At 72.1% G+C, this 52,051-nt stretch carries 45 protein-coding genes and 1 pseudogene; 26 read left to right on the top strand and 20 right to left on the bottom strand.

The genetic code is table 11. The features are described from left to right. Window positions 1-55: 55 nt before the first annotated feature. From ACFTZC_RS35300 to ACFTZC_RS35285, 4 genes are all read right to left on the bottom strand, one after another. The gene (locus ACFTZC_RS35300; protein WP_382896995.1) at window positions 56-1,411 is read right to left on the bottom strand and encodes a family 43 glycosylhydrolase; all 1,356 of its coding nucleotides are present in this window, start codon (window positions 1,409-1,411) and stop codon (window positions 56-58) included. A 174-nt stretch (window positions 1,412-1,585) separates the two neighbouring features. After that, entirely contained in the window at window positions 1,586-3,133 is a 1,548-nt protein-coding gene (locus ACFTZC_RS35295; protein WP_382896993.1) for an AbgT family transporter, read from the bottom strand. 30 nt (window positions 3,134-3,163) lie between these two features. Next, window positions 3,164-4,489 (bottom strand): CapA family protein, encoded by a 1,326-nt coding sequence (locus tag ACFTZC_RS35290; protein WP_382896990.1) that lies wholly within the window; start codon window positions 4,487-4,489, stop codon window positions 3,164-3,166. Beyond that, entirely contained in the window at window positions 4,486-6,378 is a 1,893-nt protein-coding gene (locus ACFTZC_RS35285) for a CocE/NonD family hydrolase (protein ID WP_382896988.1), read from the bottom strand. The genes ACFTZC_RS35290 and ACFTZC_RS35285 overlap by 4 nt, the downstream gene beginning before the upstream one ends. A 58-nt stretch (window positions 6,379-6,436) precedes the next feature. On the opposite strand from ACFTZC_RS35285, the gene ACFTZC_RS35280 reads away from it, so the two are divergent. Beyond that, window positions 6,437-7,558, top strand: coding sequence for a DUF5937 family protein (locus ACFTZC_RS35280; RefSeq protein ID WP_382896985.1), 1,122 nt, complete (start codon window positions 6,437-6,439; stop codon window positions 7,556-7,558). A gap of 106 nt (window positions 7,559-7,664) precedes the next feature. On the opposite strand, the gene ACFTZC_RS35275 is transcribed toward ACFTZC_RS35280, so the two are convergent. From ACFTZC_RS35275 to ACFTZC_RS35255, 5 genes are all read right to left on the bottom strand, one after another. After that, complete coding sequence (locus ACFTZC_RS35275) at window positions 7,665-8,114, bottom strand: spore-associated protein (RefSeq protein WP_382896984.1); 450 nt, start codon at window positions 8,112-8,114, stop codon at window positions 7,665-7,667. 225 nt (window positions 8,115-8,339) lie between these two features. Beyond that, window positions 8,340-8,750: a VOC family protein gene (locus ACFTZC_RS35270; protein ID WP_382896981.1), complete on the bottom strand. Its 411-nt coding sequence runs from the start codon at window positions 8,748-8,750 to the stop codon at window positions 8,340-8,342. A gap of 10 nt (window positions 8,751-8,760) precedes the next feature. Then, window positions 8,761-9,201: a helix-turn-helix transcriptional regulator gene (locus tag ACFTZC_RS35265; RefSeq protein WP_382896978.1), complete on the bottom strand. Its 441-nt coding sequence runs from the start codon at window positions 9,199-9,201 to the stop codon at window positions 8,761-8,763. Window positions 9,202-9,280: 79 nt separating this feature from the next. Then, window positions 9,281-10,732 carry a hypothetical protein gene (locus ACFTZC_RS35260; RefSeq protein ID WP_382896976.1) on the bottom strand — a complete coding sequence of 484 codons (1,452 nt, stop codon included), beginning with the start codon at window positions 10,730-10,732 and terminating at the stop codon, window positions 9,281-9,283. 65 nt (window positions 10,733-10,797) lie between these two features. After that, entirely contained in the window at window positions 10,798-15,243 is a 4,446-nt protein-coding gene (locus tag ACFTZC_RS35255; protein WP_382896973.1) for an AAA family ATPase, read from the bottom strand. 88 nt (window positions 15,244-15,331) lie between these two features. Here ACFTZC_RS35255 and ACFTZC_RS35250 point away from each other — a divergent pair, with 88 nt between their 5' ends. Beyond that, the gene (locus tag ACFTZC_RS35250; protein WP_382896970.1) at window positions 15,332-16,330 is read left to right on the top strand and encodes a translation initiation factor 2; all 999 of its coding nucleotides are present in this window, start codon (window positions 15,332-15,334) and stop codon (window positions 16,328-16,330) included. Window positions 16,331-16,383: 53 nt separating this feature from the next. Here the strand turns inward: ACFTZC_RS35250 and ACFTZC_RS35245 are convergent, their stop codons facing one another. After that, window positions 16,384-16,890 carry a cupin domain-containing protein gene (locus ACFTZC_RS35245; protein ID WP_382896968.1) on the bottom strand — a complete coding sequence of 169 codons (507 nt, stop codon included), beginning with the start codon at window positions 16,888-16,890 and terminating at the stop codon, window positions 16,384-16,386. A gap of 139 nt (window positions 16,891-17,029) precedes the next feature. On the opposite strand from ACFTZC_RS35245, the gene ACFTZC_RS35240 reads away from it, so the two are divergent. From ACFTZC_RS35240 to ssuE, 10 genes are all read left to right on the top strand, one after another. Continuing rightward, window positions 17,030-17,464: an RrF2 family transcriptional regulator gene (locus ACFTZC_RS35240; protein ID WP_382896966.1), complete on the top strand. Its 435-nt coding sequence runs from the start codon at window positions 17,030-17,032 to the stop codon at window positions 17,462-17,464. Further along, window positions 17,461-18,378, top strand: a complete 918-nt coding sequence (locus ACFTZC_RS35235; protein WP_382896964.1) for a DsbA family protein — start codon at window positions 17,461-17,463, stop codon at window positions 18,376-18,378. Before ACFTZC_RS35240 ends, ACFTZC_RS35235 begins: the two co-directional genes overlap by 4 nt. A gap of 545 nt (window positions 18,379-18,923) precedes the next feature. Beyond that, window positions 18,924-20,471 carry an ABC transporter substrate-binding protein gene (locus tag ACFTZC_RS35230; protein ID WP_382896962.1) on the top strand — a complete coding sequence of 516 codons (1,548 nt, stop codon included), beginning with the start codon at window positions 18,924-18,926 and terminating at the stop codon, window positions 20,469-20,471. Between the two features lie 52 nt (window positions 20,472-20,523). After that, complete coding sequence (locus tag ACFTZC_RS35225) at window positions 20,524-21,564, top strand: ABC transporter permease (RefSeq protein WP_382896960.1); 1,041 nt, start codon at window positions 20,524-20,526, stop codon at window positions 21,562-21,564. Window positions 21,565-21,566: 2 nt separating this feature from the next. Next, window positions 21,567-22,454, top strand: a complete 888-nt coding sequence (locus tag ACFTZC_RS35220) for an ABC transporter permease (protein WP_382896958.1) — start codon at window positions 21,567-21,569, stop codon at window positions 22,452-22,454. Continuing rightward, window positions 22,454-23,407 carry an ABC transporter ATP-binding protein gene (locus ACFTZC_RS35215; RefSeq protein ID WP_382896955.1) on the top strand — a complete coding sequence of 318 codons (954 nt, stop codon included), beginning with the start codon at window positions 22,454-22,456 and terminating at the stop codon, window positions 23,405-23,407. Before ACFTZC_RS35220 ends, ACFTZC_RS35215 begins: the two co-directional genes overlap by 1 nt. Continuing rightward, on the top strand, window positions 23,404-24,267 hold the full coding sequence (locus tag ACFTZC_RS35210) for an ABC transporter ATP-binding protein (protein ID WP_382896952.1): 864 nt from the start codon (window positions 23,404-23,406) through the stop codon (window positions 24,265-24,267). The genes ACFTZC_RS35215 and ACFTZC_RS35210 overlap by 4 nt, the downstream gene beginning before the upstream one ends. Window positions 24,268-24,344: 77 nt before the next feature. Then, window positions 24,345-25,682 (top strand): NtaA/DmoA family FMN-dependent monooxygenase, encoded by a 1,338-nt coding sequence (locus tag ACFTZC_RS35205; RefSeq protein ID WP_382896949.1) that lies wholly within the window; start codon window positions 24,345-24,347, stop codon window positions 25,680-25,682. Between the two features lies 1 nt (window position 25,683). Continuing rightward, window positions 25,684-26,451: an alpha/beta hydrolase gene (locus tag ACFTZC_RS35200; protein ID WP_382896946.1), complete on the top strand. Its 768-nt coding sequence runs from the start codon at window positions 25,684-25,686 to the stop codon at window positions 26,449-26,451. Window positions 26,452-26,554: 103 nt separating this feature from the next. Next, window positions 26,555-27,112 (top strand): NADPH-dependent FMN reductase, encoded by a 558-nt coding sequence (ssuE, locus tag ACFTZC_RS35195; protein WP_382896943.1) that lies wholly within the window; start codon window positions 26,555-26,557, stop codon window positions 27,110-27,112. A 25-nt stretch (window positions 27,113-27,137) separates the two neighbouring features. Here ssuE and ACFTZC_RS35190 read toward each other — a convergent pair whose 3' ends face one another. Further along, complete coding sequence (locus ACFTZC_RS35190; RefSeq protein WP_382896941.1) at window positions 27,138-28,592, bottom strand: glyceraldehyde-3-phosphate dehydrogenase; 1,455 nt, start codon at window positions 28,590-28,592, stop codon at window positions 27,138-27,140. A gap of 120 nt (window positions 28,593-28,712) precedes the next feature. Here ACFTZC_RS35190 and ACFTZC_RS35185 point away from each other — a divergent pair, with 120 nt between their 5' ends. After that, the gene (locus tag ACFTZC_RS35185) at window positions 28,713-29,138 is read left to right on the top strand and encodes an SRPBCC family protein (protein ID WP_382896939.1); all 426 of its coding nucleotides are present in this window, start codon (window positions 28,713-28,715) and stop codon (window positions 29,136-29,138) included. Between the two features lie 156 nt (window positions 29,139-29,294). Here the strand turns inward: ACFTZC_RS35185 and ACFTZC_RS35180 are convergent, their stop codons facing one another. Further along, complete coding sequence (locus ACFTZC_RS35180) at window positions 29,295-29,852, bottom strand: NAD(P)H-dependent oxidoreductase (protein ID WP_382896937.1); 558 nt, start codon at window positions 29,850-29,852, stop codon at window positions 29,295-29,297. 120 nt (window positions 29,853-29,972) lie between these two features. Between ACFTZC_RS35180 and ACFTZC_RS35175 the strand changes: the two genes are divergently transcribed. Then, window positions 29,973-30,641 carry a TetR/AcrR family transcriptional regulator gene (locus ACFTZC_RS35175; RefSeq protein WP_382896934.1) on the top strand — a complete coding sequence of 223 codons (669 nt, stop codon included), beginning with the start codon at window positions 29,973-29,975 and terminating at the stop codon, window positions 30,639-30,641. Between the two features lie 81 nt (window positions 30,642-30,722). On the opposite strand, the gene ACFTZC_RS35170 is transcribed toward ACFTZC_RS35175, so the two are convergent. Next, a complete protein-coding gene (locus tag ACFTZC_RS35170) occupies window positions 30,723-31,226 on the bottom strand; it encodes a MarR family winged helix-turn-helix transcriptional regulator (RefSeq protein WP_382896932.1) in 504 nt (167 codons plus the stop codon). 107 nt (window positions 31,227-31,333) lie between these two features. On the opposite strand from ACFTZC_RS35170, the gene ACFTZC_RS35165 reads away from it, so the two are divergent. Next, window positions 31,334-31,744, top strand: a complete 411-nt coding sequence (locus tag ACFTZC_RS35165) for an organic hydroperoxide resistance protein (protein WP_382896929.1) — start codon at window positions 31,334-31,336, stop codon at window positions 31,742-31,744. A gap of 57 nt (window positions 31,745-31,801) precedes the next feature. On the opposite strand, the gene ACFTZC_RS35160 is transcribed toward ACFTZC_RS35165, so the two are convergent. The 3 genes from ACFTZC_RS35160 to ACFTZC_RS35150 form a co-directional block, all read right to left on the bottom strand. Then, window positions 31,802-33,004 (bottom strand): cytochrome P450, encoded by a 1,203-nt coding sequence (locus ACFTZC_RS35160; RefSeq protein ID WP_382896926.1) that lies wholly within the window; start codon window positions 33,002-33,004, stop codon window positions 31,802-31,804. A gap of 83 nt (window positions 33,005-33,087) precedes the next feature. Then, complete coding sequence (locus ACFTZC_RS35155; protein ID WP_382896923.1) at window positions 33,088-34,530, bottom strand: purine-cytosine permease family protein; 1,443 nt, start codon at window positions 34,528-34,530, stop codon at window positions 33,088-33,090. 79 nt (window positions 34,531-34,609) lie between these two features. Beyond that, entirely contained in the window at window positions 34,610-35,527 is a 918-nt protein-coding gene (locus ACFTZC_RS35150; RefSeq protein ID WP_382896920.1) for a flavin reductase, read from the bottom strand. 212 nt (window positions 35,528-35,739) lie between these two features. Here ACFTZC_RS35150 and ACFTZC_RS35145 point away from each other — a divergent pair, with 212 nt between their 5' ends. From ACFTZC_RS35145 to ACFTZC_RS35120, 6 genes are all read left to right on the top strand, one after another. Next, complete coding sequence (locus tag ACFTZC_RS35145) at window positions 35,740-36,918, top strand: LLM class flavin-dependent oxidoreductase (RefSeq protein ID WP_382896918.1); 1,179 nt, start codon at window positions 35,740-35,742, stop codon at window positions 36,916-36,918. After that, a complete protein-coding gene (locus tag ACFTZC_RS35140; RefSeq protein WP_382896915.1) occupies window positions 36,911-37,546 on the top strand; it encodes an amino acid synthesis family protein in 636 nt (211 codons plus the stop codon). Before ACFTZC_RS35145 ends, ACFTZC_RS35140 begins: the two co-directional genes overlap by 8 nt. 60 nt (window positions 37,547-37,606) lie before the next feature. After that, complete coding sequence (locus ACFTZC_RS35135; RefSeq protein ID WP_382896913.1) at window positions 37,607-38,158, top strand: amino acid synthesis family protein; 552 nt, start codon at window positions 37,607-37,609, stop codon at window positions 38,156-38,158. Next, window positions 38,155-38,979 carry an alpha/beta fold hydrolase gene (locus tag ACFTZC_RS35130; RefSeq protein WP_382896910.1) on the top strand — a complete coding sequence of 275 codons (825 nt, stop codon included), beginning with the start codon at window positions 38,155-38,157 and terminating at the stop codon, window positions 38,977-38,979. Before ACFTZC_RS35135 ends, ACFTZC_RS35130 begins: the two co-directional genes overlap by 4 nt. After that, window positions 38,979-40,475, top strand: coding sequence for an aldehyde dehydrogenase (locus tag ACFTZC_RS35125; protein WP_382896908.1), 1,497 nt, complete (start codon window positions 38,979-38,981; stop codon window positions 40,473-40,475). Before ACFTZC_RS35130 ends, ACFTZC_RS35125 begins: the two co-directional genes overlap by 1 nt. Window positions 40,476-40,560: 85 nt before the next feature. Then, window positions 40,561-41,253, top strand: a complete 693-nt coding sequence (locus ACFTZC_RS35120; protein WP_382896906.1) for a GntR family transcriptional regulator — start codon at window positions 40,561-40,563, stop codon at window positions 41,251-41,253. A gap of 31 nt (window positions 41,254-41,284) precedes the next feature. Here the strand turns inward: ACFTZC_RS35120 and ACFTZC_RS35115 are convergent, their stop codons facing one another. Further along, complete coding sequence (locus ACFTZC_RS35115) at window positions 41,285-42,448, bottom strand: NAD(P)/FAD-dependent oxidoreductase (RefSeq protein ID WP_382896903.1); 1,164 nt, start codon at window positions 42,446-42,448, stop codon at window positions 41,285-41,287. Window positions 42,449-42,576: 128 nt separating this feature from the next. Next, window positions 42,577-42,870 (bottom strand): annotated as a pseudogene (locus ACFTZC_RS35110) (bifunctional 3-phenylpropionate/cinnamic acid dioxygenase ferredoxin subunit); the annotation flags it as partial. Between the two features lie 149 nt (window positions 42,871-43,019). Between ACFTZC_RS35110 and ACFTZC_RS35105 the strand changes: the two are divergent. From ACFTZC_RS35105 to ACFTZC_RS35090, 4 genes are all read left to right on the top strand, one after another. Further along, on the top strand, window positions 43,020-43,829 hold the full coding sequence (locus ACFTZC_RS35105; RefSeq protein ID WP_382896900.1) for an IclR family transcriptional regulator: 810 nt from the start codon (window positions 43,020-43,022) through the stop codon (window positions 43,827-43,829). 400 nt (window positions 43,830-44,229) lie between these two features. After that, window positions 44,230-46,686 carry an FAD-dependent oxidoreductase gene (locus ACFTZC_RS35100; protein WP_382896898.1) on the top strand — a complete coding sequence of 819 codons (2,457 nt, stop codon included), beginning with the start codon at window positions 44,230-44,232 and terminating at the stop codon, window positions 46,684-46,686. Window positions 46,687-46,735: 49 nt separating this feature from the next. Next, window positions 46,736-47,896: an N-methyl-L-tryptophan oxidase gene (gene solA, locus ACFTZC_RS35095; protein WP_382896895.1), complete on the top strand. Its 1,161-nt coding sequence runs from the start codon at window positions 46,736-46,738 to the stop codon at window positions 47,894-47,896. A gap of 14 nt (window positions 47,897-47,910) precedes the next feature. Continuing rightward, a complete protein-coding gene (locus ACFTZC_RS35090) occupies window positions 47,911-49,059 on the top strand; it encodes an aromatic ring-hydroxylating dioxygenase subunit alpha (RefSeq protein ID WP_382896894.1) in 1,149 nt (382 codons plus the stop codon). Between the two features lie 43 nt (window positions 49,060-49,102). On the opposite strand, the gene ACFTZC_RS35085 is transcribed toward ACFTZC_RS35090, so the two are convergent. Then, window positions 49,103-49,825 carry a ribonuclease H gene (locus tag ACFTZC_RS35085; protein WP_382896891.1) on the bottom strand — a complete coding sequence of 241 codons (723 nt, stop codon included), beginning with the start codon at window positions 49,823-49,825 and terminating at the stop codon, window positions 49,103-49,105. A 99-nt stretch (window positions 49,826-49,924) separates the two neighbouring features. After that, window positions 49,925-50,341: an MmcQ/YjbR family DNA-binding protein gene (locus tag ACFTZC_RS35080; protein ID WP_382896888.1), complete on the bottom strand. Its 417-nt coding sequence runs from the start codon at window positions 50,339-50,341 to the stop codon at window positions 49,925-49,927. A 239-nt stretch (window positions 50,342-50,580) separates the two neighbouring features. On the opposite strand from ACFTZC_RS35080, the gene ACFTZC_RS35075 reads away from it, so the two are divergent. After that, window positions 50,581-51,933, top strand: coding sequence for a M14 family metallopeptidase (locus ACFTZC_RS35075; protein ID WP_382896886.1), 1,353 nt, complete (start codon window positions 50,581-50,583; stop codon window positions 51,931-51,933). The last annotated feature ends 118 nt before the right edge of the window (window positions 51,934-52,051 follow it).

Here is a 52,051-nt window from a genome sequence, read left to right as displayed (position 1 = left end):
GGCACGAGTTCTCCGCCGGCGCGGCCGCCCCTCCTCGACGGGGTACCGCTCGGTGTCACCCCCGAGGAGCACCGGGCCGCTGCACGTACAGGCGGTGGCCCTTCGGTCCGGTCCATTCCAGCCGTACGACACCGGGCACCGCGGCGTCCGCGAGACGCGACGGGTCGGACCAGTAGCCGAAGTTGGGGTTACGGAAGAAGGTCCCCCAGAGCTGCCCGGCGCTGTCCACGAAGAAGTTGTTGTGGCCCGCGCCGACCCCCGCGGTCCACCGCTCGGAGTACGGTCCCTCGAAGCGGTCCGCGACGGCGACGACCGCGTCGTACTGGTACTGCGTCCGGCCGCTGCCGGGCGGGACGTAGGCGTGTCTCGGGCTGCCGTCGGGATCGATCGAGGTCCGGTCCCACGCGGCGTGCAGGAGGTAGTACTTGCCGCCGTGCTTGAAGACGTACGCGCCTTCGAGATACGGCTCGGGAGAGTACGGCGTCTGCCGGAACCTGGGGAGGTTCGTCGTGGTGACGATGTCCTCCAGGTCGTCCCGGAACTTCGCGTACAGGTCGTTGTGGAGTACGAGCCAGGCGTCGTCGCCCTCGGAGTAGAAACTGCCGTCGATGTGGTGGTAGGCGCCGGGCTCGATGAACGCCGGGCCTCCGGTGACGGGATCGCCGAACGGCTTGTCGAGGTTGCCCTCGACGAGCCGGTACGGGCCCTCCACCCCGCCCTCGCTCACCAGCATGAACGAGCCGACCTTCCGGGAGTGGTCACCCATGCACGCGACCATGTACCACGTGCCGCGGAAGTAGTGCAGCTCCGGCGCCCATGCCTGGCCGCGCTTGCCGAACTGCTCGTCGTACCAGTACTCCTGCCAGGGGGCGACCACCGTGCGGCCCGGCCGGTTCTCGCCCACGAACTCGGGCGACCACACCTTGCCCTTCTCCGCGCGGGGCCGGATGCCGGTCGTGTCGGCCAGCTTCCACGGCCCGCGCAGGGACCGGGACACCCACACGAAGATGCCGTCGTTCCACGGGCCGGCCGCTTCGAGCCCGGGTACCCGGGTGGTACCGGTGGCCACGTACAGCGGACGGCCGTCGACGACGAAGCAGTTGACGTAGGTGTCCCGCATCCAGACCTGGCCACGCGCCCTGTCCCGGGGGCGCGGTTCGAGCGGGAGGACGAAGGAGTTGTCCTCCCGCGGCCACAACTCCGGCCGGGCGTCCGCGCGGCCGTACGGCGCGGGAGCGGGCCAGTTCTCCGGGTACCGCCCGCCCTGCGCGGCCCGCGGGACGGCGGGCCGCGCGGGTCCGTCGGCCCGCGCGGTGGCCGCGGGCAGTGCCGCCGTCACCGCGAGGGATCCGGCGGCACCGGCCAGCAAGGACCGCCGGCCGACGTGCGGTCCGTTCTCGGAACTGATCATCAGTCACGTCCCTCTCCGTCGTCCAGGACGCCGGTGCGCGGCCGGAGAGCCGTCCCGGGGTGGCATTCCGTACAGCATGCGAAGGCCCGCGGATTTTCGTCAACACTGCGGAAAATTAATCCGGAACCCCCGTGGCGCGCTCTCCCGCGACGGCCGCCGGGGCCCCTGCCCGGGTCAGTGGACCGGCGCGCCGGGACCCAGCGGCAGCCCCAGGGCGTACCAGAGCGCGAACAGCGCGGTCCAGGCGACCATCATCGCCAGCGCGGCCGGAAGCGTGAACGACACCAGGGTGCCGATGCCCGCCTTCTTCCGGTACGTCTGGAGGTAGCCGACGGTGAGCACGAAGGTCGCGCTCATCGGGGTGATGGAGTTGGTACAGGAGTCCGCGATCCGGTAGACCGCCATCACCGTCGCCGGAGAGGCGCCGATGAGCATGGTCATGGGGATGATCACGGGCGCCAGCAGTGCCCACAGCGCGGTTCCGCTGGTGATGAGCAGGTTCAGCACGGCGATGCCCGCGATGAGCAGCATGAGGACGACGAAGACCGGGGCGTCCAGCCCCCGCAGGACCTCCGCTCCCCGTACCGCGACGACGGTGCTGATGGAGGTCCACTGGAACAGGGCCAGGAACTGCGAGACCGCGAAGAAGAGCACGAGGAGCGGCGCGACCGACTTGATGCCGTCCGCCATGAAGTTCGGCAGATCGGACGAGTGGGTGAGCCGGCCGGTCCGGTACGCGTAGGTGGCTCCGACGACCAGGAAGAACAGGCTCAGCACGAGGGCGATGCTGTTGAACAGGGTGGAGTCGAGGATGGCGCCGTGCTCGCCGCGGAGCGGGGAGCCGGCCGGGATCATCCCGACGACCAGCAGCCCCAGGAAGAGCACGGCGACAACGCCGGTCGACCGCAGCGCGCGGAGTTCGGTCTCCTCGGGAACGGCACCGGTCCGGGCTCCGGTGGTCGGGCCGGCGGCGTCGCTGTCCGGGACGAGTTCGTGCTCACGCCTGGCGAGGATCTTCTCCGTGACCACGGTGAGCACGATCGCGAGGACGACCGCGGAGACGGTGGTGAAGTAGGTGTTGTCGGTGGGCCGGACGACCGTGTCCGGGTCGACGATCCCCGCCGCCTCGGTGGCGATCTTGGCGAAGATGACATCGCCGGGCGCGATGAACGGGTTGGCGTCCCCGGCGGCGTTGATCGACAGGAAGCCCACGATCATGCCCAGCATGGGGGATCGGCCGACCGCCTTGAAGACCATCGCCGCCAGCGGTATGAGGATGACGTAGGCGCTGTAGGAGAGGAATTTCGACAGCGCGCCGGCCAGGCAGACCGTGAACACGGCGTACCCGGGGCTCACCCGGCCCAGGGCGTGCCGGGCCAGCGACTCCAGCATGCCGGAGCGGTCGGCGACGGCGAGGCCGAGCATGATGATCATCATGGTGCCCAGCGGGCCGAAGGTCAGGAAGGACTCCTCGGCGCCGAGGATCAGCTCACGGATCGCGTCGACCGACAGCGCGTTCCTGACGGGGGACGGATCGCCGGTCGCGGGGTCCAGGACCGAGACGCCGGCCGCGGCCAGGATCGCGCTGGCGACGGCGACGACCCCGAACAGGATCGAGAACAGCCAGAACGGGTGGGGCAGCTTGTTGCCCACTCGTTCGATTCTGTCCAGGAAGCGCGTGAGCCCTTCCGAGGTGTGCGTGGGATCGGGCGTGGTGATCATTTTTCTGGTTCCTTTACCGGAGGGTCGCGCTCACAGATCGATGCGGAGGGTGCCTTGACCCTGGTCGAGGAGGATTTCGGTACCGTACGCCCGCGACAGCCCGCGGAGTCGGCCGAGGATACGGGCCCCGGCGGCGGCGTCCGCGACCCGCGGTGTTCCCCGGTCGGAGTGGTGCGGTGTGTCGAAGGTGAGCGTCAGGGGGAGAAGGGCGATGTCGAGCACACCGTCCCGGGTGAAGGCGAGGGTGACGGCGACGCTCTCGTACCAGACCGGACCGGCGAAGGGTCCCTTGATCCGTTTCTGTTCGAGCATCTCGCCCGGTGTGTGCCGGGAGGGGTCCAGGCCGGTGCGCCGCCAGGCCTCGCGCGTCAGCGGGAACTGGCGGTTCTGCAGGAAGACGAAGTTCCCGAGCGAGTAGAAGATCGGCCGGTTCCGGTACACCTCGATGCCCCGGAGCTGGTGCGGGCCGTGGCCGAGGACGACATCGGCGCCCTCGTCGACGGCGGCGTGCGCGAGATCGTGCAGGAAGGGCGGCGGCTCGGTGCTGTAGTTGCCGGGCTCGTGGGTGTGGAGGGCGACCACGGCGAGGTCGGCGCTCTGCTTGGCCTGTCGCACACCGGTGCGCAGCGCGGCGATGTCCTCGTCCTCGACCTGCCAGTGCGGTCCGGCCCGGCCTCCGGTGCGGTCGGTGGAGACGAACGCGGTCCCGCCGAGGGTCACGGAGCCGTCCCGCGCGTCGGCCTTGCGCGCCAGGTGGTGGAGGGAGGCGGGCGGAAGGCCGTCGCGGATCGCGGCCATGGCCCGGAGCTCGTCGGGGTGGACGGCGAACCACTTCCTCGTGCGCAGGCCGTTGATGCCGGGGCGGCCCGGCACCATCCCGAACGGGTCGCTGGCGAGCGACATGGCCTGGTAGCGGGTGGCCGCCGAGACCAGCGCGACCCGCCCCCGGCGGGTGGAGAGGTAGCGCGGGGCCCGTGCGGCGGTGAGCGATGCGCCGGCGCCGGCGTGGACGAGTCCGGCCGCGTCGAGGACGGCGCTGGTGGAGCGCAGCCCGGCCACCCCCCAGTCGGTGGCGTGGTTGTTGGCCCGCGACACCATGTCGATGCCCATGGCGCGCAGATCGGCACCGCTGCGGACCGAGGTGACCAGCCACGATCCCCCGGGCTCGGCCTCCGGCCACCCGTCGAAGCGGTCGAAGTCGATCGCGGTCGTCTCGAAGTTCCCGATGGTGGCGTCGGCGCCGCGCAGGGTGTCGAGGAGCCGGGGTGCGGTCGCTTCGAGGCGGGGGGTCAGGACGTCGTCGTCGAGGACGAGGTCACCGACGGCGGCGAGGGTGATTTCCGTACGGTCGTTCACGCCGGCTCCTCCGTGAGCACGTGCAGGGTGACTGTGGAGCGTCCGTCGACGTACACCCGGTTCGTGGCGACGACCCGGCGCCGGTCGGTGGTCTCGGGGGCGCCGGTGCCGGAGTTGACGTCGAAGCGGGGGAAGTTGCTGGAGCTGATGTCGACCCGGATCCGGTGGCCGCGGGCGAAGAGGTTGGCCGTGTCGGGGGCGTGGACCGTCACGTCGTAGAGGCGTCCCGGTTCCAGCGGCGACGGCGACTCGAACGAGTCCCGGTACCGGCAGCGCAGGATGCCGTCGGTCAGGTTCATGGCGAAGCCGGCCGGGTAGTCGGCGCTCGGCGGGTGTACGTCGATCAGCTTGACCGTGAAGTCGGTGTCGACGGCGGTCGAGGAGACCGTGAGCCGGGCGACGACGGGGCCCGCCACGACGACGTCCCGTTCCAGCGGAGCGGTCTGGAAGGTGAGGACGTCGGGCCGGGAGGCGAGCGGCAGCCGCGACCCCGTCAGGGAGTAGGTCCGGTCGTCGGGTCGCTGGTCGAAGGCCCCGCCCGCCATCACGGGCTCGCCGGACGTCACCTGCCCGCCGATCGTCGGGACCGGGTCGCGGGGATCGTGGTCGTACTCCAGGTACCCGGCGAGCGCCCCCGGCTCCGGGGTGAGCCCCCCGGGCTCCGTGGTGAGCCCCCCGTCGGCGGTGAGACGGAACTCCGCGGTGTGCGCGTGCTCCGGCGGCCAGGTGGAGCCGGCCAGCCAGCGTCCGCCGTGGTCGAGCCGCCCCTCGGCGGTGCGCCTGCCCGATCCGCCGCCCATCCGGAAGTAGCGGACCGCCGGGTCCCGCGGCGGCGCGGAGGACAGCCGCGCGTCGAACCAGTCCGCCCTGAACTCGGCGTAGTCCGCCGCCAGGTTGCCGTCCAGGGGCGCCTCGGGGCCGAAATCGACGTCCCCCGCGTAGGAGACACTGCGCCGGCCGTGGGTCCACGGTCCGAGGACCAGATACGCCGGGCTGGTCTTGCGGGCGCCGAGTTCGTGGAAGTTCTCGACCGCGGTCCGGATGTACGGGTCGTACCAGCTGGAGATGTGCAGGCTCGGCACATCGGGGAACTGGTCGAAACGCCCCCGGCCGTAGATGCCGAGCTGCTGCCAGTACGGCCCGAACCGGCCGTGCTCCCACTGCTCGAACAGGTAGTCCTCGTACTCGGGCGCGTGCCGCAGCGGCGAGTGCCCCCGCCGCCAGGGCAGATGCCGGAACCACTCCTCGATCGACTCGCTCGCCAGCGCGGCTCCCCGCACCGGGTCGCCCAGTGTCGCCGCGCTGGTCCTGGCCCTGGCGAAGGCCCACGTCGCCTGCTTGAGCTCGAAGGCCCCGCCCAGCCGGACCCCGGTCTCGTAGGCGCTGGCGAAGCCGCCGGAGTCGAGGAACATCGCCGAGAGGGACGGCGTGCCCAGCGAGGCGAGCGCGCTCTGCGCGTGGGCCGCGTAGGAGACCCCCATCGTGGCCACCCGCCCGTCGCACCACGGTTGCGCCGCGATCCACTCGACGGTGTCGTATCCGTCCTCGGCCTCGTTGAGGTACTTGACGAACGTGCCGCCGGAGTCACCACGGCCGCGGCAGTCCTGCCGGACCACGTGGTAGCCGCGTTCGACGAAGCGCCGGCACACCGCCTCCGGCGGGGGCGGGTTCCAGGATTCGAAGGCGCCGTCCGAGCCGCGTGCCGTGCGCCGGCCGTAGGGCGTGCGCTCCAGCAGTACCGGCCGCGGGCCCGGGTCCGGCCCGGCCGCGTAGACATCCGCGGCAAGTGCGGCTCCATCGCGCATCGGCACCTGGACCACCCGGCGCCATCCGGATCCTGGCTCCGGGACCGCCTGCCAGCCGTCGTCCCTGCCCGGGCTCTCGACCACGTCCGCTCCTCGCGTCGTTGTGTTCACCGATGAGCCGGGACTGTAGGTCGCGTTCGCCGTGGTGAGCGCGATCGTTACCGCGAGGACGACAACTGTTGACTACAGTCGTCGGATGCCAGTGCTGCTCGACCTCAGGGGCGCGAAGAGCTCGGACGTGACGATCGGAACGTCACCGATCTCCGAGCTCCAGGCCTGCCTGCACTCGCTGGCCGAACCCGACCACCACCTCGACTCCCAGTCGTGGCTGATGAAGACCGACGCGTCGCTGCCGCGGGAACTGCGGCACCGGCTGACGCGGTTCGCGCCGCTCTGGGCACGTCGCCGCTGCCGTCTCCTGCTGCCGCTCAGTCCTCCGCTCGACGTGGCGGTGGAGACGGAGATCGACCGCGTCGCGCACCTCCCCGAGCAGGCATTTGTCGAGGCCGCCGCCTACGCGATCCAAGGCGGGTCCTTCGATCCCAGGGGAGCGGTCACGCGGCCGGACGAATTCATCGCGGCGTGCGAGGCGCGCTCGTTCTCCCGCGGCGAGCTGGCACGGTCGTTGACCGACGATCCGGAGGCATTCCGCGGAATTCTCGTCCGGACGCTGGAGGACTCCGTGGAGGAGTTCTTCGCGAAGGAATGGGAGCGTATTCAGGCCCGGCTGCGGGACGAGGCCGACCAGACGCGTTCCCGTTTGCACGGGCTGCCGCTCGCGGAGCTGATCTCCTCGGTGAGCCCGGCGGCGCGGCCGGTGCAGGACGGCAGAGGGGTGCGCTTCGACAAGCTGCAGAACCTGACCGTCCCGCTCCGCGGGAACCATATTTTCCTCGTCCCGAGCATTCACGGCCGCCCGCACCTCATCGTCCGGGGCGAACCGGGATTCCCGGTGGTGGTGAATTATCCGGTGGCCTGGCGTGGCCAGCCCCCGTCCATCGACGAGGTACGCCGACGGCTGACGGTCCTTTCCGACCCGGCGCGCCTGAACCTGTGCCGTCACATGGTCAACGAGGCGATCACGACCTCGGATCTGGCCCGTCGCACGAATATGACGCGCCCACAGGTCTCCCGGCATCTCGCGCAACTCCGCTCCGCCGGGCTGCTGACCTCGGAGAGAAGCGGACGGTACGTCTATCACCGTGTCGATGTACAACACCTCATGCAGATCGGTGTGGAACTTCTCCGGGTGATAGTCCGGTAGAACAAGAGATGTGGATGAGGTACGGGATATCGGTTCGTCAGGGTGCCCACTGCGAGATCCCGCGCCATCCGCGGCGCGGGATCTCGCAGCCGGGTGAGGGACCGGATCAGCGGACCTCGGTGACCCGGTGCTCCTTCAGGGAGGCGCAGTTGGAGTTCTCCACCGAGACGTACACGTTGTTGATGCTGCCGCCCCAGCTCACGCAGTGGCCCTTGCCGTAGGCGTACACCGGCCCCGCGTACGACGTGTAGTTGCCGTCGTCCCCGGCCCACTCGTCGGTGTCCGGGACGTAGAGGTACGCGGACACGTACGTGGCCTTGCCCGGGTTGGCGCGGATGGTCGCGACGCAGTTCTTGCCGTTCGACGAGTTGTACGTGAGGTAGACGGTGCCCAGTGAGCCGATGGGCGCCGAGTTGACGGTCTTGTACGCGCTGCCGCAGACCCCCTGTGGTGTGACGTTGGGTGCGGCGGAGGCGGTCGTGGCGACCGCGGTCGTGGTGCCCAGAGCCAGTGCCGTTAACGCTCCGGCGACCGCGATGTTGCGCTTGATTCTCATATCTCCCCTTTGTGTCCCTGAGAGCGGGTTGCTCCTACTTGATGTGACCCGCGAGGGACACGGATGGTTGCACCGGATTCAGGGGGAGATGCTGGCTTCGGCCGCCCGGAAGCCGGGCGGGGTGCCGCTCCGCGCGCGGGGTGGGGCGGCACGGCACAGAGGGCTTCCCCGCGCGGTCCGGGGAAGCCCTCTCCGGCGTCGACGCCGTACAGCGTTTCCGCCGCCCTACCCCTTCGGCGCCTGCGAGATCCGCACCATGTTGCCCGAGGGGTCGCGGAACGCGCAGTCGCGGGGGCCCCAGGGCTGGTCCATGGGCTCCTGGAGCACCTCGGCACCGGAGGCGCGCACGTTCTCGAACGTCGCGTCGAGATCGTCGGCGCGGAAGACGGTCATGGGCAGGACACCCTTGGTGAGCAGTTCCTGCAAGGCGTCGCCGTCGGCCTGGGACCGGCCGGCGTGAGGTTCCGAGATCACGATCTCAAGGCCGGGCTGGACCGGGCTGCCGAGCGTGACCCAGCGGAATCCGCCGGAGGCGACGTCGTTGCGCACCTCAAGGCCGAGTGCGTCGCGGTAGAAGCCGAGCGCCTCGTCGGGATCGTTGACGGTGATGTGGCAGTACTGGAGTGCGATGGTCATGGCACCCACGCTAGGCGGCGGCCTCGCCGCCCGCTTCTCGAATCCTGCTCGGTGTGTTCCTGGCCGGCCGTGTGCACGCCTTCGCCACACACGGGGGCATCGCCGTCACCGCGTGATGCTCCCGGCCGCGGTAGGCGCTCGGGGTCTCCCCCACCAGTTCGGTGAAGCGCGAACTGAACGAGCCGAGCGAGGTACAGCCGACCGCCATGCATGCCCCGGTCACCGTGGCACCCGCCCGCAGCAGCGCCATCGCCCGCTCGACCCGGCGGGTCATGAGGTAGCTGTAAGGGGTCTCGCCGTAGGCCGCCCGGAACCGCCGCGAGAAGTGCGCCGGCGACATCAGCGCGTGGCGGGCCATCGTCGGTACGTCGAGCGGACGGGCGTATTCCCGGTCGATCAGATCCCGCGCCCGCCGCAGATGCGCCAGGTTGGCGAGATCGTGCGAGTCCATGCGGCGAGGCTACCACCGGGCCCGGACAGCGCCGCTGACCTGCGAGAACGTGCGGTGAACGCGCCGCGCCGCCGCCGCGCTACGCCTCCGCCACGACGGTCACGAGGTCCCGGCACACCACCCGCGGCCGGTCCGCCGCCACCTCCAGGATCCAGGTGCCCGCGGGGGCGGTCAGGCCTACGGTGAGGTCGCCCGTGCCGTCCGGGGTCAGGGTGACGGGGTCCCCGGCCGGCTGCCCGTCGCGCGTCAGGCGGGCCCGTACCGTACGCCCGGCGTCGCCCATACCGGGGACCGTGATCTCGAACGGCTCGCCCGCCACCGCGAAGTCCGGGGCCACCAGGCCGAACTCGTCGTCACCCGCGAGTGTGTCGCGCGCCTGCCTGCCGCGGCGGATGGCCACGAGCTGGTGGCCCACGGACTCCGCCCCCGCCATGGTGGCGTGGCGCTCGCCGCTCCACACCGCGTCGGAGAGCTCGTCCAGTGCCCACTTCGCGAACGCCGACTCCTCCGGCACGGTGCCGTCGCCGGTCCACTCCCGGGAGTTGTCCAGCCAGGTCGGGAACTCCAGCGTGCCGTCCGCCCCGACGACCACACCGTGCACCGTCGGATGGGCCCGGCCGCCGAGACAGTGCACCTTGTACGGGGACGGGGCGCCCGTCGCCCGGTTGCGTTCCCACGCGTCGGTGAACTCCTGGTGGAAGGCGAACGCGTCACGTACCAGCTCCGTCGGCAGATCGGGCACCGGGGTCGCGGTCAGCGGGCGCCATCCCGCCGCGCCGTCCGTCAGCGCCGCGTTGTACACGGGCAGCAGCTGGGCCACGGACGGGAAGGAGCGGGCGATGCCGGCGAGGGCGGGGTTCACGCGTGCGGCCCAGCGCAGCGCCTTGCGCTGCGGCAGCCCCTGGTCCTCCCCCGGGCCGATGCCGTTCCCGGTGAGGAAGCGGATCGCCTTCGCGGCTCCCCGGTGCGGGGTGCCGATGGTGACCAGCGAGCGGGCGATGTCCCGGCCGCCCAGGCACTCCAGATAGTGGCGGGCGATCAGGCCGCCCATGGAGTGGCACATGAGGACGACCTTGGGCGCGTCCTCATGTGCCCGCGGATAGTGGTCGGGGGCGCGCTCCCGCCACCACGCGAGGGCCCGCTCCACCCCGGCCTTGAGGCGGCGCGCGGTGAGCCGGTTGGACAGCCGCCAGTCGTAGGTGAAGGCCAGGTACTGCTCCGGGCGCAGACCGCCCCCCGGATGGTGGTCGGGGGCCCGGCCGAGCATCGCCCGGACATCGGGGTAGCCGAACTGCGCGAGGAGGCCGGGCATCGCGTCGGGCGCCTTCAGCAGTTCGTCGGCGGCCACCGCCCACGGCGCCTCCGGCTCGTTGTCCCCGATGCCGGGCGGAAATGCGAAACCGGCCACCGCCCTGGCGGGTCGTACGAGTTGCAGCGCGGCCTGTTTCGACTGGTGCCACACGTCCTTTCCGTCGCGGGTGAGGCGGCTGCCGAGAATGCCCGGCACGAAGACCACCAGATCGTGTTCCATCGCGGTTGTTCTCCTCCTGTCGGATGGGCGGTGCTGAGCGTGGCCGTCCCCGCGGCCGTCGGATGTCACCGGGCCCGGGGCGGGCGCGGCGCTCCCCTCACCAGCCGTTCGGGGAGCCGGATCTGGTCGCAGCGGCCGCGGCCCTGGAGGGCCAGGGTGATCCCGAGCCCGGTGTCGTGGACGGCGTCCGCCGCCGCCACCTCCAGGCCCCGGTACGGCACGGCCAGTTCGTCGCGCCAGGTCCCGTCCGCCACGTCCCGTACGGCCACGGTCCCTTCGCCGCCGAAGGCCAGCAGCAGCGGCCGCCGTGGCGGTCCCGCGAACGCCAGGGCCGTCGGTGTGCCGTGCGGACTCGGGGAGCTGTCCGTCGTCCAGTGCCCGTCCGCGCACCGGGCGAGGTGCACGTAATCTCCCCGGGCCCACGCGACCAGCGGGACGTACGCCCCGTCGAGGTGCCCGGTCCCGAGGACGGCGCCCGCGGGCCGTTCCACACCGGCCGCGCGCCGCCCGGCGGCGGCGAACCCGTCCGGGGTGCTCCGCCACAGGCTCAGGGAGTCACCGCAGTCAGCCAGCACCCAGGTGTGCTCCCCCGCCGTGCGGGCGCCCACTCCGCGTACCTTCACGTCGGCGGCCTCCACACCTCCGGTGCGGCCCCAGGTGCCTTCGGCCCGCGCGAACCGCTCCACCCGCCGGCCGACGGGCACGAAGAGCTCCGGGCCGCCGTCCGCGGCCACCAGGCCCAGCCCCGGCACCTGTTCGCCCCGGTTGCCGCCGAGGGTGAGGTGTCCGTCCCGCTCGTGGCCGGTCAGGTCCGCCGCGAGACGCCACAGGTGTACGCGCCGGCCGGACGCCGCCGCCAGCGTCCAGTGGTCCTCGCACCACAGGGCTGACACGGCCGTGACACGGTCGTCGTGGTCGAGTGCGAGGGCCGCGCCGGTGGCTCCGTCGCGGGCGTCCTGCCGGGTGACCCGTACGGTGCTCCCCCACACCCGGCTCAGCAGCGCCGGGGCGCCGCGCCCGGCCGCCGTGAGTCCGACGACGGGCCTCTGGTCGTGGTCGCGGCGCCGGGCCGCGCGGGCGTGGCCGGCCGCGGCGGGCACATCGAGCAGCCGTACCTCGTCCCCGTCGCCGACGGCGAGCCGCCCGGTGCGCAGCGGGTCGAAGGCGAGTCCGTTCCGCTGGCTCGACAGCTCGAAGGAGCGCTCGGAGGACGGGTCGGTGATCTCCAGCACCCGTACGGTGCTTCCCTCGTGCAGGGCGAGCAGGGGCCGTTCCCCGTGGTGGCCGAGGGCGATCTCCCGGGCCGCCGTCCGGACCGTGAGCCGGGAGGCGACGGTGGGCTCCGTGGTGTATCCCGGCGCGGAGAGCCTCCAGACCTCGGCGGTGTCCCCGTCGGCGACGGCGAGCCAGCCGTGCTCGTCGCCGTCGGGCAGCGCAGCGGCGTCGAACGCGGTCTGCCCGGCGGCGCGCAGGTCCCGGCCCCACCGCACCAGGGGCTGTTCGCCCGCGGGTTTGCCGTGCAGTTCGTGGAGGGTGACGGTCCTGGCCGCGGTGAGCAGGAAGCCGCGGTCCCGCAGACCGAGCAGCGCGACACGGGAGGCCCTGATGGGCAGGACGTCGCTACGGGCCTCCGCCGCCGGACCGCCGCCGGACGGCCAGCGCCACCCCCAGACGCAGTGGCCGTCGGCCACGACGGCCTGCACCGCGTCCCCGCACCGGGCCAGGGCGAGACTGTCGATCCGGCCGCCCCAGTGGTAGGTCCGCCGGGGTAACCGCTCGTCGCCGGACCACAGGTGGAGGGAGCGGCCGTCGTGGGCGAGCAGGAATCTCGCGGCCCGGGTGGCCGACTCCCGGACCTCGGTCAGGACGGCCCGGCGCCCGTGCCCCTCCTCGCCGGTTCTGACCGTACGGACGTAGCCGCCGGTGTCCGCGTGTCTGACGGCGATCTCCCCGCGGCCCGCGACGGCGACGGTGCCGCCGTCGGCCGCGGTCCAGCTCAGGGCCCGGGCGCCGCCGAGCGGCGCGGGCAGTGACAGTTCCAGCGGCTCGGGCGGCAGGTCGGTCCACACCTCGTCCCAGGGCTGGCCGGCGAACTCCGGGAGGTCGGCCAGCCCGCGGAAGATCTCCGGGTGGCTGACGAACGCCTCGGCCCGCAGCATCGCCCTGCGCTGCGCCGGTTCCGTACGGCGTTTGAACCGGGCGCCCACCCGCCGGTACAGCGCGGCGCCGTCGCAGGTCGCGGCGAGGGGCGCGGCGAGCGGCAGCATCACATCGGGTTCGGTGCGCACCAGGAAGCCCGGGTCGGCGAAGAGTTCCTCCAGCGGGTCGGTGTCCTCCTCGGGACCGCCGGTGTCCGTACGGGCCTGTGCCGCGTGCGCGCCGAGGTGGGCGAGGGTGTAGGCGTCGGCCCGGTCCCAGTCGCCGTACGCCGCGCCGTACAGTTCGTCGAAGACGCGGCGGTGCGCGGCGGCCGGGCTCAGCCGGGCGCGCGCCAGCAGGGCGGTCCCGTAGCCGGCGTGGTCGAGCCGGTGGGCGACCGGTCTCCCGGGGCGGTGTTCGGCCGTCACGAGGACGTCCTCGGTCTGCCGCAGCACCGTCTCCAGCGCGCGCGGCAGGATCTCCTTCGAGCGGGGCCGGCGCAGTGCGTTGGCCATCCGCAGCCAGAGGCCGCGGTCCGCCAGACCGACACCCTGGACGAGCGCGAGCGGCAGCAGCAGTTCGGCGGCGCGGCCGCGGCCGTTCGGGTCGAGGACGTCCAGCTCGTCCTCCATGCGCGCCTGGAGTTCGCCGCCGCCCGTGTCGATGAACGCGTCCAGTCCACGGCCGGACAGCGGCTCGGTCCGGCGGGCGAGGGCGCGGGCGACCAGCCGGGCCACCAGGAACCGTCCGCCGCACCGCGCGGCCACCCGGGCGGCGGTGTCCCACCGCACCGCGTCGGCGTCCGGTCCGGCGTACGGCGAACCCTCTGCCGCGAGAAGCGTCTCCACCAGCGTGGCGATGTCGCTCTCGGTGTCCTTGTCGCGGTCGAGCGCGAGGTCGGGGGCGGAGCGGTCCAGGGCGTCGACGAGGGACTCCTTCGACGCCCCGTCCACCACCTGTCTCGGCTGCGGGCGCGTACCCACCACCAACTTCACCCCCGGGCAGTGCGAGAGGGGGTTGAGGAGTCTGCGCGCGATCTCGTGCGCCTGTCCGGGCATGGCCTCGTCCAGGCTGTCCACGACCAGGTTCAGGCCGCCCACCCGCCGGACCAGTTCGCGCACCTGGCGCACACACTGCTCCGGTGTGCTCCCGTCCGGCCCGGGTGGCACCGCGCCCAGCGGGACCAATACCTCCAGCAGCGAGCGGGCCAGTGAGTGCGGGGACTCGCCCTGGCAGGCGAGCGCGGCGTGGACCGAGCCGGCCCTGGGCCGGGTCTGCGGGGGCGGCGGTGGCCGCAGTCCTTCGCGGATCCTGGGTACGGAGAGCAGGGCCAGCCGGGCCAGCAGCGCGGTCTTGCCGGTGCCCGCCGGTCCGGTGACGACGAGCATGCCGCGGGTCCCCGACTCCAGCCAGGTGACGAGCCGGCTCAGCGGTCGCACCCGTCCGGTGAACCGGTGTGCCGGGGAGCCTCCGGCGACCGGCCCGAAGTGGTCGGCCCGCAGCCACGGTTCGTGGTCCGGCGGCTGTACGGCCGTCCGGAACACCACGTCCTTCTCCTCGAAGTGCGGGTTGTGGAGGAACCGGATGTCCAGGGAGCGGACCTCGACGGCCCTCGGCCGCAGCTCCGGGTCGTCGAGACCGGAGGCCGCGGCGCGCCGGTCGATGGCCTCCAGCAGATGGGGCACGGGGAGGTAGAGCGCGGTGGGGTCGAAGGGCCTTACCATTCCCTCCAGTTGGAGGTTCCGGTCGGCGAGGACCTCGTCGAGCCAGTCCACCCAGCGGCCTTCCTCCATGGTGCGCTCCCGGCCGGCGGTGGCGGCGATGACGAGGCCGCGTCCGGCGCCCATGGGGCCGGGGGCGCCGGAGTCCCGCCGCCGGTGCTGGTGCTGCTGTTCGTGGTGTGCCTCGACGAAGAGGCGGCTCCCGGCGAGCGGGCTCTGCGACTGGCAGGCGTCGATGACGAGCAGGAGGTCGGTGTCCTGTTCGGCCGCGCATTTCTGGAGCAGTTCGGTGAAGGGTACGGCGCGGTAGACGTCGGGTTCCGGTCCGTCCGGGTAACTGTCGCCGCAGCCGAGGACGTAGCCGTGCCGCCCGGCGTCGTGTCCGTGGCCTGTCCAGTAGAGGATCTTCCGGGTGGCCGCGTGGTCGAGGAAGCGCCGGATCCCCTCCATGACGTCCTGCCGGGTGCCGGTTCCCTCCAGCCTCATGTCATGGGCGAAGCCGAGCCGTTTGCACGCGGCCGTGAACCTGCCCCGGGCGTCCTCGACATGCCTGCGGTCGAGCGCGCCGCCCCGGACTCCGTACGTCCCCAGGGCGACGGTGCCCACCAGCCCGGAATCCCGGAGCTCTTCACGCTTGAGATAAACAGACATCGCCGTGTCCCTCCCGTCCCTATGATGGACCGACAGGCGTGACGTACGTCACCATATTTGCCGATCAGTGTGTCAGAAGGACGGGTTGATGACTCTGAGGGACCGCTTCACCGTGGTCGGCCGCCCGACCGACTGCCATGTCTTCGAAGGGGACGGAACGCGGCCGATCTCCGAGGAGAACATGCGGGTGAGGTATGTGCCGGAGCGGGTCCGCTTCCCGGAGGACGTCGGCCGCTGGCGGCGGGAGATCGAGGAGGAGCAGGCCCGCAAGGAGGCCGCCGGGGAGCCGCATCTGTGGAACAACCCGCGCTTCGCCGTGGAACGTCTCGCCATCGCGCGCACCGACATCGCCGAGGACCCGGTCGCGACACTGACGCTGCGCGACGCCGACTACTACGACTTCCTGACGACGTCCGTCAACCTGGAGCGGGCGCGGGAGGACGGGCAGACCCTGCGCGAGCAGTACATCGACGGCCGGGATCCGCTCGGCGCGCCGGCGTTCATGTTCTGCAGCTTCGGTGTGAACGTCGCGGTGGAGACGGGCCGGGACCACAAGATGCTGTTCTCCCACCGCAGTTCCCGGGTGGCGGGGCCCAACAGCTCCAAGTGGAACTCGTCCGCGAACGAGGGTCTCGCCCGCGATCACGATCTCTCGGCCGACGGCCGGGTCAATCTGCACGCCGTGGCCCGCCGGGCGCTGCGCGAGGAACTCGCCGTCCAGGGGTCGGACGCGGTCGACCTCGAACTCCTCGGCTTCGGCCTCGATGTGCGCAACAACCAGTGGGCGGCGTTCTTCCGGGCGGTCCTCACCGACCTCACGGAGGAGGATCTCCGCGCGCGGTGGAGCCGGGGCGTCGAGGACAAGTGGGAGCACGACGGCCACGCGTTCGTCCCGGCGGACCCGGCGAGCGTCCTGCGGTTCCTGCTGGACGAGCCGGCCGAGCGGTGGACCCCGTGCGCCCCGGCGCTCTTCTACCTCGCGCTGGTCCGCGCGGCGGTCCGCGCGCGCGACGGCAGCCCGGAGGGCCGGTTCGAGGTCGAGGCGATCGAGCGCCGGGTGGTACGGGAGCGGGAGGACGGCGCGTAGGGCCTCTCCCCCGTCGGGCCCGGCCGCGACCGCCGCGCCCCCCGGCGGGACCGTCAGGCCTCGTCGGCCGGAAGCGCGTACAGCCGTGGGAGGTTGACGACGATCGCCTCCTGGGTGCTGCGGGCGATGACCACCACGGCCTCCTCGGCGGGGTCGGGGTTCTCCTCCCGGTGGGGCACGAACGGGGGGACGAAGATGTAGTCACCCGGGGACGTGCGGAGCCGCACCTCCTCCGGCCGCGGACCCGAGTCGTCGAGGAAGACGAACTCGGGGTGTCCGCCGACGACGTAGATGGCGGTCTCGGACTCCCCGTGGTGATGGTCGGAGGAGGAGGTCGAGGGGGCGACATGGGTCTGGCCCATCCACAGCTTCTCGGAGCCCACCGTCCTTCCGCTGACGGCGGCGAACCTCCGCATGCCCGTGGTCTGCGCCGTGTCGCCGTCCAGGGCGTCGGCGCGGATGTGGTGCAGACGGGTGCCCAGGGGCGCCGCCGACCGCTCGGCGGAACCGTGGAGATGGGGGTGGAAACCTTCGCCGGGGGTGGTCAGCGGCTCGCTCATGGTGGGCGACGCTAGAGCCGCCGGGAAAAGGATGTCAAGAGGTGTCCATTACCTTTCACCTGCGGCAATGTTCCCGCAATGGAGAGAGGGAAGCGCGAGAGGCCCCCGTCCCGGGCATCTCGTCGGGCATGATGGGGATATGCATATCTCCGCGAAGGCGGACTACGCCGCGCGGGCCCTGCTGGAGCTCGCCCGCGAACCTGCCCGCCCGCTCACCTGCGAGGCCATCGCCTCCGCGCAGCAGATCCCGTTCCGGTTCCTGAAGTCCGTGGTGGGTGAACTGCGGAAAGCCGGTCTGGTGCGCAGTCAGCGCGGCTGCGAGGGCGGGTACTGGCTCGGCCGGCCCGCCGACGGGATCACACTCCTGGACGTGGTGCGCGCCGTGGACGGCGAGTTGCTCTCCCTGCGGGGCGAGCCGCTGGCCGGGCTCGACTACCCCGGCGCGGCCTCCGGGCTGCCCGGCGTCTGGCGCCAGGTCGAGACGGACGCCGCCGCACTGCTCGGCGGGACGACGGTCGCCGCGCTGCTGCCCGCCGCGGTGGGCGGGCACACCGGCCGGAAGGGAGCCGCGTGACGGCGCCGCCGGACCGGCCGGCGGTGGAGGTGGTGGAGTACACCGATCCGCTGTGCCCCTGGTCCTGGGGGGCCGAGCCGGTGTTCCGCCGGCTCCGGGCCGCGCTGGCCGGCCGGGCCCGCTGGCGCCGCGTGTACTGCGTCCTCTTCGACCACGACGACGATCCGGCGCCCGATCCGGCGGCGGAGACCGCCTGGTACGCGCGGTACATCGAGGACATCAGCGCTCACACGCACGCCCCGAGGGCGGCGCGTCTGAGCCGGGTGGCGGCGAGTTCGTGGCCGTCCTCACGGGTGGCGAAGGCCGCCGAACGGCAGGGCGCCGAGGCCGGCGCGCGCGTGCTGCGCCGGCTGCGGGAGACCGTGTTCGTCCTCGGGGAGCCGGCGGACACCCTCGCACTGGCGCTGGCGGCGGTACGGGGCGTGCCGGGCCTGGACGGGGAGCGGCTGGCCGCTGACGCGGCGTCGGACGCGGTGCTGGAGGAGGTGCGCGCCGACCGCGCGGAGGCGCGCCGGCCGGTGCGCGAGGTGCTGTCCGTACGCGGCGGGTCGCCGCACCCCGGGACCGCGAAGGAGACCCTCGACGGCGGGTTCCGTTACGCGCTGCCGACGCTGCTGGTCCGTACGGCGGCCGGGCACCGCGCCGTTCCCGGCTGGCGGACGTACGAGGAGTACGCCTCGGCCGTCGAGGAGTTGTGCCCGGGGCTGCCGCGGGCTCCCGTGACGCTGCCCGCGGCGGAGGCGCTGGCGCGGTACCGGAGCCTGACGGACCCCGAGCGCGGGCTGCTGACGCACGGCCCGTGGCCCGTGGCGGGGGCGGTCCGGGTGGCGACCGGAAACGGTCCGCTGTGGCTGCACGCCGACGAGGCCGCGGCGCACCCGGCCACCGGCGGCGGCGCGCCCGTCAGGCCGTGACACGTCTCTGATCTGCGGTCGGGCCCGTCCCGCCGAATGAGACACCAATTGGTGTCCATTGACACCGGCTGACGGATGGCCCCAGGATGTGCAGCATGCTCACGACGCACCCCGGCGTGGTGTGCCGCTACGTGGACCTGCGGCGCACCTGTAGCGCTCTCTGTCGCTGACCGCCCGCCACCCACGGCTCACGGGCGCCTGACCGCTCCCGCCGGCACCGGTCCGCCTGCCGCACCGGCCACCGGACCACGGGCCGCTCGCGCCGCCCTTCCTCTTGTGTCGCGCCTCCGCTCCCCCGTACTCCCGTACTCCTGGTCCGCCGCGCACTTCCGTACTCCCGTACTCGCCCGCGCTCCCGGCCTCACCGTGCACCCGCCGACGTCTCATGCCCCGGGCGCGGCGCGCCCTCGTACGCGCCACGGCGTGCCCCGCCGGGCGCCGGACGGCGTCCGGTGCGGGGCCGGACCGCTGCCGCTCGCGCTCCCGCTCCCGCTCCCGTTCCTCTTCCTCGCACGCGGGCCGGAGCCTTCGAAGAAAGAATTGAGATGTCCGGACGACTCACACCCCGCCGCCCCGCCCGGGGCCTTCGCGCCGCGGCCCTGGGAACCGCCCTTGTCACGGTACTGATCCCTGCCCTCAGCGCCTGCGGCGGTGATGCCGCGTCGGCGAACGGCGGGGCCACGCTGAAGTGGACCTCCTCCTACTTCCCCTCGCACTGGGACCCGGTGGTCGGCGGCAGCGGCGCGCAGTTCCGCGAACTCGCCCTGGTGTACGCGTCGTTGACCCGTACCGACGAGACCGGCAAGGCCGTCCCCGATCTCGCGAAGAGCTGGGAGTACAACGACAAGGGCGACCGGATCACCTTCCACCTGCGCCCCGGGCTGACGTTCAGCGACGGTGAGCCCGTCGACGGCGCCGCGGTGAAGGCCGCGATCGAACGGGCGAAGAAGCAGCGGAACTCGGCGCTCTTCGGCGATCTGACGTCGATCCGTTCGGTGGAGGCCGACGGGCTCGACGCGGTGGTCCACCTCAGCCAGGTCGACCACCAGATCCCGCAGCTCCTCGGGCAGCGTGTGCTGCAGATCGCCAGCCCCAAGGCCGCGGCCTCCCCGGAGAAGCTGGACCGCGCCCCGGTCGGCGCCGGCCCGTTCACCATCGCGCAGCTCGTCCCCGGCACCAAGGCGGTGCTGAAGAAGAACCCGGACTACTGGGACGCGAAGAACATCCACATCGACAACGTCGAGCTGACCTCCGCCCCCGACGCGTCCACGGTGGTCTCCGGCCTGCGGACCGGCGTCTACAACTTCGCCGACATCGACCCGAGCCAGGCGCTGGCCGCCAAGAAGGCGGGCCTCGACGTCTTCGTCCAGCCGGGGTTCAACGCCTCGAACCTCAGCCTGAACGTCAACAAGGCACCGTTCGACAACGACAAGGTCGTCGACGCGGTCCGCCATGCGATCAACCGTCAGGAATTCGTCGACAAACTGACCTTCGGCTACGGCGAAGTGACCGACCAGCCGTTCCCGAAGGGGTACGTGGCCTACGACCCGCGGTCGGAGAACGCGTACGCCTATGACCCGGCTGCGTCGCGGAAACTCCTCGCCGAAGCGGGCTACCGGCCCGGCGAACTCAAGCTGAACCTCGTCATCCCGTCGGAGGATCCCCAGGCGGAGATCGTGCAGTCGCAGCTGGCGAAGGCCGGCATCACCGTCGACATCAAGATCGACAAGAACTGGGCCACCCCGTTCTTCGCCAAGGACCTGACGTTCTCGCTCTATTCGACCACCGGTCGCGACTCCGCCGCCCAGACCCTCACCGCGCACTTCGGCCCGGACGGCCCGCTCAACCTCAGCTCGCCCTACGAGCCTCCGGGCTTCGAGGCGGCCGTCGCCAAGGTCCGCCGCACCCCGCTCGATTCGCCGGAGTACGCGGAGGTCCTGCGGGCGGCCACCCGGGCCGGGCTGGAGAGCCGGGCGCTGGTCTTCACGTACTCCCAGCCGAACCTCATCGCCAAGAACAGGTCGGTCTCGGACCTGCCGAAGAACCCCGCCCACATCGACTGGACCGGTGTGACCATCTCCGGCGGCAGCTGACCCGCCGTCCGCCACGGAGCCACCACAGTCCACCACAGAGAGGAGGTACATCATGACGACAGCAGAGGCCGAGGCCACGCCCGTCCCCCGGCGCGGGCTCGCGGCGGCGGCGTACGGCCCCAGGGCCCGGCAGGTGCTGGGCCGTGTCCTGGTCACGCTCGCCCGGTCGGTCGCGATCTTCGTGCCGGTCTTCCTGGTCGCGACGTTCGTGACGTTCGCGCTGCGGTCGCTGAGCGGGCTCAGCCCGGCGCGGATCCAGCTGGGCGAGGAGGCGACACCCGAGGCGATCGCCAGGGTCGAGGCCCAGTGGGGTCTCGACCGGCCCTTCCTGACGCAGTACGGGGACTGGTTCACCGGTGTCCTGCACGGACAGCTCGGTACCAGCTGGACCAACGGGGCCGACATCTCCACCCTCATCGGCCTCGGCCTGGGGGTGAGTCTGTCGGTGGCGGCCTTCGCGCTGCTCATCGGTGTGGTCGTGGGTTTCGCCCTCGGCACGGTCGCGGCGCTGCGGCGCACCACCTGGGTCGACCGCGCCGTCACCGGCTTCGTCACGGTGATCTCGGTGATGCCGGCCTTCGTCGTCGGCATCGTGCTGGTCGCCGTCTTCGCCGTGGGGCTGGGCCTGTTCCCCTCCGCCGGTTATGTCCCGGCGGAACAGGGCGTGGGCCCCTGGCTCGCCCACATCACGCTGCCCGCCGTCGCGCTGAGCTTCGACGTCATCGCCGATGTGGCCCGCCAGTTGCGCACGAGTCTGATCGCCGCGTACCGCGAGAACTACGTCACGGGCGCGGTGGTACGAGGACTCGGTACGCGCCGGATCTTCTTCGGCCATGTGCTGCGCAACGGCCTGGGCCCGACGCTCGCGACCCTCGGCCTGAAGTTCCCCTCCCTGGTCGGCGCCTCCGTCGTCACAGAGTGGATCTTCGGTTTGCAGGGTTTCGGCCGGTTCGCCAACGACTCCGCCCAGGCCGGTGACGTACCCGCCGTGCAGGGGGTCCTCGTGGTGTCGATCGTCCTGGTCGTCGCCTTCAACCTGATCGTCGATCTGGTGCTGGCCCGGGTGACTCCGGCAGCCCGGCGGGGGGTGTGACCATGGTGCGCCGCGTGCTCTCCCTGACGGCCGGCCGGATCGCCGTGGCCGTCCTCGCCGTGATCGCCCTGCTCGCCCTGTTCGGTCCGCTGCTCGCTCCGCAGGATCCGCTGGCCGCCGGTGACAACACCCTGGCCGGTGTCTCGGGCGCCCACTGGCTGGGGACGGACCATCTCGGCCGTGATGTGCTGAGCCGGCTTCTCGACGGTTCCCGTGTCAGTGTGCTCGGCTCGCTCGAAGTCGCGCTCACCGCGCTGGTCGTCGGAGCGGTCCCCGGGATCCTCTCGGTCCACCTGGGGCGGGTCTTCGAGTGGATCACCCTCCGGCTGGCCGACACGCTCGTCGCGCTGCCGTTCCTGCTGTTCGCCGTCGCTGTCATCGCGCTGCTCGGCAACGGCATCACCCAGGCGATGCTCGTCACCGGCGCGCTGGTGTCGCCCCTGTTCTACCGGGTCGCCCGCGCCGCGACGCTGGCCGTGGCCCGCTCACAGTACGTGGAGGCGGCGCTGGTCGCCGGTGCCTCCACGGGCTGGATCGTGCGCCGCCATGTGTGGGCCAAGGTGCTCCCGCCGATCGCGGTCGCGCTCGCGCAGACCATCGGGGTGGGCTTCGTGATCGTGTCGAGCCTGACCTTCCTCGGGATCGGCGTCCAGCCGCCCGCGCCCACGTGGGGCGGGCTGCTCGCCTCGGACCTCGGATACCTGAGCCACCGGCCCTGGGCGCCGTTGGCCCCCGCCCTGCTGATCATGGTCACCGTCTGGGCCTGCAACCTCCTCGCGGACGCGATCCGCGATGTGTCCGGCGAGGCGGGCCGCGCGCTCGTCAACAGCCGCAAGGCCCGTGCCAACCGCCTCGACCAGGCCGACCCCGCCCCCGCCGGAGGTGCGTGATGACGACACTGTCCGACCAGCTCGACACCGAAGCCGAGGCCGAGGCCACAGCCGAAGAAGCCGAGGCACCGGCTCAGGCTCTGGCCACGGCGGGCCCCGGGCCCGGGGCCGCGGGCGCCGGCGGTCCGGCCGGCCCCACGGCCCCGGTGCTGTCGGTGCGCGACGTCCGGATCAGCGACCGGGCGGGCGACCGGGAGATCGTCCACGGGGTGAGCTTCGCGCTCACGCCCGGCAAGGCGGTCGGCATCGTCGGCGAGTCGGGCAGCGGGAAGACCCTCACCTGCCGCGCCACGCTGGGCATCCTCCCCGCCCACTTCGAGGTGACCGGCGGCTCGATCGAGATCGACGGCAGTGACATCGCGGAGCTGACGCCCGCCCGGTGGACGGCGCTGCGGGGCGCCACGATCAGCGCGGTCTTCCAGGACCCGGCGTCCTACCTCAACCCCTCGATCCGGGTGGGCGCGCAGATCGCCGAGGTCATCCGGGTCAAGAAGGGCGTGCGGCGGCGCGAGGCCCGCCGCAGGGCGACCGAGCTGCTGCGCGCGGTGCACCTGCGCGACGCGGAGCTGGTCCGGGACCAGTACCCCTACGAGCTGTCCGGCGGCATGCTCCAGCGGGTCCTCATCGCGGCGGCGATCGCCGCCGGGCCGCGGATCCTCATCGCCGACGAGGCCACGACCGCACTCGACGTCACCGTCCAGGCCGAGATCCTCGATCTCCTGGCCGACCTGCGCGAGCGGACCGGGCTGGCGCTCGTCGTGGTCTCCCACGACCTGGCCGTCGTCGCCCAGTTGTGCGACGAGGTCCTGGTCATGCGGGAGGGCGAGGTGGTCGAACAGGGTCCGACGCGTGAGGTGCTCCACCGTCCGCGCCACGCGTACACGCGGCTGCTGATCGCCGAGCACGAGCAGTACGGGCTGGAGAAGTTCCTCACCCCCGAGGAGGGCGCGTGACCACCGGACTGTCGCGGGAGGAGCCCGCCGGCCGCGGGCCGATCACGGCCCCGGTCCTGGAGGTCAGGGGCCTCGACGTGCACTACGGGCGGGGGCGCCGGCGCCGCCGCGCCCTGCACCGGGTCTCGCTGGAGGTCGCGCCGGGCGAGACCGTCGGCATCATCGGCGAGACGGGTTCGGGCAAGTCCACGCTCGCCCGGACCGTCCTCGGCCTGGTGCCCGCCTCGGCGGGGTCGGTCGTCGTCGCCGGGGAGGAGGTCGGCGCGTACGGCCCGCGTCAGTGGCGCGCCCTGCGCCGCCGCGGCGTGATCCAGTACGTCTTCCAGGATCCCCTGCGCAGCCTCGACCCGGACCTCACCGTCGGGACCTCGCTGGCCGAACCGCTGCTCGTCCAGGGCGTGACGCGCGACGAGGCGGCCCGCCGGGTGCGGGTGTTCCTCGACCGGGTCCGGCTCTCCGAGGATCTGCTCGACCGGCTGCCCGGGGAACTCTCCGGCGGCCAGCGCCAACGGGTCGCGGTGGCCAGGGCGCTGGTCACCGAACCACGGGTGGTCATCCTCGACGAGCCGGTCAGCGCCCTGGACTCGGCCAACCGCGTACAGGTCCTGGAGATCCTCAAGGAACTGCGGGCGGCCGGGGTGGCCCTCGTCCTCATCTCCCACGACCTCGGGTCCGTGGCCGGTGTCGCCGACCGGATCGCGGTGCTGTACCAGGGGGAGCTGGTCGAGACCGGGGCCGCCCGCGATGTCATCGGCCGCCCGCGCCACCCCTACACCCGCCTCCTCGTCAGCTCGGCGCCGACCCTGCGTTCCGCACCGGCCGACCGGGCCGAACGCGAGGCCCTGCGCGCCGCCCTGTAGGCCCCCTGAGCCCGACACACGACACTGGATCTCAGCCCGAGAAGACACCTCAGCCCGAGAAGAGAAGGGAACCCGTCATGTCCCGCACCATCCATCTGGCGCTCCACCCCTACGGTGTCGGCGGCCCCGGCCAGCACGGCCTGTGGAAGGACCCCCGGGTCGCGAAGAACGCCAGCATCGACATCGGCTACTACATCCGCCAGGCCCAGGCCGCCGAACACGCGCTCTTCGACGCCCTGTTCGTCGTCGACAGCCAGTTCATCAACGCCACCTACCCGGCGCACTACCTCAACCGCCTCGAACCGCTGACCCTGTTGTCGGCGGTCGCCACCCACACCCGGCACATCGGGCTGGTGGGCACGGCGAGTTCCACGTACAACTCGCCCTTCAACCTGGCCCGCCGGTTCGCCTCGCTCGACCACATCAGCGGCGGTCGCGCCGGCTGGAACGTCGTCACCAGTTTCGACACCGGCACCTCCAGGAACTACGGGCTCGACGAGCACCTCGACTACGCCACCCGCTACGGCCGGGCCCTGGAGTCCGTGCAGGTCGCCCGTGGGCTGTGGGACTCGTACGAGGACGACGCCTTCCCCGCCGACGTGGCGGGCAATGTCTTTCTGGACCCGGCCAAACTGCATGAACTGAACCACGTGGGCGAGCACTTCACGGTCGCCGGGCCGCTGAACCTCTCCCGCTCCCCGCAGGGGCAGCCGGTGATCTTCCAGGCCGGGGTCTCCGAGGAGGGCCGGGATCTCGCCGCGCGGGTCGCCGAGGGCATCTACGCGCCGGGCGGCACCCTGGAGCAGGCGCGGGAGTACTACGCCGACATCAAGCGGCGCACCGCGTCGTACGGCCGCGACCCCGACCACATCAAGATCTTCATCCACGGCGGACCGGTCGTCGCGGCCACGGACGGGGAGGCCCGGCGGCGCGAACGGGAGATCTTCGAGGAGGACAACGACTTCGACCGGAATCTCGACCTGCTCGGCCGCTCCTTCGGCGCGTACGACTTCCGTGCGCACGACCTGGACGCACCCTTCCCCGACGTGGCGCACCTCGCCGAGAAGGGCGGCCGTACCGGCGCCGCCAGGATCATCGAGCGGGCCCGGGCGGAGGAGTTGACGTTGCGTCAAGTAGCCGAGTCCGTCGCCCAGTTCCGGCGTTCCCCGTTCGTGGGGGCGCCGGGGACCGTCGCCGACACCATCGAGCAGTGGTTCGCCGCGGCCGCCTTCGACGGCATCAATCTCGCCTTCCGCACCGACGACGACCTCGGTCTCTTCGTCGACGGCGTCGTGCCGGTCCTCCAGCGGCGCGGCCTGTTCCGCACCGAGTACGCGGCGGACACCCTGCGCGGCAACCTCGGCCTGCCCGTCCCGGCCAACCGGCACACCGAGCCCGAATCCGCGGGAGTGTGACATGACCCGGTACGACGACCACCACGGCCCCGAGGGGCTGCGCGTCCGCGGCACCGTCCTCGTCGTGCCCGGCCGCGGTGAGACCCCGGCCACCTACGCCCGCTTCGGCCGGCGGCTCGCCGCCGACGCCTACCGCGTCCGGGTGGTCGAGGCTCCGCTCCTCGACGCCGGTGACCCGGCCGCCTCCCTGGACCGGCTCGCCGGCCGGCTCTCCGAAGCCGTCGAGAACACCGGGCCGCGGGACGGCGCCGTCCGGCCCGTCGTCCTCGTCGGGGCCGACTCGGGGGCCGCCGCTCTCGCCGCGCTCCTCGGCCGGGCGGGTGCTCCGGCCGTCCGGCCGCCGGACGCCCTCGTCCTCGCGGGGCTGCCCGGCCGGACCGGCGGCGCCGCGGGCGCCTGGGACCGCGAGCTCGACGTCCGCACCGCCTGCCCCGCGCACCGCGGGGTGCTCACCCAGGATCCCCGGGTCCGGCGGGGCGCGCTCGACGAGGCGGTGCCGGAGTCCCTGCTGGCCGCCGCCGACGAGGGCGAGGTCACGGTCCCGGTGCTGCTCCTCACCGGCGACGCCGATCCCCTCGCCGATCACGAGGCGCTCGTACGGACCGCGACGTCATGGCCGCGCGCCCGGCTCTCGGTGGTCCACGGCGCCCACCACGACGTCCTCAACGATCTCCAGCACCGCTCGGTGGCGGCCGAGGTCGTCACCTTCCTGGAGACGCTGCGCAACGAGCTGCGGCCGCTGATCACGGTGCGGTCCAGCCCCTGGTGAGCCCCTGGTGAGCACCCGGCAGGGGACCACCACCCGGCCCCGCCCGCCCGCTCCGTACGTACGCGCGCACGAACCCCGAACCCCGACCCCGGAAGGTCCCGCCATGGCCGTCATCCTGTCCGTCTCCGGAAGCCCCTCCCCCACCTCCCGCACCACCCGGCTCCTGCGTCACCTGGACGACCGGCTCCGCCGCCAGGGCCACGACGTGACCCCGTTCGAGGTGCGCACCCTCCCCGCCGACGCGCTGCTCGGCGCCGACTTCGGCCATCCGGCGATCGTCGCCGCCACGGCCCTGTTCGCACAGGCCGACGGGGTGGTGATCGGCACTCCCGTGTACAAGGCCGCGTACTCGGGACTGCTGAAGTCGCTGCTCGACCTGCTCCCGCAGTACGCGCTGGCCGGCAAGACCGTGCTGCCGCTGGCCACCGGCGGCAGCACGGCCCATGTCCTGGCCATCGACTACGCCCTGCGCCCGGTGCTCAGCTCCATGGGCGCGGGGCACATCGTGCCCGGCTGGTTCACCCTCGACAAGGACATCACCGCCGGCGGCGAGGGCGGCGCCGTCGTCGCGCCCGCCGCCGCGGAGGCGCTGGCGCAGGTCACGGACCAGTTCTCGGCCGCGCTGGGCGGCCGTACGACCGTACTCGCGCCGACCGGGTGAGCACGGCCCGCCCGGGCGCCCCGGGTCAGACGGCCGGGGCCGGGTAGGTCGGGTACTCCACCCCGGAGACGTGCTGCACGACACGGATGACCTGGCAGGAGTAGCCGAACTCGTTGTCGTACCAGAGGTAGAGGATCGCGTTGTCGCCGTCGACCTTGGTGGCGCCGGCGTCGACGATCGAGGCGTGGCGCGAGCCGATGAAGTCGCTCGACACCGCGTCGGGGGCGCTGATGAAGTCGATCTGGCGCTTGAGCGGCGAGGTGAGCGAGACCTCCCGGAGGTGGTCGAGGACCTCCTCGCGGGTGGTCTCGCGCCCGAGCCGCAGGCTCAGGATCGCGATCGAGACGTCCGGCACCGGGACCCGGATCGAGCTGCCGGTGATCGGTGCGTCGAGGTCGGGCAGCGCCTTGGCGACGGCGGAGGCGGCGCCCGTCTCGGTGATGACCATGTTGAGCGCTGCCGAGCGGCCGCGGCGGTCGGACCCGTGGTAATTGTCCAGCAGGTTCTGGTCGTTGGTGTACGAGTGGACGGTCTCGACGTGGCCGCGCAGGACGCCGTACTCGTCCGCCATCGCCTTCAGCGGCGGGACGATCGCGTTGGTGGTGCAGGACGCGCAGGACAGGATCCGCTCGTCCGGCTTGACCGTGTCGTGGTTGACGCCGTGGACGACGTTGGGGACGTCGCCCTTGCCGGGCGCGGTCAGGACGACCTTGGCGATGCCGGGGCGCAGGTGCTTCGACAGGCCCTCGCGGTCGCGCCACCTGCCGGTGTTGTCGATGAGGATGGCGTCCTTGATGCCGTACGCCGTGTAGTCCACCGACGTGGGGTCGTCGGAGTAGATCATCTTGATCTCGTTGCCGTTGGCGATGATCCGGCTGTTCGCCTCGTCGACGCTGATCGTGCCCTGGAACTGGCCGTGGATGGAGTCCCGGCGCAGCAGCGAGGCGCGCTTGACGAGGTCGTCGGCGGCCCGGCCGGCGCCCTGGCGGACGACGATGGCGCGCAGCCGCAGGCCGTTGCCGGAGCCGGCCTTCTCGATGAGCAGGCGGGCGACAAGGCGGCCGATGCGGCCGAAGCCGTAGAGGACGACGTCCCGCGGGGCGCGGCGCTCGGTCTTGTTGGCGCCGGTGGCTCCGGCCACGGCCTCGGCGGTGAACTCGGCGACGGAGAGCCCGCGGTCGTCGCTCCGGTACGTCGCGGCGAGCATGCCGAGGTCGATCTGGGAAGGACCGAGATCGAGCGTGGTGAGCGCTTCCAGGAACGGCAGCGTGTCGGTGACCGAGAGTTCCTCGCCGGCGATCTGCCGGGCGAACCGGTGGGTCTTGAGAATACTGACGACCGATTTGTTCACCAGGGAGCGGCTGTGGAGCAGGACCGTGACGTCCCGCTCGCGGTGCAGCTTCCCGATGATCGGGATCATCGATTCCGCGATCCTCTCGCGGTTGTTCCAGTTGGTGAACGAATCCTCAATGACAGTCACAGACACATCTTTCGAGCTAGGCGGCGCTCATATGTTAACCCACTGATTGTTCGACCCTTCGAACGGAGGTGACCGATTCGTTCAAGACCACGGCGCCGGAGGCTCGGTACCGTCACGGCCATGGAGAGCTTCGCCGCGGAGTCGCGGCACATCGGCACGCGTATCGACCGTCCCGCCAAGGAGGTGTACGACTACGCCTCGGACCCCGCCCATCTGCCCGAGTGGGCGCGGGGGCTGGGGGACTCGATCGAGAGGTTCGACGGGCAGTGGATCGCGGAATCGTCGCCCATGGGGCGGGTCGTGGTCGCGTTCGCGCCCCCGAACGAGTTCGGCGTGCTCGATCACGATGTCACGCTGCCCTCGGGCGAGATCGTCCACAATCCGTTTCGGGTGATCGCCGACGGCACCGGGTGCGAGGTGGTCTTCACGCTGCGCCGGGCGCCGGGGATGAGTGACGAAGAGTTCCGGCGCGACGCGGAGACGGTGTCCGCCGATCTCACGCGGCTGAAGCGGGTGCTGGAGCGGGGCGGCGACCGGTCCGGGTGAACTCCGCTTCGCCTCTCGGAGGGGATTCGCCCCCTGGAGGGATACGGCTGGAGGGGATACGACACCGCCCCGCGCCGGTGGTCCGGTGCGGGGCGGTGCGGGTGACGGAGGAGGCGCCGGCGGCGCGGGATGCCAGATGCCGATGCCGATGCCCGGTCAGGCGGCCACGGGGGTGGCGGCGGCGAGCTGGGCGAGGATCGCGGGGAGCTGCTCGGTGACCTCGGCGTCGTCCTGCGGGTGCAGTTCCGCGAAGCGGACCACGGAGCCGGGGATGGAGAGCTTCGCGTCGGCCAGGACCGCGCCGCCCGCGATACCGAGGGCCTTGCGGGCCTCGTCCTGGGCCCAGACGCCGCCGAACTGGCCGTAGGCGGTGCCGACGACGGCGGCCGGCCTGCCGGTCAGCGCGCCCGCGCCGAAGGGGCGGGACAGCCAGTCGATGGCGTTCTTCAGCACGGCGGGGATGGTGCCGTTGTACTCCGGCGAGAACAGCAGGAAGGCGTCCGCCTGTCCGGCGGCGTCACGCAGGGCGGCGGCACCGGCGGGGACGGCGCCCTCGACGTCGATGTCCTCGTTGTAGAAGGGGACGTCCGCGAGACCTTCGTAGAGGACGACCTCGACACCCTCGGGGGCGAGCTTGACGGCCGCCTCGGCGAGCTGGCGGTTGTGCGAACCGGCACGCAGGCTGCCGACGAGGGCGAGGACACGTACAGACATGACGGGCTCCTGAGCAGAGTGGGGGAGATCGAAGTGGACCACGGTCCGCTTCGTTTCCTTCATTAAACACCCCAAGCGGACCAGGGTCCACTTTCGCCGGAGCCGGTTAAGGTGAGACTCATGAACGCGGACAGCGCCCCTCCGGAGAACCGCTCAACAGGCCTGCGCGATCTGCCTGTTCTGGGCCAGCCCGCCCGTGAACGCTCGGACGCCGCGCAGAACCGCGTCCGGCTGCTCGACGCCGCCGCGACGCTGGTGCGCGAGCTCGGCGCGCGGAACGTGACCATGGAGGCGGTGGCCTCGGCCGCCCAGGTGGGCAAAGGCACGCTGTTCCGCCGCTTCGGGGACCGCGCGGGGCTCATGCTGGCACTGGTGGACCACGCCGAGCGGGAGTACCAGCGGAGGTTCCTGAACGGGCCTCCGCCGCTCGGCCCCGGCGCCCCGGCGGCCGAGCGGCTGGCCGCGTTCGGCACGGCCACCATCCGCCTCAACCTGGACCACCTGGACCTCTTCCTCGCCGCCGAACTCAGCACCGAGCGGCGCCATCTGGTCCCCGCCCTGACGGTCCGGCTGACGCACGTGATGGAGCTGCTGCGCCAGGCGGGGGCGAGCGGCGACATCGAGATGCTCGCCCACGCGCTCCTCAACTACCTGGACACGGCGCTGCTCCACCACCTCCACGTACAGCGGGGGTTCTCACGCGCCCGGATCGAGGAAGGCTGGCTGGAGCTGGCCGCCCGCGCGGTGCTCCCGGCACCGGCCCGCGTACACGACGAGCGGGACGCGTAGCGCCGTACCCGCACGGCCGGGACACGTAGCGCCGTACCCGCACACGGCGGGGCACACAGCCCGGCCGTGCAGAATCCGGATTCAGAGCCCCGGATCGTGGCGCGGGCCGTCGTCGAGATCCACCGCGTCCAGCGCGCGGGTGAGCCGGTCCAGCCGGGACCGCAGGTCGTCGATCTCGTCGAGGCCGAACCCGGTGGCCGCCGCGATCCTGCGCGGCACACTCAGCGCGCGCTCCCGCAGGGCCGCCCCCCGCTCGGTGAGATGCACCCGCACCGAGCGTTCGTCGCGCGCGTCGCGCTCGCGCCGGACGAGCCCCGCGCCCTCCATCCGCTTCAGCAGGGGGGACAGCGTGCCGGAGTCGAGCCGCAGATGCGCGCCCACCTCCTTGACCGGCAGCGTGCCGTGCTCCCACAGCACGAGCATGACCAGGTACTGCGGGTAGGTGAGCCCGAGGTCCTTGAGCAGCACGCGGTAGACGCCGCCGAAGGCGCGCGAGGCGGCGTTCAGGGAGAAGCAGATCTGCCGGTCCAGACGGAGGAAGTCCCCTTCGGGCACGGCGGTGGTCGGCGTCGGCGTCGCGGTCATGGATCCAGGATAGCCCGGCCGGACTATTATGTTGTGCACAACTTAATTGTGTACTCTGATGCTGACGGCGGCACACCGGGCCGCCGACGACGAGAGGGATGGTTTCGATGGACGCGCTGTACACCGCTGTGGCGACCGCCAACGGCCGGGAGGGACGTGCGGTCAGCTCCGACGGCCGGCTGGACCTGCCGCTGGCCATGCCGCCGGCGCTGGGAGGCTCCGGCGAGGGCACCAACCCCGAGCAGCTCTTCGCCGCCGGATACGCCGCCTGCTTCGCCAGCGCGCTGGGGCTGGTCGGCAGCAAGGCGAAGGTCGACACGAGCGATGTGTCGGTGACCGCCGAGGTCGGCATCGGCAAGGACGAGACCAGCTTCGGCCTCTCCGTCACGCTGCGGGTCGAGCTGCCCGAGTCGCTCGCGGGCGAGACCGGTGAACTCCTGGTCAAGCAGGCCCACGAGGTCTGCCCCTACTCCAAGGCGACGCGGGGCAACATCCCGGTCGAGCTCGTCGTCGAGTAGTCGCGTCGTCGAGTCGTCGGGTAAGCGCCCGCCGGGCGCCCCGCCGGCCCCGTTCCGTCACACCTGGACCGGCAGTCCTTCCAGCCCCCGGATCACGAAGTTCGGCTTGCGCACCGGCTCCCCCGCCGGGCGCAGGCCGGGGGCCAGGTCCAGCAGCGCGGAGAGCGAGGCCGCCAGTTCGATACGGGCCAGCGGGGCGCCGATGCAGTAGTGAATGCCCGCGCTGAAGGAGATGTGCGGGTTCTCGCGGCGGGAGAGGTCCAGGCTCTCCGGGGCCGCGAAGACGGCCGGGTCGTGGTTGGCCGAGCCGAAGAGCAGCGCGACCTCGGCGCCGCGCGGCACCCTCGTCCCGCCGATCTCGATCTCGTCGAGCACCCACCGCTCGAAGAGCTGGAGCGGGGTGTCGTAGCGCATCAACTCCTCCACCGCCGTGGGCAGCAGGGCCCGGTCCGCGCGGAGCGCCGCGAGCTGACCGGGGTTGCGGAAGAGTGCGTGCCAGCCGTTGACCGTGGCGTTCACCGTCGCCTCGTGTCCGGCGTTCAGCAGCAGCGCGCAGGTCGCGACCATCTCGGCCTCCGTCAGTTTCTCGCCGTCGTCATGGGCGGCGATGAGACCCGAGACGAGGTCGTCGCCGGGCTTCTCCCGGCGCGCCGCGATCAGTTCCCGCAGGTACGCGGAGAACTCCACGGAGGCGGTGACCGCGCGGCGGGCCGTCTCCTCCGGCGGATTCAGCTCGTACATCCCGCAGATCGCCGCCGACCACGGCCGCAGCAGCGGGCGGTCCGCCTCGGGCACGCCCAGCATCTCCGCGATGACCGCGACCGGCAGCGGCTCCGCGACGGCGGTCAGCAGATCGCCGCCGCCGCGCTCCACGAGCCGCGCCACCAGGCTACGGGCGAGCTGTCGTACGTACGGGGCGAGCCGCTCGACGGTGCGCGGGGTGAACGCCTTCGACACCAGCCGCCGGATCCGGGTGTGGTCCGGGGGCTCCAGCTCCAGCATCCCCTGGTCGTTCAGCTCGTGGAACGGTTCGTGCCCGGCCGGCGGCGGGGTCCTGCCGAACTCCTCGTGGGTGAAGCGGTGTCCGTACGAGCGGCCGAGGCGGCGGTCGCGCAGCAGCGCCGAGACATCCGCGTGGTGCGGCACGAGCCACTGGTCGCTCGGCTCGTAGTAGTGCACCCGGCCGCGGGCCCGCAGTTCGGCGTAGGCGGGGTACGGGTCGGTGAGGAAGGCGGGAGACCCTGGGTCGAAGTCCGGCATTCCAGGACCGTAACGGGAGCGGGGGTCCGGCACCAGGTGCGCCCGTGTCCGGCTCCGGGCGCACCTCCTTCCGGAAGGCGACGTCAGCCCGTCGGGCCGGTGGCCGCCGTCTCCCGCTCCGCGGCGTGCGCGTCCGGCGGCGAACCGGTGCCGGGGGTACGCGTCCACAACGGTTTCAGCCGGTGGGTCAGCAGATAGAGAACGACGGCGGTGCCGGCCGCGACGAACATGCTCAGGTCGCCCGCGCCGGGGTACGCCGCCGCGAACGGGCCGGTGTAGGCGCTGGACTGCCAGAACGGCACCGAGGCCAGCACCCCGGCCACCCAGACCACGATGCCCCAGTCAAGGATCCGGTTCCGGTCGTAGAGTTCGGCGATCCTCGCCGGGTCGGCCCGGCCGCCGAGCACGTAGTCCAGCAGGACCACAGCCGCGAAGGGCGCGATGAAGTTCGCGGTCAGGTTGAGGAAGACCTTGAACTTCTCCTCCGTGCCCGTCTCGCCCCACAGGCTGATCCCGTACGCCAGGGCGCAGATGATGGTCACCGCCTGGGTCCGGCTGACCGGCACCTTGAGCGTCTGGACGGAGATGGCGCCGCCGTAGACGTTGAGGAAGTTCTGGGCGAGCGCGGAGAGCGCGATGGCGATCAACGCGGGGACGGCGAAGGGGCCCGCGAGCTGGTGGAGCGCCGTGATGGAGTCCGTGCTCGTGGCGCTGGAACCCACCAGGACGCCCAGGATGCCCAGCCAGCAAATGGTGACGAAGTTGCCGAGGCCGGTGTACCAGGCCGTACGGCGCACCACGTGGTCCGTGTCGGGGAGATAGCGCGAGTAGTCCGAGGCGAACGGCACCCACGCGACGAGGAACGACAGGAACCAGCCGCCGAAGGTGACCCAGCCGCCGGTGGCGCCGACGTATCCGTCGGCACCCGGGTCGGCCCCGAAGGTGCCGCCGCCGCGCACCACGGCCACCACGGTGATCATCACGAAGAGCGGGGTGAGCACGTAAGTGAGCACCCGCTGAAGGTAATTGATCATGTTGTAGCCGAAGATGGCCACGATCAGCTCGACGGTGGTCAGGATCAGTGCGCAGAGCCAGAACGGCAGATGAGTGAGTTCGGCGAGCGCCTTCCCGCCGAGGATCACGGTGACCGCGGCCCAGCCGATGCCGGCGAAGACGTTGATGTACGCCACGGGAAGGAAGTTGCCGTAGAAGCCGAGGGGGCCCCGGGCCTGGATCTGCTGCGGCACGCCGAGCCGTACCCCCATCCGGGACATGACGGCCATCAGCACCGAGCCCAGGCCGGCGCCGGCGACGATCGCGGTGACCGCGGCGCCGAAGCTCAGTCCGAACCAGGCCGCGCTGAACCCCAGCAGGATGATGGGGAAGTTGAGTCCGGCGGCGAACCAGACGAAGAACTGGGAGCTGGGCTTCCCGTGGCGCTCGCTGTCGGGGATGTGGTCGACCCCGAAGGGCTCCACCTTCGTGACCGCGCTCCCGTACACCGGTGGCGGGGCGTCGTGCGTCATGGCGTGCTCCTGGGAACAGGGGGAGGCATGAGCGGAGGTGCGGGGGGTGGGGTGAGGGGCGGGCGGCGGGTCCGGTGGCTCACCACGGCAGGGGCGCCGTCTGCGAGATGTCGAAGAATCCGCCCCCGCTGTAGACCAGCGGGGCCAGGTCGTCGTGGCGGGCGGAGACGACCCGGCCGGTGAAGACGGTGTGGCTGCCGGCCTGGAGGCGTTCGCCGATCTCCACCTCCAACTGGGCGCAGGAGCCGCCGATCAGCGGAGCCCCGTGGGGACCGGGGGTCCAGGCCAGCCCGGCGAACTTGTCCTCCGCCTTGGAGGCGAAGGTCCTGGCGACGTCGAGTTGGTCGGCGGCGAGGATGCTGATGCCGAGGTGGCTCGCGCGGTGCAGCGCCGGGTGGGTGCTGGAGCTGTTCTGTACGCAGACCAGGACCATCGGCGGGTCGAGGGAGATGCTGGAGAACGCGTTCACGGCCAGGCCCTTGGGCGTGCCGTCGTCGTCGGTGGTCACCACGGTCACACCGGTGATGAACTTGCGGTGCACCCCGCGGACGAGGTCGGCGTCGACCGCGGCTTCCTTGGTGGTGGTGATGACCCCGAGGACTTCGAGGAGCTGGCGCGGATCCCACGTCACCCACTCCTCGGCCACCTCCGGGCCGTCGAAGCGGCTGAACGTCGCGCCCGCCACCTCCACCGGCCGTCCGGTGGGCGGTACGCCGAGGAACGGCGCGGTGTGGTGGCCGGTGCTGCGCCAGCGGACGGCGATCCGGTCGCCGTCCTCGACGATCTCCTCGATCTCGGTGCGCAGGTCGGGGAAGGCGAGGCGGACGGCGCGGATGGAGTCCTTGAAGGTGTCGCGGTCCTGCGCGGTGGCGGCGGGGCCCCGGCGCCGTACGTAGCGCGGGCTGAGCAGTCCGTCGAGCGCCTCGAACCGGCCATGGTCCCAGGCGGCCCGCCAGGCGGAGCGGATACGGACGGTGCGGTCAAGGGTCTTCGTCATCGACAGCTCCCTGAGTGCGGCTCTTGCATGGCAGAGGACGCTAAGGAGAGCGTCAGCCGGTGTCAACACCTCTGCATAAATCCCCTGGTCCGGCTCTGTTGAGAGGTCAAATACACAGGTCATCGTCACTGCCCGGCCGTCAGCTCTTGACGGAGTGAAACCGGACTCCTAGCCTCGCTGCCATGGCACAGCGCGAGCTGGAAGGACATCGGATGCGATTCTCGATATTCCACAACCTCGGGGCGCCGGGACGGCTCGGGGAGTACGCCCAGGTCATGGACGAGGCAAGGGAGTTCGCGGTCGCCGCGGAAGCGGCCGGATTCTGGTCCACCTGGTACACCGAGCACCACTTCGGGCACGAAGCGATCGAGATCACCCCGAACCCGGTCCTCATGGGCGCCGACATCGCCGCCCGCACCGAGCGGATCCGGATCGGCCAGGCGGCGAACATCGCCACGTTCTGGCACCCGCTGCGGCTCGCCGAGGACGTCGCCCTGCTCGACCAGCTCTCCGGAGGGCGTGTCGAGGTGGGGCTGGGCCGCGGGCTCTACGGCCGGGAGGCGCTCAACCTGAACGCGGCGGCCGACCCGCGCGACCAGGAGCGCAACCGGGCGCTGTACGACGAGACCGTGGAGGTGCTGCGCAAGGCCTGGAGCGGCGAGTTCTTCTCGCACCAGGGGCAGTTCTACGAGTTCCCCGCCCCCGGTGTGCGGTGGAACCACCCGCTCTCCCCCGCCACCTCCGCCTACACGGAGGACGGGGTGATCACGAAGATGCAGGTCACACCGGCCCCGCTGCAACGGCCCCATCCGCCGCTCTGGCAGGTGATCGACAGCCCCCGCTCCATCCGGGCCGCGGCGGCCGACGGCGTCCAGGGCATGTTCTGGCTGCCTCCGGTCTCCGCGCTCAAGGAGCGCTTCGAGCTGTACCGGTCCACGGCGAGCGCCGCCTCCGGCCGGCCGTACGCGCTCGGCGAGGGCATCGGCCTGGTGCGGGACGTCTATGTCGCCGACACCATGGAACAGGCCCGCGCCGACTTCGAGGAGGCGCTGATGACCACGTACCGGTGGATCATGCACTGGCGCGGACTCGCCAACCTGATGGAGGCGGGCGAGGAGCTGACCGACGCGCACGAGCTGTCCTTCGACTTCCTCCATCCCCGCAATCTGCTGGTCGGCACGCCCGAGTACGTCGCCGAGAAGATCGCCGAGCTGCGCGACGAGGTGGGCCTCGAACACCTCCTGCTCTGGACCACGCACCCGGGTCTGGAGCACCGCAAGGCGATGCGCAGCCTGGAGCTGTTCGCGGAGAAGGTCATGCCGCGCTTCGCGGGCGCGGACGGCTCCGACGGCCCAGGGGCCTCGGACGGCGCCGGCGGCTCCGGTGTCTGAGCCGTCGGCGGTGCCCGTGGTGCCAGGGGTACGCAAGGTGGTGACGGTCGTCGACGAGGTGCTGCTGGAACTGGGCCGGCCGGTCGCGGTGCCGGTGCGCCGGGTCGCGGCGGCGGCCGTGATCCGCAACCCGTGGGCCGGACGCGGGGTGGTCGCCGATCTCCAGCCGGAGGTCGAGCGGATCGCCCCGGGGCTGGCGCGGCTGCTGACCGGCCGGGTGACCCGGGCGCTCGGCGGTGTGGACCGCGTCGAGTCCTTCGGCAAGGCGGCGGTCGTCGGGCTCGACGGGGAGATCGAGCACGGCGGCGCGCTGATCCATACGCCGTTCTTCGGCAATGTCCTGCGGGAACTGGTCGAGGGCACCTCGATCATCGTCTTCAGCGACGACCGGCTGCCGGCCGGTGAGCCGCTGACCGTACCGCTGTGGCACAAGACCGCGGCGGCCACCAGGTCGCACTACCAGACCGCGCACATCCGGGTGCCGGACGCGCCGCGCCCCGACGAGATCGTCGTCGTGGCGGCGGGGGCGTCCGGGCCGCGGCCCAACGCCCGGATCGGCGACCGGAGATCCGACCCCCTGGTCCGGCTGGCCGATCTGGAGACGGCGCCGCCCGCCCGGAGCGGCTGACCTCACCTCCTCCCCCTGTGCGACGACCGCGCGTACCCGAACGACAGAAGGACCCGAGACATGAACATCCGGAAGATCATCACCTTCACCGAGGACATCCACACCGAGGGCGGGCGCCCCGTGGACCCGCCGGCCCGTACGGCGGTGGTGCTCGCCGTGATCGAGAACCCGTGGGCCGGGCAGGGCTTCGTCGAGGACCTGCTGCCCGGGATCGACACGGCGGCGCCCGAGCTAGGGGCGCTGCTGGCGCCGCGGGTGACCGAGGCGCTGGGCGCGCCGGTCGAGGCGTACGGGAAGGCCGCGATCGTGGGGCTCGACGGGGAGGTCGAGCACGGCTCCGGGCTGATCCACACCCTGAAGTTCGGCGACTTCTTCCGCACGGCGGCCAACGCCACCACGCTGCTCCCCGCGGTGGAGAAGCGGGCCGCGGCGGGCACCGTCTTCGACATCCCGCTCAAGCACATCACGGACGCCACCATCCGTTCGCACCACCAGAGCATCGAGGTACGGGTGCCGGACGGACCGCGCGCGGACGAGATCGTCATCGGCCTCGCGGCGGCGGCGCAGGGACGGCCGCAGGCCCGGCTGGCCCCGCTGTCGACCGAGCGGTGAGCGTCCGGCTCGCCCACGAGACGCACGGAGCGGGGACCCGGCTCGTCCTGCTGCACGGGGTCGGTCTGGACCGGCGCATGTGGGACCGGTGTCTGCCGCGGCTCGCCGCCGCGCACCGGGTCGTCCTGGCCGATCTGCGCGGGCACGGGGCCTCGCCGCCCGCCGGGGACGGCACCACCCTGACCGCCCTGGCGGACGACGTGGCCGCCCTGCTGGCGGGCGGCGCGCATCTCGTGGGGTTCTCCCTGGGCGCCCTGGTGGCGCAGCGGCTGGCGGTGGACCGGCCGGAGCTGGTCGCCTCCCTCACCCTGGTCAGCTCGGTCGCGGACCGCTCCGCGGCGGAGCGGTCCGCGGTGGCGGAGCGCCGGCGGCGGGCCGCCGAGGACTTCGGGGCGTCGGCGCGGGCCGCGGTCGACCGCTGGTTCACCCCGCGGTGGCGGGCGCGCGAGCCGGAGACGGCGCGGGCGGTGCTGGACACCCTGCTCTCCACCGACCACGCCTCCTACCTGGCCTGTTACGACATCTTCGCGACCGGCGACGCCGAGCTGTGGCCGCTGCTCCCCGGGGTCGGCGCACCCACCCTGGCCATCACCGGCGGCGACGATCCCGGCTCCACGCCCGAGATGACCCGGCGGCTGGCCGCGCGGATCCCCGGCGGCCGGGGCATCGTCGTACCGGACACCCGGCATCTGCTGCCGCTGGAGCGTCCGGACACGCTCGCCTCGGCGATCCTCGCGCACACCGGACGCGCGGCGCTCGCGCGGACCGGATCCACCCCGCCGTCGACGACCCCGTCCACCGGACAGGAGTGTTCTCGCTGATGAACGACACGCCCCGACTCCCCCGCCACCGGCACTACATCGGCGGCGAGTGGACCGAACCCGCCGAGGGCGGGTACTTCGAGAGCCTCAACCCCACCACCGGGCAGCCCTGGTACGAGGCCGCCGACGGCACGGCCGCCGATGTCGACCGGGCGGTCGCCGCCGCCCGCGCGGCCTTCGAGAACCCGGCCTGGCGCGATCTGAGCCAGACCCGACGCGGCCGGCTGCTGCGCGTGCTCGGGGATCTGATCGGTGAGCACGCCGAGGAGCTGGCCCGTACGGAAACACTCGACAACGGCAAGCTGCTGCGCGAGATGCGGGCCCAGCTCGCCGGACTGCCCGAGTACTTCCACTACTACGCGGGCCTCGCCGACAAGATCCACGGGGAGGTGATCCCGGGCGCGAGCCGGGAACTGCTCAACTACACACTGCGCGAGCCGGTCGGTGTGGTCGGCGCCATCACCCCCTGGAACTCGCCGCTCCTGCTGACCGCGACCAAGCTCGCGCCGGCGCTGGCCGCCGGGAACACCGTGGTCGTCAAGCCGTCCGAGCACACCTCGGCCTCGCTGCTGACCCTCGTGCCCCTCTTCGAGCGGGCCGGTTTCCCGCCCGGCGTGGTCAATGTGGTGACCGGTCACGGCGCCTCGGCGGGCGCCCCGCTCACCGCCCACCCCGACGTGGCGAAGGTGACCTTCACCGGCTCCACCGAGACCGGCCGCCGGATCGCCAGGACCTGCGCGGACCGGTTCGTCCGCTGCACGCTGGAACTGGGCGGGAAATCGCCGAACATCATCTTCCCCGACTCCGATCTGGGGTCGGCCGCCATGGGGGTGATCGCCGGGGTCTTCGCCGCCGCGGGGCAGACCTGTGTGGCGGGCAGCCGGGTGCTGGTACACCGGGACGTGTACGACGAGGTCCTGGAGCGGGTGACCGCGCGGGCCGCGACGATCAGGATCGGCGACCCGCTGGAGGACACCACCGAGCTGGGTCCGCTCGCCCTCGCGGACCAGCTCGCGAAGGTCGAGTCGTACGTGGAGCTGGGGCGCGCCGAGGGCGGGAAGGTGGCCTGCGGCGGCGCCCGGCCGGAGACGGGGCTCAGTGGCTGGTTCTACACACCGACCGTCTTCACGGGTACGGACAACGCGATGCGGATCTGCCAGGAGGAGATCTTCGGACCGGTCGCCACCGTCATGCCGTTCGGCTCGGAGGACGAGGCCGTGGCGATCGCCAACGACTCGCCGTACGGGCTGGCGGCCGGTGTGTGGACCCGCGACCTGAACCGGAGCCACCGGATGGCGTCACGGCTGGAGGCGGGGACGGTGTGGGTCAACACCTACCGCTCCATGTCGCCGATGTCGCCGCGGGCCGGGTTCAAGAACAGCGGTGTGGGTACCGAGCACGGCACGGAGGTCATCCGGGAGTACACACGGCTGAAGAGCGTGTGGATCAACACGAGTGAGGAGCCGGCGGGTGATCCGTTCATTCTCAAGTCCTGACACGAATCCTCGCTCTTGCATGGCAGGAAGTCCCACGGTCCGCCGCATTTGACGGCGGACGACCCCGGCCCTACTGTCACGTACCATGCAAGAACCCACAGCGAAGCGTCTCCAGCAGACGAGCATGCAGGCCAAGGTGGCCGAGGAACTGCGCCAGATGATCATCACGGGTGAGCTGGCGCCGCGTTCCAGCCTCTCCGAGATGGCCCTCTCGGAGACCTTCGGTGTGAGCCGCACCCCGATCCGTGAGGCCCTCAAGCAGCTTCAGATCGAGGGACTGGTCGAGGTGCGGCCCCGGGTGGGCACCTTTGTCGCGGTGCCGTCCCGGCGGGAGCTGACCGAGCTGTTCCAGATGAAGGAGCTGCTGGAGGGCGCCGCCGCCCGGCTGCTGGCCTTCCGCGGGAACGTACCGGAACTGGCCACGCTGGAGGCGAACATGCGCGCGGCCGACGACGCCGTCCGGGACGGCGACACCGACCGTTACGCCTCACTCGTCCACGAGTTCCACGACCTGATCGTCAGCGGGGCCGACAACGGCAAGCTGGAGGCCCACTACCGCACCCTGATGAACCAGTTGGCGTACGCGCGCCTGGTACGCACCTCGCTGTCGCGGCCCGGGAGGCTGAACGCGTCGGACAGCGAGCACCACCGGGTGCTCGGCCTCATCGTCGCCAAGGACGGCGACGGCGCCGAGCGGGTGATGCGCGAGCATGTCCGGCTCAGCCACCAGGCGTTGATGGCCGGGATCGACGAACGGCGGGGCGAGGAGCTGCTGTAGGGCCACGGACACCCGCCGCACACGACAGGCCCTAGGCTCGGGCGAGTTGGCGGCGCAGCCTGGTGAAGGGGCGCGGCCGGTTCGCGGAGAGGACCGCCGTGGTTCTGCCGTCGCGTTCGTACACGGCGAGGAAGTCGCCGAGCGCCGTCTCGCCCTCGACGACGCGTACGGTGTCGGCCGGCGCGCGGTCGCCGGCGAACTGTACGCGCACACCGTACTGGTCGGACCAGAAGTAGGGCCGCCCCGTGTACGTGTCGACGGTGCGCCCCGCGAGGAGGTTGCGGACCGCCACCGCCGGCTGTTCGACCGCGCTGGTCCAGTGTTCCGCCCGTACGGGTACGCCCAGTTCGGGCCGGTGGACCCGGGCGACATCGCCGACGGCGACGATGTGCGGCGCGGCGGTCACACACCCCGCGTCGCAGAGCACACCGTCGTCCACACCGAGCCCGGAGCCGGCCAGCCAGTCGGTGCGCGGGGTGACACCGATGCCGACGACGACCACCTCGGCCGGGAGTGTGCGCCCGTCGGCCAGCTCCACCGACTCCACCCGGGTACGGCCGCGCAGCGCCACCACCCCGGCGCCGCACAGGAGTTGTGTGCCCCGCAGAGCGTGCAGCGCGGCGAGCGCCGCCGCCATCTCCGTGCCGAGCTGAGGCAGCAGCGGCCAGGCGGCGGCTTCGACCACAGTGACGTCGTGGCCCAGTTCCCGGCAGGAGGAGGCGACTTCGGCGCCGATGAAGCCCGCGCCGATCACGACCACCCGGCGGGGCCCCGCGTGCAGATCGGCCCGCAGCGCCACGGCGTCGTCGAGGGTGCGCAGGGTGTGGACGCCCGGCGGCCGGGGCGTGGTGCCGGGGAGGGCCCGCGCGGCGGCGCCCGTGGCGAGGACGAAGCCGTCGGCGCGGAGCCGGCGCCCACCGGCCAGGGTGATCTCCCGCGCCCCCGGGTCGAGGTGTGTGGCGCGCGCGCCGAGCAGCCACTCCACATCGAGCGCCTCGTCGTCGGGTTCGAGCAGGGCCTCGGGGGCGGGCTCGGCCGCGGCGGTGAGGAACCGCTTGGAGAGCGGCGGGCGGTCGTAGGGGCGGTGGGGCTCCTCGCCGATCACGGTGACGCGCCCGTCGAACCCCTGGTCGCGCAGCGCCCGTACGGCGTGCACCGCGGCCAGCGAGCCGCCGACCACGGCGACCGACCTCATACGGCGCCGCCTTCGGCGGCGACGGCCACCGGCACGGCCACCTCGGCCGCCACGGCCACCGGTGCCGCCAGGGCCACCGGTACCGCGACACCGGCCACGGCCACGGCCACGGCGGGGATCGGTGTGGCCACCCGTACATGGATCACACCGTCGAGGATCTCGACGCCGTGGGTCCGGACGGGCCTGCGCGCGGGCGGGCAGCTCGGCGCGCCCGTGCGCAGATCGAACGAGGCGGCGTGCAGCGGGCATTCGACCTGGCAGTTCTCGACCCAGCCCTCGGAAAGCGAGGCATCCTGGTGGGTACAGGTGTCATCGATCGCGTAGAACTCACCCTCGGCGTGGAACACGGCGATGGGTGGTTCTGTGTCGATGCGGATGGCTTCGCCCTCCGGCAGATCCTCAAGGCGGCAGACAGGAATCACAGGCCCCCCTCACGCGAATCAATATCGTACGGTTGTACATGACGCATCGCGAGGCGCGATGCGCAACAGAATCCTGGCCGAACGCCCGGCCGTCAAGGGCTTCCAGAAACGACGGCCGGAACGGAACGCCGGTGGATGGGATCGGAAACGTGGCGGACACAACTGAAGAGACGAACGAGGGAAAGCGGGGCCCTTCGGGCTCCGTCCAGTCGGTCGACCGGGCGGTGAGCGTGCTGGAGATCCTCGCCCAGCAGGGCGAGGCCGGAGTCACCGACATCGCCGACGAGTTGGGCGTCCACAAGTCGACCGCGTTCCGGCTGCTCGGGGTGTTGGAGAGCCGGGGGCTGGTCGGCCAGGAGAAGGACCGCGGGAAGTACTACCTCGGCGCCGGCGTGCTCCGTCTGGCCGGCGCGGCGGCGCTGCGCCTGGACATCTCCCAGGAGGGCGTCGGGGTGATCAGGACGCTGGCGGAGGAGACCGGCGAGACGGCCAACATCGCGATCCTGGACAGCGACGCGGCGGTCAACATCATGCAGGCGCGCGGCCCCGCCGCCGTCACCGCGCACAACTGGCTGGGGCGGCGCTTCGCCCTGCACGCGACGGCCACCGGCAAGGTCCTGATGGCCCATCTCCCGAAGGAGCGGCGCGAGGCGCTGCTCGCGGACCCGCCCGAGCGCTTCACCGAGCGGACGATCACCGACCGGGCGGTCCTGCGGGCCGAGTTGGCGGTCGTGGCCGAGCAGGGGTACGCCTGCACGACGGAGGAGCTGGAGAGCGGGCTGAACGCCGTCGGGGCCGAGGTCAGGGCGCACGACGGCTCGGTCATCGGCGCGATCGGGGTCTCCGGGCCGGCGTACCGCATGACCGGTGACGCGCTGCCGGAGGCGGTCAAGAAGGTGGTGGAGGCGGCCCAGGAACTGTCCGGCCGCTTGGGGCACAGCGCCCGGGACGCCGGCTGACGGCGGATCAGATTTTTCTTGCCGCCACGCGGGGACCGGTGAGCAGCGCTTCCCCGGGGGCCTTTACCTGTCGTTAACCGGGTGCCCTTGACACCCCCTGCCGCCGTTCCCAGGATGTCTCACATAGCGCAACGCGCACCGCAGCACGCAACAAGGGCGGGGCGGTGTGGCCGGTCCCCGCTGTCCGGCCACAGCCCCGCCCTGTCCCCGCCGCACACCGCACCGCCGCCGCGCACCGCACCGCGAACCTCACACCGCACCGCGAACCGCACCGCACGCCGCGCACCTCGCATCGCACATCACACCGCACCGCAAACCTCGCGCACCGCACCGCACCGCAGACCTCGCGTCCGCACTCCGTACCTCGCACACCCCTGACCGCACCGATCCGAGGAGGGGTATGTCCCGCACGCTCGACCCCGCAGCGCGTGTCGTCATCATCGGGGCCGGCATCGTCGGCTGCTCCCTCGCCGACGAGCTCACCGCCCGCGGCTGGCGCGACGTCACCGTACTGGAGCAGGGGCCGCTGCCCGCCCCCGGCGGCTCCACCTCGCACGCCCCCGGTCTGGTGTTCCGGGCCAACCCCTCGAAGACCATGACCGAGTTCGCCCGGTACACCGCCGAGAAGTTCGCCGGTCTCGACGTCGACGGGCTGCCCTGTTTCCACCGGGTGGGCGGGGTGGAGGTGGCCACGACACCCGAGCGGTGGGCCGATCTGCACCGCAAGGCCGGTTATGCCGCCTCCTGGGGCGTGGCCGGTGAACTGATCACCCCGGAGCGGTGTGCCGAGCTGTGGCCACTGCTCGATCCCGGTCAGCTGCTCGGCGGGTTCCACACCCCCGGCGACGGGCTGGTCCGCGCCGTGCTCGCCTGCCGGGCACAGACCCGCCGGGCCGAGCGGCGCGGTGCCCGCTTCCTGGAGCGGCACACCGTGACCGGGATCGACCGGGCGGACGGCCGGGTCACCGGGGTCGTCACCGACCGGGGGAGCTTCCCCGCCGATGTCGTGGTCTCGGCGGCGGGCTTCTGGGGGCCGGTCATCGGCGCGCTGGCGGGGGTGCCCGTACCCCTGCTGCCGCTCGCCCACCAGTACGTACGGACCGCGCCGCTGCCCGCGCTCGCCGGTGCCGACGACCCGCGGACGGAGACGAACCGGCCGATCCTGCGTTTCCAGGACGCCGACCTCTACTTCCGCGAACACACCGACCGCATCGGCATCGGCTCGTACGACCACCGGCCGCTGCCCGTCGACCCGTTCACGCTGCCCGCGTACGACGACGCCGACGTCATGCCGTCCTCGCTCGCCTTCACCGAGGACGACTTCGCCCGCGGCTGGGCGGAAGCGGCGCGGCTGCTGCCCGCGCTCGCCACGAGCCGTGTCGAGGAGGGCTTCAACGGGGTCTTCTCCTTCACCTCCGACGGGATGCCGGTCCTCGGCGAATCCCGTGAGCTGCGCGGATTCTGGCTGGCCGAGGCCGTGTGGGTGACCCACTCCGCCGGGGTGGCGAAGGCCGTCGCCGAGTGGCTGACGGACGGGCGGCCCTCGGTCGACGTCCACGAGTGCGATCTCCACCGCTTCGAGGAGGTCCAGCTCTCGCCCGGTTACGTGGCCGAGCGCGGCGCGCGGCAGTTCGCCGAGGTGTACGACATCGTCCATCCGCTCCAGCCCGCCGAGCGGCCCCGGCCGCTGCGCGTCTCGCCCTTCCACGCCCGCCAGCAGGAGCTGGGGGCGGTGTTCCTGGAGAGCGGCGGGTGGGAACGGCCGCACTGGTACGAGGCGAACGCGCCGCTCGCCGCCTCGGTGGAGCTGCCCGGCCGCGACGCCTGGTCGGCCAGGTACTGGTCGCCCGTCGCGGCGGCCGAGGCCCGCGCCACCCGCGAGAGGGTGGCCCTGTACGACATGACACCGCTGCGGCGGCTGGAGGTCACCGGCGCCGGGGCCCTGGACTTCCTCCAGCGCATGACCACCAACCAGCTCGCGAAGAAGCCGGGCGCGGTCACGTACACCCTGCTGCTGGACGAGGCCGGCGGGATCCGCAGCGATCTGACCGTCGCCCGCCTCGGGGAACGGCACTTCCAGGTCGGTGCCAACAGCGGGCAGGACCTGGACCTGCTGCTGCGGCACGCGCCGGACGGCGTCCAGGTCAGGGACATCACCTCCGGCACCTGCTGCATCGGGGTCTGGGGCCCGCTCGCCCGCGCGCTGGTCCAGCCGCTGACCCGCGACGACTTCTCGCACGGGGCGTTCGGCTACTTCCGGGCCCGGCGGACCTGGATCGGGGACGTACCGGTGACCGCGATGCGGCTGAGCTATGTCGGGGAGCTGGGGTGGGAGCTGTACACCGGCGCCGACACGGGGCTGCGACTGTGGGACACCCTGTGGGAGGCGGGCCGGGAGCTGGGGGCCGTCGCCGCCGGGCGCAGCGCCTTCGACAGCCTGCGGCTGGAGAAGGGGTACCGCGCCTGGGGCCGGGACATGACCACCGAACACGACCCGTACGAGGCGGGCCTCGGCTTCGCCGTGCGGATGGACAAGGGCGACTTCGCCGGCCGGGAGGCGCTGGTGGGCCGCTCCCCGGAGAGCCGCACACGCGCCCTGGCCTGTCTGACACTGGACGATCCCGCGGCGGTGGTGCTCGGCAAGGAGCCGGTGCAGGTGGACGGAACGGTGGTCGGGTACGTCACCAGCGCCGGGTACGGCTACTCGATCGGCCGGACCGTGGCGTACGCCTGGCTGCCCGCGGCCCACGCGGTGCCGGGGACGGCGGTGTCCGTCGAGTACTTCGGGGAGAAGATCCCCGCGACGGTGGCGGCGGAGCCGCTCTTCGACCCGGGCATGTCCCGTATCCGCCGCTGACCCGCTGCGACGGCCCCGGCCCGCCCCCGCTCGCCCCCTGGAGGAACCCATGGCACCGACGTATGACGTGATCGTTCTCGGGCTCGGCGGTATGGGCTCGGCCGCCGCCTGCCACCTCGCCGCGCGCGGCGTCCGGGTGCTGGGCCTGGAGAAGTTCGGACCGGTCCACAACCGGGGCTCCAGCCACGGCGGTTCCCGGATCACCCGGCAGTCCTACTTCGAGGACCCGGCGTACGTGCCGCTGCTGCTGCGCAGTTACGAGCTGTACGAGCGGCTGGAGCGGGACACCGGGCGCCGGGTGGCGACGTTGTGCGGCGGTGTGATGGTGGGCCGTCCCGGGAGTCTCGCCGTGTCGGGGTCGCTGCGTTCGGCGCGGCAGTGGGATCTGCCGCACGAGATGCTCGACGCGAAGGAGATCCGGCGGCGCTTCCCGACCCTGACTCCGCGCGACGACGAGGTCGCCCTGTTCGAGGCACGCGCGGGGCTGGTCCGCCCGGAGAACACCGTCGCCGCCCATGTCCAACTGGCCACCCAGGCAGGCGCGGAGCTGCGTTTCGAGGAGCCGGTGACCCGCTGGGAGGAGCTGCCGGGCGGCGCGGGCGTACGGGTGCACACACCGGAGAACGCGTACACCGCGGGCCAGTTGGTGATCTGCCCCGGCGCGTGGGCGCCGGCGCTGCTGGCCGACCTGGGGGTGCCGTTCACCATCGAGCGGCAGGTCATGTACTGGTTCCGGCCGGAGGGCGGGATCACCCCCTTCCTCCCCGAGAACCATCCCATCTACATCTGGGAGGACGCCGACGGTGTGCAGGTGTACGGCTTCCCCGCCATCGACGGCCCCGGCGGCGGCGCCAAGGTCGCCTTCTTCCGCAAGGGCACGGTGTGCACCCCGGAGACCATCGACCGGACCGTGCGCGAGGAGGAGGCCGAGGCGATGGCCGCGCACATGCGCCGCCACATCCCGGCCCTGCCGGGCACCTTCCTGCACGCCGCGACATGCATGTACTCCACCACCCCCGACGAGCACTTCGTCATCACCCGGCATCCGGCCCATCCGGCGACCGTGACCGTGGCCTGCGGATTCTCCGGGCACGGCTTCAAGTTCGTCCCCGTGGTCGGCGAGATCCTCGCCGATCTCGCGCTCACCGGCACCACCGGTCACCCCATCGAGCTGTTCGATCCGCGCCGGCTCTCCGCCGCGGCGACCTGAGAGGCAGAACCGCCATGACGACCACGCCTCCGTCCGTGCGGAGCGGCACGGCCCCGAGCCTGATCTCCACGCTCCCGGGCCCCTGCTACACCGACCCCGCGATCTTCGCCCTGGAGCAGGAGAGGATCTTCGAGTCGCTCTGGTTCTGCGCGGTGCGCGGCGCCGATCTCGCGGGGCCCGGCGCCTTCCGTACCGTACGGATCGGGCGCGAGTCGGTGCTCGTCACCCGGAACAGAAAGGGTGAGCTGCGCGCCTTCCTCAATGTGTGCCGGCACCGGGGGGCCCGGCTGTGCACGGAGGAGTCGGGCGAGGTGCGCCGCAACCTCCAGTGTCCGTACCACGCCTGGACCTACGACCTGGACGGGAGGCTGATCGCGGCGCCCAACCTGGTGAGGATGCCGGATGTCGACCGGGTCGCGTACGGGCTGCGCCCCGTCCATCTGCGGGAGTGGCTCGGGTACGCGTGGCTGTGCCTGGCCGAGGAGCCGCCGTCCTTCGAGGACACGGTGCTCGGCGCGGCGGTGGAGCGGCTGGGGGATGCCGCGTCCATCGAGCGCTACCGCACCGAGGAGCTGGCGCTCGGCAGGCGCATCACCTACGACGTGCGGGCCAACTGGAAACTCATCGTCGAGAACTTCATGGAGTGCTACCACTGCGCGACGATCCACCCCGAACTCACCGAGATCCTGCCGGAGTTCGCGGAGGGTTTCGCGGCCCAGTACTACGTGGGGCACGGCGCGGAGTTCGCGCCGGAGGCCCGGGGCTTCACGGTGGACGGCAGTGCGGGGCCGGGCCGGCTTCCGTCGATCGCCGACGAGCAGGACCGGCGGTACTACGCGATCACCGTGAAGCCGACCGTCTTCGTCAATCTGGTCCCCGACCATGTGATCCTGCACCGGATGTTCCCGCTGGCCGCGGACCGTACGGTGGTGGAGTGCGACTGGCTGTACGCGCCCGAGGTGGTGGCCCGGGGCGCGGACCTCGCCAAGTCGGTGGAGCTGTTCCACCGGGTCAACGCCCAGGACTTCGAGGCGTGTGAGCGCACCCAGCCGGGGATGAGCTCCCGGGTCTACCGGGAGGGCGGTGTGCTCGTCCCGTCGGAACACCACATCGGCACCTTCCACCACTGGGTGACGGAGCGGCTGGCGGACCGGCCGGGCTGACGGCTCCGGGGCGGCCACCGGACCGATCAGGCCGCTGGGCGGCTCAGGTCGCGGGGGTGGTGGCGCAGGCCGGGTGGCCCCAGCCGTCCGGGTTCTTGGCGATGGACTCGCCCGCCGCGTAGGAGCGTCCGCAGCGGCAGCGGCCGGGGAACTTGGCGTTGAGGGTCCTGCGCGCCCCGGATTTCGCCCCGGACTTCGCCGCGCGTTCTCCGCGGGTCTTCGACGCCGGTCCCGTACGGGACCCACCGGCGCGTACGGTGTCGGGCGCGGGCGGCGGCTGCGGTGAGCCGTGCTCGCTGCCCGCGGCCCGCTGGGCGAGGGCGGCCTGGCTGGCGGCGCGGTCGGCGAAGTCGTTGAGCCGGTCACCGTCGACCTGGTGGGCGGGCACGTAGCGGAACTCCACGGACCGGCCGCCGAGCAGGGTGTCGATCCGGGCGACCAGCTCCTGATTGGCGACCGGCTTGCCCGAGGCGGTCTTCCAGCCCTTGCGCTTCCAGCCGGGCAGCCAGGTCGTGACGGCCTTCATCGCGTACTGGGAGTCCATCCGGACCTCCAGCGCGACCTCGGGGTCGGTGGCGGCCAGCAGCCGCTCCAGCGCGGTGAGTTCGGCGACGTTGTTGGTCGCCGTGCCCAGCGGGCCCGCTTCCCAGCGGACGGGGGTCTCCTCGCCGTCGGCGATGACCCAGGCCCAGCCGGCGGGCCCGGGATTTCCTTTCGACGCCCCGTCACACGCGGCGATTACGCGTTCAGCCATGCCGCAGATCATGCCAGGACTCCGGCCCGCCGGCCGCCACACCCCCGGGCGGGCGCCCCGCGGCCCGGCTCCGCCCGCCCGCGGCCGGTCGGCCCGAGGATCTGGCCGGGGTCAGCCGGCCCGGGGACCTTCCGGGGCTCCCGGGCCGGGTCCTGGGACGCCTCCCGGCGCGTCCCCCGGGCCGGGCTCCCGGCCGGTGAAGGACTCCAGCAGGCGCGGCGGCGCGGCCTGCTTCCAGGAGTCCACCAGGATGTCGTACAGCTCGTCGAGATCGTCCAGGGCGCGCAGCCGCACCCGGACCCACGCGGAGCCCGCCTCGTGGGGCGGCACCCAGAACTTCTCCGGCTCGGCGGCGATCAGCTCCGCCCGCTCGTGCCGGGGGCAGCGGACCGCGAACGACGTCTCGTCGTCCGGGACCGTGATGAACATCTTTCCCGCGACCCGGAAGGTCGGCATGGACCAGGCTTCCTTCTCCACCGTCTCCGGCAGGGAGAGCGCGATACGGCGAACATCGTCAGAATCGATCACGCCCGTCAGCGTAGACGGGGGCACTGACAGCGGGGCCGGGTGAGGGAGCGGGCCGCGGCCGGGCCCCCTCCCGCCCGCCGGAGGACGCCGTAGCGGGGTTGCCTCATTCGCGCTCTTGACCGGTTCATGTCACGCATTCAGGATGACCCGCACACGGGCCGCGCCCGTGCGTGCCACCAGCACGGCACAAGGGGCCTCACGGCTCCCGCTCCCCCACACCTCCACCTCCAGGAGCCCCCATGCGACTGCGTATCCGCGGAAGCGGCGCCGTCCGCCGCAGACGGACCGTCACCCTCACCGCCCTCGCGCTGGCCCTCGCCCTCGGCGCCAGTGCCACGGCCAGCGGCGCCGACGACACCCCCTCGGCCGCCGCGGCCCGGGCCGCCGCCGGCGAGGACCTCCAGCAGTACGAGATCCGGACGCACTCCACCTCCGCGACGCGCACGGCGCTCGCCAGGACCGGTGTGACCATCGACGAGTCGGACAGCGAGACCGTGGTCGTCTCCGCCCGCGCCGCCGAACTGCGGAAGCTGCGCGCGCTGGGGTACGACCCCACGCCGCTGGGCGCCGTGCCCGACCGTTCCGCCGGGGCCGAGGCCGTGCCCTTCGACTTCCCCTCGGCCGACTCGAACTACCACAACTACGCCGAGATGACGAGCGAGATCAGCTCCGTCATCGCGGCGAACCCCGGCATCGTGAGCCGGCGCGTCATCGGCACCTCGTACCAGGGCCGCGACATCGTCGCCATCAAGATCAGCGACAATGTCGCCACCGACGAGAACGAGCCCGAGGTCCTGTTCACCCACCACCAGCACGCGCGCGAACACCTCACCGTCGAGATGGCGCTGTACCTGCTGAAGAACCTGACCTCCGGGTACGGCACCGACTCGCGCGTCACCGACATCGTGAACAACCGCGAGATCTGGATCGTCCCGGACCTCAACCCGGACGGCGGGGAGTACGACATCGCCACCGGCTCGTACCGGAGCTGGCGCAAGAACCGTCAGCCCAACTCCTCGTCCAGCGCGGTCGGTACCGACCTCAACCGCAACTGGGCCTACCGCTGGGGCTGCTGCGGCGGTTCCTCCGGCAGCGCCTCGTCCGAGACCTACCGGGGCGCCGCCGCCGAGTCCGCGCCCGAGGTGAAGGTCGTGGCGGACTTCGTACGGAGCCGGGTCGTCGGCGGCAGCCAGCAGATCAAGGCCGCGATCGACTTCCACACCTACAGCGAACTGGTGCTGTGGCCCTTCGGCTACACCACCGCGGACACCACGACCGGGATGACCGCGGACGACCGCAACGCGTTCGCCACGGTGGGGCGGAAGATGGCCGCGAGCAACGGCTACACCCCGGAGCAGTCCAGCGATCTGTACATCACGGACGGCTCGATCGACGACTGGCTGTGGGGTGCGCAGAAGATCTTCGCGTACACCTTCGAGATGTATCCGTCGTCGAGTTCGGGCGGCGGCTTCTACCCGCCCGACGAGGTGATCACCCGGGAGACGAGCAGGAACCGCGACGCGGTGCTCCAGCTCCTGGAGAACGCGGACTGCATGTACCGGTCCATCGGCAAGGAGTCGCAGTACTGCTGACGGCGCGACAGGGGTGGGGCCACCCCCCGGGGGGCGCCCCACTCACCACACACATGTAAACAAAAACACAAAAGTAAAGCGACGTAAAGGTAGAGTCACCAACAGAACAGGCCATACG

The organism is Streptomyces sp. NPDC056987 (assembly GCF_042673865.1).
Lineage (GTDB): Bacteria > Actinomycetota > Actinomycetes > Streptomycetales > Streptomycetaceae > Streptomyces.
This window is presented reverse-complemented; position numbering and strand designations above follow the sequence as displayed.

Excerpts from the sequence above, each read along its gene's own strand:
- ACFTZC_RS35275 (WP_382896984.1), bottom strand. The coding sequence starts at position 8,114 with ATGAGAATCAAGCGCAACATCGCGGTCGCCGGAGCGTTAACGGCACTG.
- ssuE (WP_382896943.1), top strand. The coding sequence starts at position 26,555 with ATGGCCGTCATCCTGTCCGTCTCCGGAAGCCCCTCCCCCACCTCCCGC.
- ACFTZC_RS35075 (WP_382896886.1), top strand. The coding sequence starts at position 50,581 with ATGCGACTGCGTATCCGCGGAAGCGGCGCCGTCCGCCGCAGACGGACC.
- ACFTZC_RS35180 (WP_382896937.1), bottom strand. The coding sequence starts at position 29,852 with ATGTCTGTACGTGTCCTCGCCCTCGTCGGCAGCCTGCGTGCCGGTTCG.
- ACFTZC_RS35165 (WP_382896929.1), top strand. The coding sequence starts at position 31,334 with ATGGACGCGCTGTACACCGCTGTGGCGACCGCCAACGGCCGGGAGGGA.
- ACFTZC_RS35100 (WP_382896898.1), top strand. The coding sequence starts at position 44,230 with ATGTCCCGCACGCTCGACCCCGCAGCGCGTGTCGTCATCATCGGGGCC.
- ACFTZC_RS35175 (WP_382896934.1), top strand. The coding sequence starts at position 29,973 with ATGAACGCGGACAGCGCCCCTCCGGAGAACCGCTCAACAGGCCTGCGC.
- ACFTZC_RS35260 (WP_382896976.1), bottom strand. The coding sequence starts at position 10,732 with ATGGAACACGATCTGGTGGTCTTCGTGCCGGGCATTCTCGGCAGCCGC.
- ACFTZC_RS35300 (WP_382896995.1), bottom strand. The coding sequence starts at position 1,411 with ATGATCAGTTCCGAGAACGGACCGCACGTCGGCCGGCGGTCCTTGCTG.
- ACFTZC_RS35185 (WP_382896939.1), top strand. The coding sequence starts at position 28,713 with ATGGAGAGCTTCGCCGCGGAGTCGCGGCACATCGGCACGCGTATCGAC.
- ACFTZC_RS35170 (WP_382896932.1), bottom strand. The coding sequence starts at position 31,226 with ATGACCGCGACGCCGACGCCGACCACCGCCGTGCCCGAAGGGGACTTC.
- ACFTZC_RS35205 (WP_382896949.1), top strand. The coding sequence starts at position 24,345 with ATGTCCCGCACCATCCATCTGGCGCTCCACCCCTACGGTGTCGGCGGC.
- ACFTZC_RS35240 (WP_382896966.1), top strand. The coding sequence starts at position 17,030 with ATGCATATCTCCGCGAAGGCGGACTACGCCGCGCGGGCCCTGCTGGAG.
- solA (WP_382896895.1), top strand. The coding sequence starts at position 46,736 with ATGGCACCGACGTATGACGTGATCGTTCTCGGGCTCGGCGGTATGGGC.
- ACFTZC_RS35295 (WP_382896993.1), bottom strand. The coding sequence starts at position 3,133 with ATGATCACCACGCCCGATCCCACGCACACCTCGGAAGGGCTCACGCGC.
- ACFTZC_RS35245 (WP_382896968.1), bottom strand. The coding sequence starts at position 16,890 with ATGAGCGAGCCGCTGACCACCCCCGGCGAAGGTTTCCACCCCCATCTC.
- ACFTZC_RS35225 (WP_382896960.1), top strand. The coding sequence starts at position 20,524 with ATGACGACAGCAGAGGCCGAGGCCACGCCCGTCCCCCGGCGCGGGCTC.
- ACFTZC_RS35155 (WP_382896923.1), bottom strand. The coding sequence starts at position 34,530 with ATGACGCACGACGCCCCGCCACCGGTGTACGGGAGCGCGGTCACGAAG.
- ACFTZC_RS35125 (WP_382896908.1), top strand. The coding sequence starts at position 38,979 with ATGAACGACACGCCCCGACTCCCCCGCCACCGGCACTACATCGGCGGC.
- ACFTZC_RS35120 (WP_382896906.1), top strand. The coding sequence starts at position 40,561 with ATGCAAGAACCCACAGCGAAGCGTCTCCAGCAGACGAGCATGCAGGCC.
- ACFTZC_RS35145 (WP_382896918.1), top strand. The coding sequence starts at position 35,740 with ATGCGATTCTCGATATTCCACAACCTCGGGGCGCCGGGACGGCTCGGG.
- ACFTZC_RS35150 (WP_382896920.1), bottom strand. The coding sequence starts at position 35,527 with ATGACGAAGACCCTTGACCGCACCGTCCGTATCCGCTCCGCCTGGCGG.
- ACFTZC_RS35200 (WP_382896946.1), top strand. The coding sequence starts at position 25,684 with ATGACCCGGTACGACGACCACCACGGCCCCGAGGGGCTGCGCGTCCGC.
- ACFTZC_RS35115 (WP_382896903.1), bottom strand. The coding sequence starts at position 42,448 with ATGAGGTCGGTCGCCGTGGTCGGCGGCTCGCTGGCCGCGGTGCACGCC.
- ACFTZC_RS35160 (WP_382896926.1), bottom strand. The coding sequence starts at position 33,004 with ATGCCGGACTTCGACCCAGGGTCTCCCGCCTTCCTCACCGACCCGTAC.
- ACFTZC_RS35255 (WP_382896973.1), bottom strand. The coding sequence starts at position 15,243 with ATGTCTGTTTATCTCAAGCGTGAAGAGCTCCGGGATTCCGGGCTGGTG.
- ACFTZC_RS35085 (WP_382896891.1), bottom strand. The coding sequence starts at position 49,825 with ATGATCTGCGGCATGGCTGAACGCGTAATCGCCGCGTGTGACGGGGCG.
- ACFTZC_RS35270 (WP_382896981.1), bottom strand. The coding sequence starts at position 8,750 with ATGACCATCGCACTCCAGTACTGCCACATCACCGTCAACGATCCCGAC.
- ACFTZC_RS35215 (WP_382896955.1), top strand. The coding sequence starts at position 22,454 with ATGACGACACTGTCCGACCAGCTCGACACCGAAGCCGAGGCCGAGGCC.
- ACFTZC_RS35135 (WP_382896913.1), top strand. The coding sequence starts at position 37,607 with ATGAACATCCGGAAGATCATCACCTTCACCGAGGACATCCACACCGAG.
- ACFTZC_RS35090 (WP_382896894.1), top strand. The coding sequence starts at position 47,911 with ATGACGACCACGCCTCCGTCCGTGCGGAGCGGCACGGCCCCGAGCCTG.
- ACFTZC_RS35230 (WP_382896962.1), top strand. The coding sequence starts at position 18,924 with ATGTCCGGACGACTCACACCCCGCCGCCCCGCCCGGGGCCTTCGCGCC.
- ACFTZC_RS35265 (WP_382896978.1), bottom strand. The coding sequence starts at position 9,201 with ATGGACTCGCACGATCTCGCCAACCTGGCGCATCTGCGGCGGGCGCGG.
- ACFTZC_RS35250 (WP_382896970.1), top strand. The coding sequence starts at position 15,332 with ATGACTCTGAGGGACCGCTTCACCGTGGTCGGCCGCCCGACCGACTGC.
- ACFTZC_RS35220 (WP_382896958.1), top strand. The coding sequence starts at position 21,567 with ATGGTGCGCCGCGTGCTCTCCCTGACGGCCGGCCGGATCGCCGTGGCC.